The organism is Mycolicibacterium arcueilense (assembly GCF_058536225.1).
Genome location: NZ_JBZTYL010000005.1, coordinates 279,441 through 335,919, shown reverse-complemented (window position 1 = coordinate 335,919; position 56,479 = coordinate 279,441). Strand labels below are relative to the sequence as shown.

Annotated in this window: 55 protein-coding genes, 1 pseudogene and 1 riboswitch (2 of these 57 only partly in view); of the genes and pseudogenes, 31 read left to right on the top strand and 25 right to left on the bottom strand. The window is 66.5% G+C overall.

Annotation, left to right across the window (positions count from 1 at the left end):
- The 4 genes in view from AC4LGL_RS02650 to AC4LGL_RS02635 are tightly spaced (at most 17 nt apart) and all read left to right on the top strand, a layout consistent with a single transcriptional unit that may run on beyond the window.
- Positions 1 to 682, top strand: the 3' portion of a protein-coding gene (locus AC4LGL_RS02650; protein ID WP_491837485.1) for a GntR family transcriptional regulator. It extends 56 nt beyond the left edge of the window; 682 of the gene's 738 nt are visible here — the last part of the coding sequence; the start codon falls outside the window, past its left edge; the stop codon is at positions 680 to 682.
- A gap of 17 nt (positions 683 to 699) precedes the next feature.
- Positions 700 to 2,256 carry an AMP-binding protein gene (locus AC4LGL_RS02645; protein WP_491837563.1) on the top strand — a complete coding sequence of 519 codons (1,557 nt, stop codon included), beginning with the start codon at positions 700 to 702 and terminating at the stop codon, positions 2,254 to 2,256.
- Positions 2,256 to 3,023, top strand: coding sequence for an SDR family NAD(P)-dependent oxidoreductase (locus AC4LGL_RS02640; RefSeq protein ID WP_491837484.1), 768 nt, complete (start codon positions 2,256 to 2,258; stop codon positions 3,021 to 3,023). The genes AC4LGL_RS02645 and AC4LGL_RS02640 overlap by 1 nt, the downstream gene beginning before the upstream one ends.
- Complete coding sequence (locus tag AC4LGL_RS02635) at positions 3,020 to 4,492, top strand: AMP-binding protein (RefSeq protein ID WP_491837483.1); 1,473 nt, start codon at positions 3,020 to 3,022, stop codon at positions 4,490 to 4,492. The genes AC4LGL_RS02640 and AC4LGL_RS02635 overlap by 4 nt, the downstream gene beginning before the upstream one ends.
- A gap of 24 nt (positions 4,493 to 4,516) precedes the next feature.
- Here AC4LGL_RS02635 and AC4LGL_RS02630 read toward each other — a convergent pair whose 3' ends face one another.
- The 5 genes from AC4LGL_RS02630 to AC4LGL_RS02610 form a co-directional block, all read right to left on the bottom strand.
- Positions 4,517 to 5,257, bottom strand: a complete 741-nt coding sequence (locus AC4LGL_RS02630; RefSeq protein ID WP_491837482.1) for an SDR family NAD(P)-dependent oxidoreductase — start codon at positions 5,255 to 5,257, stop codon at positions 4,517 to 4,519.
- Positions 5,258 to 5,318: 61 nt separating this feature from the next.
- The gene (locus AC4LGL_RS02625; protein ID WP_491837481.1) at positions 5,319 to 5,681 is read right to left on the bottom strand and encodes a nuclear transport factor 2 family protein; all 363 of its coding nucleotides are present in this window, start codon (positions 5,679 to 5,681) and stop codon (positions 5,319 to 5,321) included.
- Positions 5,682 to 5,722: 41 nt separating this feature from the next.
- The gene (locus AC4LGL_RS02620; protein ID WP_491837480.1) at positions 5,723 to 6,232 is read right to left on the bottom strand and encodes a MarR family winged helix-turn-helix transcriptional regulator; all 510 of its coding nucleotides are present in this window, start codon (positions 6,230 to 6,232) and stop codon (positions 5,723 to 5,725) included.
- Between the two features lie 127 nt (positions 6,233 to 6,359).
- Positions 6,360 to 7,433, bottom strand: coding sequence for an NAD(P)H-dependent amine dehydrogenase family protein (locus AC4LGL_RS02615; RefSeq protein WP_491837479.1), 1,074 nt, complete (start codon positions 7,431 to 7,433; stop codon positions 6,360 to 6,362).
- A 19-nt stretch (positions 7,434 to 7,452) separates the two neighbouring features.
- Positions 7,453 to 8,241 (bottom strand): SDR family NAD(P)-dependent oxidoreductase, encoded by a 789-nt coding sequence (locus AC4LGL_RS02610; protein ID WP_491837478.1) that lies wholly within the window; start codon positions 8,239 to 8,241, stop codon positions 7,453 to 7,455.
- Positions 8,242 to 8,380: 139 nt separating this feature from the next.
- Here AC4LGL_RS02610 and AC4LGL_RS02605 point away from each other — a divergent pair, with 139 nt between their 5' ends.
- The 13 genes from AC4LGL_RS02605 to AC4LGL_RS02545 all read left to right on the top strand — a co-directional run bounded on the left by AC4LGL_RS02605 (position 8,381) and on the right by AC4LGL_RS02545 (position 19,069).
- A complete protein-coding gene (locus tag AC4LGL_RS02605; protein WP_064887317.1) occupies positions 8,381 to 9,112 on the top strand; it encodes a hypothetical protein in 732 nt (243 codons plus the stop codon).
- 56 nt (positions 9,113 to 9,168) lie between these two features.
- Positions 9,169 to 9,771, top strand: coding sequence for a TetR/AcrR family transcriptional regulator (locus AC4LGL_RS02600; RefSeq protein ID WP_491837477.1), 603 nt, complete (start codon positions 9,169 to 9,171; stop codon positions 9,769 to 9,771).
- A gap of 150 nt (positions 9,772 to 9,921) precedes the next feature.
- On the top strand, positions 9,922 to 11,451 hold the full coding sequence (locus AC4LGL_RS02595; RefSeq protein WP_491837562.1) for a nitric oxide reductase activation protein NorD: 1,530 nt from the start codon (positions 9,922 to 9,924) through the stop codon (positions 11,449 to 11,451).
- Positions 11,448 to 12,251 (top strand): CbbQ/NirQ/NorQ/GpvN family protein, encoded by an 804-nt coding sequence (locus AC4LGL_RS02590; RefSeq protein ID WP_491837476.1) that lies wholly within the window; start codon positions 11,448 to 11,450, stop codon positions 12,249 to 12,251. Before AC4LGL_RS02595 ends, AC4LGL_RS02590 begins: the two co-directional genes overlap by 4 nt.
- A gap of 15 nt (positions 12,252 to 12,266) precedes the next feature.
- Positions 12,267 to 12,398, top strand: coding sequence for a hypothetical protein (locus AC4LGL_RS02585; protein ID WP_255740330.1), 132 nt, complete (start codon positions 12,267 to 12,269; stop codon positions 12,396 to 12,398).
- Entirely contained in the window at positions 12,395 to 13,096 is a 702-nt protein-coding gene (locus AC4LGL_RS02580) for a hypothetical protein (RefSeq protein WP_064914346.1), read from the top strand. Before AC4LGL_RS02585 ends, AC4LGL_RS02580 begins: the two co-directional genes overlap by 4 nt.
- Before the next feature lie 32 nt (positions 13,097 to 13,128).
- On the top strand, positions 13,129 to 13,557 hold the full coding sequence (locus tag AC4LGL_RS02575; protein WP_491837475.1) for a hypothetical protein: 429 nt from the start codon (positions 13,129 to 13,131) through the stop codon (positions 13,555 to 13,557).
- A gap of 8 nt (positions 13,558 to 13,565) precedes the next feature.
- Entirely contained in the window at positions 13,566 to 14,786 is a 1,221-nt protein-coding gene (locus AC4LGL_RS02570) for a cytochrome P450 (RefSeq protein WP_491837474.1), read from the top strand.
- Positions 14,783 to 15,832: an NAD(P)H-dependent amine dehydrogenase family protein gene (locus AC4LGL_RS02565; protein WP_491837473.1), complete on the top strand. Its 1,050-nt coding sequence runs from the start codon at positions 14,783 to 14,785 to the stop codon at positions 15,830 to 15,832. Before AC4LGL_RS02570 ends, AC4LGL_RS02565 begins: the two co-directional genes overlap by 4 nt.
- Positions 15,825 to 16,883 (top strand): NAD(P)H-dependent amine dehydrogenase family protein, encoded by a 1,059-nt coding sequence (locus AC4LGL_RS02560; RefSeq protein ID WP_491837472.1) that lies wholly within the window; start codon positions 15,825 to 15,827, stop codon positions 16,881 to 16,883. The genes AC4LGL_RS02565 and AC4LGL_RS02560 overlap by 8 nt, the downstream gene beginning before the upstream one ends.
- Positions 16,880 to 17,293, top strand: coding sequence for a VOC family protein (locus tag AC4LGL_RS02555; RefSeq protein WP_491837471.1), 414 nt, complete (start codon positions 16,880 to 16,882; stop codon positions 17,291 to 17,293). The genes AC4LGL_RS02560 and AC4LGL_RS02555 overlap by 4 nt, the downstream gene beginning before the upstream one ends.
- Positions 17,286 to 18,503, top strand: coding sequence for a cytochrome P450 (locus AC4LGL_RS02550; RefSeq protein WP_491837470.1), 1,218 nt, complete (start codon positions 17,286 to 17,288; stop codon positions 18,501 to 18,503). The genes AC4LGL_RS02555 and AC4LGL_RS02550 overlap by 8 nt, the downstream gene beginning before the upstream one ends.
- Complete coding sequence (locus AC4LGL_RS02545) at positions 18,500 to 19,069, top strand: isomerase (RefSeq protein ID WP_491837469.1); 570 nt, start codon at positions 18,500 to 18,502, stop codon at positions 19,067 to 19,069. The genes AC4LGL_RS02550 and AC4LGL_RS02545 overlap by 4 nt, the downstream gene beginning before the upstream one ends.
- A 41-nt stretch (positions 19,070 to 19,110) precedes the next feature.
- On the opposite strand, the gene AC4LGL_RS02540 is transcribed toward AC4LGL_RS02545, so the two are convergent.
- From AC4LGL_RS02540 to AC4LGL_RS02520, 5 genes are all read right to left on the bottom strand, one after another.
- Positions 19,111 to 19,557: a type II toxin-antitoxin system Rv0910 family toxin gene (locus tag AC4LGL_RS02540; RefSeq protein ID WP_491837468.1), complete on the bottom strand. Its 447-nt coding sequence runs from the start codon at positions 19,555 to 19,557 to the stop codon at positions 19,111 to 19,113.
- A gap of 3 nt (positions 19,558 to 19,560) precedes the next feature.
- Positions 19,561 to 19,740: an antitoxin gene (locus AC4LGL_RS02535; protein WP_055117413.1), complete on the bottom strand. Its 180-nt coding sequence runs from the start codon at positions 19,738 to 19,740 to the stop codon at positions 19,561 to 19,563.
- A gap of 69 nt (positions 19,741 to 19,809) precedes the next feature.
- Positions 19,810 to 22,302, bottom strand: a complete 2,493-nt coding sequence (locus AC4LGL_RS02530; protein ID WP_491837467.1) for a cation-translocating P-type ATPase — start codon at positions 22,300 to 22,302, stop codon at positions 19,810 to 19,812.
- 66 nt (positions 22,303 to 22,368) lie between these two features.
- Positions 22,369 to 23,487 (bottom strand): MBL fold metallo-hydrolase, encoded by a 1,119-nt coding sequence (locus AC4LGL_RS02525; RefSeq protein WP_055117417.1) that lies wholly within the window; start codon positions 23,485 to 23,487, stop codon positions 22,369 to 22,371.
- A 1-nt stretch (position 23,488) separates the two neighbouring features.
- Positions 23,489 to 24,223, bottom strand: coding sequence for an enoyl-CoA hydratase (locus tag AC4LGL_RS02520; protein ID WP_055117418.1), 735 nt, complete (start codon positions 24,221 to 24,223; stop codon positions 23,489 to 23,491).
- Between the two features lie 26 nt (positions 24,224 to 24,249).
- On the opposite strand from AC4LGL_RS02520, the gene AC4LGL_RS02515 reads away from it, so the two are divergent.
- Positions 24,250 to 25,722: a carboxyl transferase domain-containing protein gene (locus AC4LGL_RS02515; RefSeq protein ID WP_135358841.1), complete on the top strand. Its 1,473-nt coding sequence runs from the start codon at positions 24,250 to 24,252 to the stop codon at positions 25,720 to 25,722.
- A gap of 54 nt (positions 25,723 to 25,776) precedes the next feature.
- Here the strand turns inward: AC4LGL_RS02515 and AC4LGL_RS02510 are convergent, their stop codons facing one another.
- Positions 25,777 to 27,771: a YhgE/Pip family protein gene (locus AC4LGL_RS02510; RefSeq protein ID WP_491837466.1), complete on the bottom strand. Its 1,995-nt coding sequence runs from the start codon at positions 27,769 to 27,771 to the stop codon at positions 25,777 to 25,779.
- A gap of 14 nt (positions 27,772 to 27,785) precedes the next feature.
- Positions 27,786 to 28,526 carry a P-loop NTPase family protein gene (locus AC4LGL_RS02505; RefSeq protein ID WP_491837465.1) on the bottom strand — a complete coding sequence of 247 codons (741 nt, stop codon included), beginning with the start codon at positions 28,524 to 28,526 and terminating at the stop codon, positions 27,786 to 27,788.
- A gap of 222 nt (positions 28,527 to 28,748) precedes the next feature.
- Positions 28,749 to 28,921: riboswitch (M-box (ykoK) riboswitch) on the top strand.
- 284 nt (positions 28,922 to 29,205) lie between these two features.
- Here AC4LGL_RS02505 and AC4LGL_RS02500 point away from each other — a divergent pair.
- The 3 genes from AC4LGL_RS02500 (at position 29,206) to AC4LGL_RS02490 (ending at position 33,057) form a co-directional block, all read left to right on the top strand.
- Entirely contained in the window at positions 29,206 to 29,379 is a 174-nt protein-coding gene (locus AC4LGL_RS02500; protein WP_491837464.1) for a hypothetical protein, read from the top strand.
- A gap of 131 nt (positions 29,380 to 29,510) precedes the next feature.
- Positions 29,511 to 32,195, top strand: coding sequence for a magnesium-translocating P-type ATPase (mgtA, locus tag AC4LGL_RS02495; RefSeq protein ID WP_491837463.1), 2,685 nt, complete (start codon positions 29,511 to 29,513; stop codon positions 32,193 to 32,195).
- Positions 32,196 to 32,220: 25 nt separating this feature from the next.
- Positions 32,221 to 33,057, top strand: a complete 837-nt coding sequence (locus AC4LGL_RS02490) for a VOC family protein (RefSeq protein ID WP_491837462.1) — start codon at positions 32,221 to 32,223, stop codon at positions 33,055 to 33,057.
- Here AC4LGL_RS02490 and AC4LGL_RS02485 read toward each other — a convergent pair.
- Entirely contained in the window at positions 33,038 to 33,436 is a 399-nt protein-coding gene (locus tag AC4LGL_RS02485; RefSeq protein WP_491837461.1) for a hypothetical protein, read from the bottom strand. The two genes, AC4LGL_RS02490 and AC4LGL_RS02485, sit on opposite strands and share 20 nt — an antisense overlap.
- A gap of 100 nt (positions 33,437 to 33,536) precedes the next feature.
- On the opposite strand from AC4LGL_RS02485, the gene AC4LGL_RS02480 reads away from it, so the two are divergent.
- Positions 33,537 to 34,613, top strand: coding sequence for an asparaginase (locus AC4LGL_RS02480; RefSeq protein WP_491837460.1), 1,077 nt, complete (start codon positions 33,537 to 33,539; stop codon positions 34,611 to 34,613).
- A gap of 1 nt (position 34,614) precedes the next feature.
- On the opposite strand, the gene AC4LGL_RS02475 is transcribed toward AC4LGL_RS02480, so the two are convergent.
- Together AC4LGL_RS02475 and AC4LGL_RS02470 are read right to left on the bottom strand one after the other, a co-directional pair.
- Positions 34,615 to 36,240: an AMP-binding protein gene (locus AC4LGL_RS02475; RefSeq protein WP_491837459.1), complete on the bottom strand. Its 1,626-nt coding sequence runs from the start codon at positions 36,238 to 36,240 to the stop codon at positions 34,615 to 34,617.
- Positions 36,237 to 37,934, bottom strand: a pseudogene (locus AC4LGL_RS02470) (AMP-binding protein). Before AC4LGL_RS02470 ends, AC4LGL_RS02475 begins: the two are co-directional and overlap by 4 nt.
- A gap of 59 nt (positions 37,935 to 37,993) precedes the next feature.
- On the opposite strand from AC4LGL_RS02470, the gene AC4LGL_RS02465 reads away from it, so the two are divergent.
- The 4 genes from AC4LGL_RS02465 (at position 37,994) to AC4LGL_RS02450 (ending at position 41,791) form a co-directional block, all read left to right on the top strand.
- Positions 37,994 to 38,833 (top strand): helix-turn-helix transcriptional regulator, encoded by an 840-nt coding sequence (locus AC4LGL_RS02465; RefSeq protein WP_491837458.1) that lies wholly within the window; start codon positions 37,994 to 37,996, stop codon positions 38,831 to 38,833.
- Positions 38,834 to 38,931: 98 nt separating this feature from the next.
- Positions 38,932 to 40,050, top strand: coding sequence for an epoxide hydrolase family protein (locus tag AC4LGL_RS02460; protein ID WP_491837457.1), 1,119 nt, complete (start codon positions 38,932 to 38,934; stop codon positions 40,048 to 40,050).
- A 17-nt stretch (positions 40,051 to 40,067) separates the two neighbouring features.
- Positions 40,068 to 41,375 carry a DUF1254 domain-containing protein gene (locus AC4LGL_RS02455; RefSeq protein WP_491837456.1) on the top strand — a complete coding sequence of 436 codons (1,308 nt, stop codon included), beginning with the start codon at positions 40,068 to 40,070 and terminating at the stop codon, positions 41,373 to 41,375.
- A gap of 8 nt (positions 41,376 to 41,383) precedes the next feature.
- Positions 41,384 to 41,791, top strand: coding sequence for a FixH family protein (locus AC4LGL_RS02450; protein ID WP_491837455.1), 408 nt, complete (start codon positions 41,384 to 41,386; stop codon positions 41,789 to 41,791).
- Between the two features lie 10 nt (positions 41,792 to 41,801).
- Here the strand turns inward: AC4LGL_RS02450 and AC4LGL_RS02445 are convergent, their stop codons facing one another.
- The 3 genes from AC4LGL_RS02445 to AC4LGL_RS02435 are packed head-to-tail and all read right to left on the bottom strand — an operon-like array spanning position 41,802 to position 47,458.
- The gene (locus tag AC4LGL_RS02445) at positions 41,802 to 43,646 is read right to left on the bottom strand and encodes an ABC transporter ATP-binding protein (RefSeq protein WP_491837454.1); all 1,845 of its coding nucleotides are present in this window, start codon (positions 43,644 to 43,646) and stop codon (positions 41,802 to 41,804) included.
- A complete protein-coding gene (locus AC4LGL_RS02440; RefSeq protein ID WP_491837453.1) occupies positions 43,643 to 45,541 on the bottom strand; it encodes an ABC transporter ATP-binding protein in 1,899 nt (632 codons plus the stop codon). Before AC4LGL_RS02440 ends, AC4LGL_RS02445 begins: the two co-directional genes overlap by 4 nt.
- 36 nt (positions 45,542 to 45,577) lie before the next feature.
- Positions 45,578 to 47,458 (bottom strand): ABC transporter ATP-binding protein, encoded by a 1,881-nt coding sequence (locus AC4LGL_RS02435; protein ID WP_491837452.1) that lies wholly within the window; start codon positions 47,456 to 47,458, stop codon positions 45,578 to 45,580.
- Positions 47,459 to 47,554: 96 nt separating this feature from the next.
- On the opposite strand from AC4LGL_RS02435, the gene prrA reads away from it, so the two are divergent.
- A complete protein-coding gene (gene prrA, locus AC4LGL_RS02430) occupies positions 47,555 to 48,274 on the top strand; it encodes a two-component system response regulator PrrA (protein ID WP_082449097.1) in 720 nt (239 codons plus the stop codon).
- Between the two features lie 4 nt (positions 48,275 to 48,278).
- Entirely contained in the window at positions 48,279 to 49,619 is a 1,341-nt protein-coding gene (locus AC4LGL_RS02425) for a sensor histidine kinase (RefSeq protein WP_064958987.1), read from the top strand.
- Positions 49,620 to 49,682: 63 nt separating this feature from the next.
- Here AC4LGL_RS02425 and arfC read toward each other — a convergent pair whose 3' ends face one another.
- The 4 genes from arfC to AC4LGL_RS02405 form a co-directional block, all read right to left on the bottom strand.
- Positions 49,683 to 50,309, bottom strand: a complete 627-nt coding sequence (gene arfC / locus AC4LGL_RS02420) for a channel accessory protein ArfC, sunset domain variant (protein WP_491837451.1) — start codon at positions 50,307 to 50,309, stop codon at positions 49,683 to 49,685.
- Entirely contained in the window at positions 50,306 to 50,461 is a 156-nt protein-coding gene (gene arfB / locus AC4LGL_RS02415; RefSeq protein ID WP_029110268.1) for a channel accessory protein ArfB, read from the bottom strand. Before arfB ends, arfC begins: the two co-directional genes overlap by 4 nt.
- Before the next feature lie 11 nt (positions 50,462 to 50,472).
- The gene (gene arfA / locus AC4LGL_RS02410; protein WP_491837450.1) at positions 50,473 to 51,528 is read right to left on the bottom strand and encodes a channel-forming protein ArfA/OmpATb; all 1,056 of its coding nucleotides are present in this window, start codon (positions 51,526 to 51,528) and stop codon (positions 50,473 to 50,475) included.
- 116 nt (positions 51,529 to 51,644) lie between these two features.
- A complete protein-coding gene (locus tag AC4LGL_RS02405; RefSeq protein ID WP_055117450.1) occupies positions 51,645 to 52,007 on the bottom strand; it encodes an FKBP-type peptidyl-prolyl cis-trans isomerase in 363 nt (120 codons plus the stop codon).
- Positions 52,008 to 52,038: 31 nt separating this feature from the next.
- Here AC4LGL_RS02405 and AC4LGL_RS02400 point away from each other — a divergent pair, with 31 nt between their 5' ends.
- Together AC4LGL_RS02400 and AC4LGL_RS02395 are read left to right on the top strand one after the other, a co-directional pair.
- Entirely contained in the window at positions 52,039 to 52,287 is a 249-nt protein-coding gene (locus AC4LGL_RS02400) for a DUF2630 family protein (RefSeq protein WP_064936130.1), read from the top strand.
- Between the two features lie 15 nt (positions 52,288 to 52,302).
- The gene (locus tag AC4LGL_RS02395) at positions 52,303 to 53,859 is read left to right on the top strand and encodes a phytoene desaturase family protein (RefSeq protein WP_491837449.1); all 1,557 of its coding nucleotides are present in this window, start codon (positions 52,303 to 52,305) and stop codon (positions 53,857 to 53,859) included.
- A gap of 16 nt (positions 53,860 to 53,875) precedes the next feature.
- On the opposite strand, the gene AC4LGL_RS02390 is transcribed toward AC4LGL_RS02395, so the two are convergent.
- Together AC4LGL_RS02390 and AC4LGL_RS02385 are read right to left on the bottom strand one after the other, a co-directional pair.
- Positions 53,876 to 54,304 (bottom strand): MarR family winged helix-turn-helix transcriptional regulator, encoded by a 429-nt coding sequence (locus AC4LGL_RS02390; protein WP_491837448.1) that lies wholly within the window; start codon positions 54,302 to 54,304, stop codon positions 53,876 to 53,878.
- Entirely contained in the window at positions 54,294 to 55,748 is a 1,455-nt protein-coding gene (locus tag AC4LGL_RS02385; protein ID WP_491837447.1) for an MFS transporter, read from the bottom strand. Before AC4LGL_RS02385 ends, AC4LGL_RS02390 begins: the two co-directional genes overlap by 11 nt.
- A gap of 139 nt (positions 55,749 to 55,887) precedes the next feature.
- Between AC4LGL_RS02385 and AC4LGL_RS02380 the strand changes: the two genes are divergently transcribed.
- Positions 55,888 to 56,352 carry a YbaK/EbsC family protein gene (locus AC4LGL_RS02380; protein ID WP_491837446.1) on the top strand — a complete coding sequence of 155 codons (465 nt, stop codon included), beginning with the start codon at positions 55,888 to 55,890 and terminating at the stop codon, positions 56,350 to 56,352.
- Between the two features lie 53 nt (positions 56,353 to 56,405).
- Here AC4LGL_RS02380 and AC4LGL_RS02375 read toward each other — a convergent pair whose 3' ends face one another.
- On the bottom strand, positions 56,406 to 56,479 hold the end of the coding sequence (locus AC4LGL_RS02375) for a citrate synthase (RefSeq protein WP_491837445.1). 1,231 nt of this gene lie beyond the right edge of the window; 74 of the gene's 1,305 nt are visible here — the last part of the coding sequence; the start codon falls outside the window, past its right edge; the stop codon is at positions 56,406 to 56,408.

Below are 56,479 nucleotides of genomic sequence, written 5' to 3'. Positions count from 1 at the left end.
GGAGATCGTCGACGGGGTGTACCCGGTGGGCTCCCAACTGCCCACCGAACATGAACTCTGCGAGCGCTTCGAAGTCAGCCGCTACACCGTGCGCGAAGCCCTGCGGCGGCTACGTGACGACAACCTGGTCACCTCACGACCCCGGGCCGGAACCACCGTGGCACCGCGCGCCGCGGCGAATACCTATGCGCAGGACGTGGTCTCGATCAACGACCTGCTCGCATTCGCCACCGGCGCCCAGTTCACCATCGAGTCCAATGCCATGGTCACGATCGACGGCGAGTTGGCCCAGCGCACCGGCCTCCCGCTCGGCGAACAGTGGCTGGCGGTGCGCGGCTACCGGCAGGCCGACGACGATGCCGCACCGGTGTGCCGGACCGAGTACTACATCAACCGAAGCTTCGCCGCCGTCGGCCGGCTGCTGCAACGGCACTCCGGGCCGATCTTCCCGCTGATCGAGGATCTGTTCGGGGTCAGCATCGTCGAGGTGCACCAGGAGATCTCAGCGATCGTCACCTCGCCGGAACTCGCCGCGGGCCTCAAGGTCGCCGCCGGCACCGCCGCCCTGCAGATGCAACGTACGTACACCACCTCCGACGGAGAGATCGCCCAGGTCACGGTCAACACCCACCCGTCGGACCGCTTCCGGCACGCCATGACCATGCGCCGGGTCAAGGGCTGAGGCGGGTGCGAACTTCCGTGCGATGGGACGAGGAACGCGCGGCCGACGCCTACGACCGCGGGCTGTGGGTGTCCACCACCCTGGCCGACGCCCTGGCCGATGCGGCGCGTGACAACCCCGACCGGGTGCTGCTGGTCGATGGGGAAACCAGGCTGACCGCCCACGAATTACACCGCCGGGCACAGGCTCTGGCGCTGCAGCTGGCGGCGTGGATGCCGACCGGCAGCGTGGTGTCGTTCATGCTGCCCAATTGGCACGAGGCCGCGACCATCTACCTGGGCGCCACGCTGGCCGGCATGGTGGTGAACCCGATCCTGCCGTCACTTCGGGACCGCGAACTGCGCTTCATCCTCGACGACGCGCAGAGCCGGGCGGTCTTCATCCCCGCCCAGTTCGGCAAACACGACTACGCGGCAATGCTGACCCGGGTGTGCAGCCAGATGGACACCCCGCCGGAAGTGGTGGTGTTGCGCGGTGATCCGGGGCCGCACCGCGCATTCGACGCGCTGGCAACCGCGCCGGATCGCGAACTTCCCGCGCTCGACCCCGATGACATCCGCATGATCATGTACACCTCGGGAACCACAGGTCGGCCCAAAGGCGTACTTCACAGCCACAACTCGATCAACGCGCTGATCATGCAGCTGCGCGAGCACTGGATGATCGACCCAGGGGACACCTTCCTGGTGCCCTCCCCCATCGCGCACATCGGCGGCTCCATCTACGCCTTCGAATGCCCGCTGCTGCTGGGCAGCACCGCCGTACTGATGCACCGCTGGAATGCCGATGACGGTGTGGCACTGATGACCGAACATCAGTGCACCCACATGGCCGGGGCCACACCGTTTCTGGAACAACTGCTGGGAGCCGCCGAACGGGCCGGCACCCGGCTGCCCGATCTCAAGGTGTTCATCTGCGGTGGCGCCTCGGTACCGCCGTCACTGATCCGGCGGGCCACGCACTACTTCGACCGGGCTGCCGTCAGCCGCGTGTACGGTTCGACCGAGGTCCCGGTCACCACCGTCGGCTCACTGGCCCCGGGAAGCGTCGAGCACGCCGCCGAGACCGACGGCCGCCCAGGGATCGCCGAGGTCCGGCTCGTCTCCGGCGAGATCAGGGCCCGCGGTCCCCAGATGCTGAGGGGCTACCTGCACCCCGAGGATGAGATCGAATCCTTCGACGAGAACGGATTTTTCCGCACGGGGGACCTCGGCCGTTGGGTGGACGGCAACCACCTGCAGATAACCGGACGGGCCAAAGACCTCATCATCCGCAACGGCGAGAACATCTCCCCCAAGGAAGTCGAAGACATCCTGGTTGGTGAACTCGGCATCACCGAGGCAGCCGTCGTCGGCCTGCCCGATGAACGCACCGGCGAACGCGCCTGCGCGGTGCTGGTGACCGCCGACGGGCAACGCCCCGACGTGGCCGACGTGGGTCGGGTGCTGACCGAACACGGGCTGGCGCGGTTCAAAACACCCGAGCGCGTCGAGATCTGGGATGAACTGCCGAAGAACGACGCGGGCAAAGTGTTGAAGCATCAGATCCGAGCGACGCTGAAGGGGCACGACTAATGCAGGTTGCGATCGTCACCGGGGCCAGCAGCGGCATCGGATTCGGCTGTGCCACCACGCTCGCGGCGGCGGGCATGACCGTGCTCGGCACCGGACGCGATGAGGAACGGCTGGCCGAACTCGAACGGGTCGCCCCGGATCGGATTGCGACACTGGCCGTCGACCTGACCGCCGATGACGCCCCACGACGAATCGTCGACGCCGCGCTGTCCCGCTGGGGCCGCATCGACTTTCTGATCAACAACGCCGGAGTCGGCAGCCCCAAGCCCCTGCACGAGACCGACGACGAAACCCTGGACCACTTCCTGGGCATCATGCTGCGCGCACCATTCCGGTTGGCCCGCGACGTCATCCCGCATCTGGAACCTGGTTCGGCCATCATCAACATCACCTCCACGTTCGCCGTCGTCGGCGGCCTGCGCGGCGGGGCGTATTCGGCGGCCAAGGGCGGACTGACGGCGCTGACCACACACATCGCCTGCCAGTACGGTGCCCGGGGCATCCGCTGTAACGCGGTGGCCCCCGGTGTCACCGTCACCCCCATGGTCGAACAACGCCTCAACGATCCCGGCTTCCGCAAGATGCAGACCGAGATGACACCGCACACCCGACTGGGCCGGGTCGAGGACATCGCGTCCACCGTCGCGTTCCTGTGCTCCGACGGCGGCAGCTTCATCAACGGGCAGACCATCGTCGTCGACGGTGGCTGGAGCTCGACGAAATACCTTTCGGAGTTCGCGCTTCATTCTGAATGGATTGCTCCATGAACGTTTTCGCGGTGCTCGATCAAGCCGCCGACCGGTTCTGTGACCGGGGCGCGGTGTTCCTGGGCGAACGTCAAGTCCATACCTGGGCGGAGTTGCGCGACCGGGTACTGCGACTGGCCACCTCATTGAAGGCCCTCGGTGATCGCGGCACCCGCATCGCCGTCGCCAGCGAGAACCGGCCCGAAATCGTCGAGCTGATGTTCGCCATCTGGGCGGCCGAATGCGTGTTCGTGCCGATCAACTACAAGCTGCATCCTCGTGAGATGGCCGACATCCTCGACGATTCCGGTGCGGCGCAGGTGTTCGCGTCGGTCAAGATCGGCGAAGGCCTGGCATCGGCGGCCGGGGTACCCGTCGAAACCATCGGTGACCAGACCTATTCGGCCCGGTTCGATGCGGCGCCCGCGGCCCCGCCGTCGACCGATCCCGCCGCCCTGGCCTGGCTGTTCTACACCAGCGGCACCACCGGAAAGTCCAAGGGCGCCATGCTGTCCCATCGCAACCTGATGGCGATGACACTGGCGCACCTGGCCGATTTCGATGATCCGGACGAGAACTGCAGCCTGATCCACGGCGCTCCGATGTCACACGGTTCCGGCCTGTACATCCCGCCGTACGTGCTGCGCGGCGCCCGCCAGGTGATACCGGAATCCTCGGCGTTCGAGCCCGACGAGTTCCTGGACCTGTGCGGCCACCACCCGGACAGCAGCGCCTTCCTGGCGCCGACCATGGTGCAACGCCTGGTCCAGACCGGCCGGTCCAGACCGGCGAACCTAAAAACCGTTGTGTACGGCGGCGGCCCGATGTACGTCGACAGCTTGAAGAAGGCGCTGACTGCCTACGGCCCGATCTTCGTGCAGCTCTACGGGCAGGGCGAGGCACCGATGACGATCACCGGGCTGCGCCGCGCCGATCACGTCGGCGCCGACGACGCGACGCTGGGCTCGGTCGGGTATCCCCGCTCCGGCGTCGAGGTCGCCGTGCTGAACGACGGCGGCACGCAAGCCGCCGTCGGGGAGATCGGCGAGATCGTCTGCCGCGGCGACGTCGTCATGTCGGGCTACTGGAACAACCCGACCGCCACCGCCGCCACCCTCAAAGACGGCTGGCTGCACACCGGCGACATGGGTTCCTTCGATGCGCGCGGCTACCTCACCCTGCGTGACCGGTCCAAGGATGTGGTGATCAGCGGGGGCAGCAACATCTATCCCCGCGAGGTGGAAGAGGCGCTGCTCGAACATCCCGGCGTGGTCGAGGCCGGCGTAGTCGGTGCGCCCGATGCCGACTGGGGCGAGGTGGTGGTGGCGTTCGTCGTCGGCGAGGTGTCCCCCGCCGATCTCGATGCTCATCTGTTGGAACGCATCGCCCGGTTCAAACGCCCCAAGCGCTACGAGTTCATCGACGCACTACCGAAGAACAGCTACGGCAAGGTGCTCAAACGCGAACTGCGGGATCGGTTGACACGGTGACGTTTCGGTCCCCCCACGTTGAACTCAGACCTGAATCTGCCCACCGTCGACAGCCAGCTCCGCCCCGGTAATGAAGCTGCTCTGGTCCGAGGCCAAGAACAGCACCGCCGCGGCGATTTCGTCGGGCTGGCCCACCCGCTTCACCGGCAACTGAGCCGCCCAACCGTCCAGCAGATCCTGCGTCTGGTCAGCGGGTGCCAGGCCCGTGAGTCCGGGAGTCTCGACCGGGCCGGGAACGATGGTGTTGACGCGGATCTTGCGGTCAGCCAGTTCGGCGGCCCAGGTGCGGCCCAGGGAGCGGATGGCGGCCTTCGACGCGGCGTACAGCCCGAATGCCGGGATGCCCTTGGCGGCGGCGGTGGATCCGGCCAGCACCACCGAGGCGCCTTCATTGAGCAGCGGGAGCGTCTTCTGCACGGTGAACACCGTGCCGGCCACGTTGCGGTCGAAGTTGTCGCTGTAGTGCTGCGGCGTCACCTCGGCGAGAGTGGCGAAATCGCCGCCGCCGGCGTTGGCGAAGACAACGTCGAGACCCTGGCCGCGCTTGGCGATCTCAGCGGCGAGGGCGTCGAGTTCTTCCGGCTTGCTGATGTCGCTCTGCACGCCGTGCGCGCCGATCGACGCCGCAGCCTCGTCGAGGCGGGTGCGGTCGCGTCCGGTGATGAAGACATACGCGCCTTCATCGGCGAGCCGCTTGGCCGTCGCCAGACCGATGCCCGAGGTTCCACCGGTGACCAGTGCCGTCTTGCCGTCGAGTTGTCCCATGATCAAGCTCCGTTCGTGTGGTTCGTGCGGTTCGCCCACTACAACCTAGGTGATATGTCACCTATTCCGGCGAGCTTAGGACCGTCCACATCCGAACTATGCGTTCATCGGATATCTCGGCGACGTCGAAGCCGGAGGCGACCGTCGTGTCGTCCGGCGTGCGGACCTCCCAGGCCAGAAAACCCAGGCCGCGAGTCTGGCGCACCGGGCCCGCTTTAACGAAGTGAAGACCCGGTAACTTTTCCTGCAGTTCAGCAGCCTTGGCGTTCAACTCATCATGACCGGTGGCGGTGCCTTCGTCGTCGATCCACTGCACGTCGGCCGAGTAGGTATCGGCGATCACCGCGGCGCGGCGCTGCGGGTCGCGCTCGTCGAACACGGCCAGCAGATTGGCCTCCATCAGGCGGGTGATGACCTCACTCAATGTCCTGCTCCTGAATCTTTAGGTGATTAATCACCTAAAGATTAGCTCGGCGCAGGCGGTAGTGAGCAGTTGTGATTGAGGTGGACGTGTATGTGTTCCAGCGCGGCGGTGAACGGGCCGAGCAAGTTCTCGGGCAGGGGGTCGAAGAACAGGCTGCGCACCAGGTCGACATGCCCGGGTGCCGCCTCGGCGATCGCCCGCCGGCCGCTCGCGGTGAGCACGACGTTGGTGGTGCGGCCGTCTTCGGCGCTGGGGCGGCGCTCGGTCAGGCCGCGTTGTTCCATGCGCCGCAGCTGATGTGACAGCCTGCTTCGTTCCCAGCCGATCTGCGCCGCCAGATCGCTGACCCGCATGCCCGCGGCGTTGTCGGCACTGAGCGCCACCAGCACGTCATAGTCGGCCAGCGACAATCCGGAGTCGGCCTGCAGCTGGCGGTTGATTTCGTAGTTCATCCGCAGCTGGACCCGCATGTACGCGACCCAGGCGCGCTGCTGTTTCGGCGTCAACCATCCCCGCTTCGGTGATGTGTCCCGCACTTTTCTCGGCGTCACATTTGTCAGTATGACGGTCCGCGCATCAGTTGAAACCCGGACGAATCAAGCGACTGAGATCGACGGCCTTCACTTAGTGAGATGTTCGGCCAGTACCGTCCGAGGGCCGTCGAGACTGATCACCCATTCACCACATCAAGCCACGGATCAGTGCGGTCGGTGGGATGTCCTCGGCGGCAATCAATCCCGCTGGAGCATCACACACCCAGTCGATCGCGTTGACCACCCGCGCCGCGGTGGACACACATCCGGCGTCGGTCACGTCGAGCGTCGGATGAGACAGCTCAGTGCTCACCTCGATGCGCGGCTCGCCCTCCACGATCACCTTGTGCACCCCGGACTGACCTTCCGGCGGATACTCCCAATCCGGCGCGGCCGCCGGGGTGAGCCGCGTGGTGTGCTCGATCGTGATGACGGGGACGCCGCCACGCACACCTTCGGCGGCGAACCGCACCCCGGCCAGTTGTCCTGGCTCGACGGTCATCATCGTGCATTCGATGCGCTCGGGGCTGTACCACGGCTCGAAACGCTGACCGACCTCGTCGAGTTCCACCCCCAGCCGGTCGGCGAGATTGCGCACCAGGCCACCAAACATCGACGTGACCACGCCCGGCTGGAACGCCATCGGCAGATCGTCGTCCGGGGTGGTGCCGAAACCCATGGCGGTGCCGGTGTATTCGTAATCGTCGTAGTTGCCGTAGTCGAAGATCTCCTTGACCGTCACCGACTCGGCGCGGGTGACCAGGCTGAGCGCGGCGTACACCGCGGTGTCCCCCGAATACCCAGGGTCGATGCCGTTGACATACAGCGACGAGTTCCCCGCCGAACATGCCTCCTCAAGCGGCACCCGTAACCAGTCGTCGGCCTGGCGCGGGGTCACCAACCACACCATCGAGGTCCCGACCACGTTGATCCCGGCCGCCAGGAACCGCGACATCTGCTCGATTGCCTCCATCGGCCGGGTCTCACCCAATGCCGTATAGACCACGCAATCGGGGCCAAGGGCGATGAGCGCGTCGATGTCGTCGGTCGCGATGACACCCGTCGGGTCGCCTATTCCACACAATTCGGCAGCGTCACGGCCGATCTTGTCCGGGCCGGAGGCATGAACACCGACCAGCTTGAGATCCGGCCTGCCGATGATCGCCGCCAGCGAATGCCTGCCGACATTGCCGGTGGAGAACTGGACCACTCTGCGCATCGTCAAAACCTGTTCCTGCTCAGTAGTCGGGGATCGGCAACGGCGAGTTGTTCGAGTCGATACCGCCGTCGACGTGGAAGATCGCGTTCGTTGCGTAGCAGTCGCGCGTGGACAGATACACGCACAACCTCCCGAGGTCCTCCACATCGCCGAGGCGATGCAACGGCGTCGCCTCCTTCATCTTCTCCAACGACCCGGGTAACAAGTCAAGGCTTCCTTGTAAACCTTCGGTCGCGAACGATCCCAGCGCGATGGCGTTCACCCGGATCTTGGGCGCCAACTCCTGCGCCATCGCGCGGGTGAGCGCCTCAAGAGCCCCCTTGGCCGTGCAGTAGGCGGTCAAGGCAGGGATCCCGAACCGGGCCGACCCCGAGGAGATGTTGACGATCGAGCCCCGCCCGGCCGCGATCATGTGCGGTGCCACAAGTTGACTCATGATGAAAGCCGAAGTGACACACCAATCGAAGGTGTGCCTGAAGTCCTCGTCGGTGATATCGAGGAACCGCGCGTAGGTGGATCCGCCGACGTTGTTGATCAGGATGTCGATGCGGTCGAACCGCTCCATGGCCGAGCCCACCACCCGCTCCCCGTCAGGTCGGCTCATCGCGTCGGCGACCACCGCCAAACCCTTACCGCCGGCGGCCTCGATGCCTTCGATGGTCCCGACGATGTCGGATTCCGTTCTCGCCGTGCCGACTACGGTGGCGCCGGCCTCCGCCAGAACTCGCGCGATGCCTTGTCCGACGCCCTTGCCGGCGCCGGTGACGATCGCGACCTGACCTTCCAGGCCGAACTGCTCTATTGCCATGGCGTTCCTCTCCGTTGAGGCAGCTGCCGAAATGGCATTCCAGCAGGGAAATGTCGAGTGGAACCCTGCTGGAATGCCATTTCGGCGCGGGTGGAGTAGCCGATTGACTGCCCAGGTTGATTGACTATAGTCAGTCTGCATGAACTTGCCAACGTTCAATCTGAAGCGTGGCGGCAGTGCGGACGACGTGGCGCGCCCGTCGGCCAGCGGGCTCGACGAACACCTGGAGGCCTCCCAGCGTGCGCAGCGCCAGGCCGACAAGTGGCTCATTTCCGGCAGCCTGCTGATCGGCTCCGCAGCCCTCGGAATCTTCGGCCTGCCCCTCTTCCTACGAGGCGTCTGGCTGCTTCGCAAAGCTCAGCGCGACGGATTGTCCGTCCGGCCGATGCTGGTCACCCTGATCGGCTATCTGGTGATCATCGACGCCGCGATCAACACCGTCGGCTGGGCGCTCGACGTCGCCGCCAACCACACCATCCTTGCCCGAATCCTGTTGAACGGCTGGGGCGCAATGTTCGATGCGGGCTACTTCTGGCACTACAACGAGCTATGGATCGGCGGGGCCGCCGGACCCGGCGAGAAGGCCATGGAAGTCGGCATGATCCTCACCGTCTTCACCATGCGGATCGCCGCGGGCATCGGTTTCCTCCAGATGAAGCGCTGGGGCCACCAGTGGATGATCATCACCTGCTGGATGGGGATCGTCATCTGGTGTCTCTACGTGTTCAACATGACGATGTTCGCCGATGTCCGCTTCGCCGGCGTCGTGCTGCCGGTGGTCGGGTGGTGGCTCTACGACATCTTCTACATCACTCCATTCCTCGCGATCCCGTACCTGCATTCGGTCAACCGCGAGATCTTCTCCGATTAGTTCAATGACTTCACTCATTGACTGCAATCAGTAATAGGGCTAGAAATGAGCGGAACATGACGCCACAGATCAAGCAGTCGGCGCGCGATCTGCGCCGATTACAGACGCGGGAACGGATACTCGGCGCGGCCGTCGCCGAGTTCCAGTCGTCGGGCATGGCCGGGGCGGATGTCGGCGCGATCGTCAGTGCAGCGGGCGTTGCCCACGGAACCTTTTTCTTCCACTTCCCCAGCAAGGAACACGTGCTGCTGGAACTGGAGCGCCGCGAAGAGACGCGCATGGCAGCCGAATTCGCCGGCTTTCTCGAGAATGCACATGATCTCGCAACGGCGCTGACCGAGCTCGTCCGCCTGGTGGGCAGCCTGGAGCAGCGCTTCGGGCCGCTCCTGTTCAAAGAGCTCCTTGCGCTGCACTTCTCGCCGACGCGTCCCACCAAGGACGAATGGAGCGACCACCCGATGATCGTTCTGCTCGTCCGCGAGATCGAGCGCGCCCGCGGTGACGGCGAGGTACATCCCGAGGTCGACGCCTTCTACAGCGCCGCATTCTTCCTCCTGGGGATCTACGGCGTCCTGACCACCACCGCCAACAGTCAGCACCGCGACGCGATGCTGGCCAACTTGGTCATCACCGCACGACGAGGACTGGAGGTCCGATGAATCATCCCTTCTGCGAGGAGAACTGACGTGGCCGGCTGGATCTGGGAGATACTCCGCTACGTGGCCGCCTGGGGCGGCACCGGCTTGATCATCTGGTTCTGGTACTGGATGTTCTCCAACATCGGGACCTTCTGAAGCGTGACGCAGCAGATGCCCGAGCTCAGCGAAGCCCACGCCATGGCGACCGAGCGCAGTTGCGCCGTCACCGCCGTGGCGTTGAGCGACCAGCGCCGTACCGGGGCCCGCCTGGTCAGCGGCCAGCATCGCGGCTTCGGTCTGAGTTCCCTGCTCGACGTCGTGCACGTGCCCCATCCGCCCCGTCGTGACTGGACCCGGCGGACGCTGACATGCGGTGTGGCACTGCAGTGCTCACCATCCAAAGAGCGCATTCTCGACTACCGCCTCAACGAGCTCTCGACCCGCGAACTGGCCGCGCTCACCCTCGTCGAAGCCGGCGTCGCGCTGGGCTGGGTCGCCGAGAACTGGCCCGGGCTGGCGGCCGACCTGCGCGCAGCGCTGCCACACCTGGAACCGGCCAGCGCGGACTTGGACGCCGAAGAGATGCTGAACCGGGCCATTGCCCTTGCGCGTACCTCGCAGCAGCTCTCCATCGACCCACTGCTCGGCAGCCTGCCGCGGGCATACACCCTGCCGCAGGGCCTGTCCGACAAGCTGCGCCGTGCCTTCGGGCGACTGCCGTGGACCACCAACCAGAAGCGTTCACCCGCACCACACTCCGTCCCCGCCGGCGGAGACGGAGGAGTACGCAACTCGAACCTGCCCCCACCCAGCCGGCCTCAGGACAACGACCTCGACATCACCCCCGACCACCGGCCGGGAATCCCCTACCCGGAATGGAACGCGTGGACGAAGAGCTTCATGCCGGACCACGTCGCGGTTCTCGAGCAGACCCGCTCCAGCCGCGACCGGCAGCCCGGTGCAGTCGCCGTCGACGTCCGGAAGTGGTTCGAGGAGAACACCCACCGGGCCATGAAGAACCGGCTGGAAGACGGCTCCGACCTCGACGTCGACCAGTACGTCAACCACTTCATCGACCTGACGACCGGTGAGGCGGTCGAACCGCGCCTCTTCCGTGAACTGTTGCCCGCCAGCCGTGACGTGACATCCGCGCTGCTCCTCGACGGCAGCTCGTCGCTGGGTGTGCACGGGGGCCGGATCTTCAAACTGGAGCTCGCCTGCGCCGACGCCCTGTCCCGCGCGATGACGTCGGCCCGGGAACGCCACGGCATATTCACGTTCACCGGGAACACCCGCCATCGCGTGGAAGTCAACTGCCTCAAGGATTTCGCGGACCGTCGTTTCGTCCCGCCCGGCAGCCTGGGCCTGTCGACCGGGGGCTACACCAGACTCGGTGCGCCGCTGCGGCATATGACCAGCCGCCTGCTCGCACAGCCTTCGGAGCGCAGGTTGCTCATCGTCATCGGTGACGGCCTGATCTCGGACGAGGGCTACGAGGGCCGCTACGCCTGGGCCGATGCCGCCCACGCCGTGGAGGAAGCCAACGACGCCGGCGTCTCCATGTACTACGTCGGCGTCGGCCCCGTGCGCGTCGATCCCCTGCCGGAAGTGTTCGGCCCCAAACGGTCCCAACGCATCCGCCGCATCGAAGAACTTCCCCGCGTCCTCGCGCACGTCCACCGGGAGCTGGTATCCGTATGACCGAAAACACGTACTACGCCAACGCCAACGAGGTTCAGCTGTTCGAGCAGGCCTGCCGCCAGCGCCTGCCGGTGATGCTTACCGGCCCGACAGGATGCGGCAAGACCCGCCTGGTCGAGCACATGGGACTGCTGCTCAGCCGTCCGGTCGTCACCATCAGCTGCCACGACGACCTGACCAGCTCGGACCTCGTCGGACGGTTCATGGTCACCGGGGGTGACGTGGTCTGGACCGACGGGCCCCTCACGCGGGCCGTCAAGGCCGGGGCGATCTGTTACCTCGACGAGGTTGTCGAGGCGCGTCACGATTCGTTGGCCGTCCTGCACTCGCTCACCGACCACAGGCGGACGCTCTATCTGGATCGTGCGGGTGAAGTCGTCCATGCGCCAGAGACTTTCATGCTGGTGTGCTCCTACAATCCCGCCTACCGCAGCTCACTCAAAGAGCTCAAACCGTCCTTCCGGCAGCGTTTCGTCACGCTGCCGATGCGGTACCTGCCGCCCGAACGCGAGGCAGAGGTGATCGTCGCCGAGACCGGCGTCGGACTGCCCACCGCACAGCGCTTGGTCCGGTGCGCCACCGCGATCCGTACTGCGGACGAGGCGTTCCACTTCGAACCGCCCTCCACTCGGGTTCTCGTCACGGCGGCACACCTGATCGCCGCCGGTGCAACGGAACTCGAAGCCGCAGAGGCCTGTGTCCTCGCCCCGCTGTCCAGCGACGGCGCCATCACCGAAGGGCTGCGGGAGGTCGCGTCCGCGTGCCTCTCCGGAGCCGACGCCGGCACCTCAAGCGCCTAGGAAGGAATCGCCACCATGGTGGATCAGAAGGAACGTAACCGCAAGAAAGCCCTCATCGTCCTGCAGATCGTCATCTACGGATACCTGCTGGCGATGTTCGGAATCCAGCTGTACATGTCGTTCACCCGAGGCTGGTGGGACCTGTGAAAGTCACGGCATCGGTCCCAGCAGAGGGCTCTCTCAACCTTGAGGAGCACCACGAACAGTCCCGGTTGGCGCAGCGGCGGGCCGACAAGTGGATGATCGTCGGTGCGGCCCTGATGGGCATGTGGGCACCCGGGCTCATCGGCTTCCCCATCTTCATGCGCGGCGTGTGGTTACAGCGCCAGGCGTTGCGCGCGGGATATTCGGTCCGGCCGATGATCGTCACGCTCATCGGGTATCTCGTGCTGATCGACGGCATGCTCAACAGCCTCGGGTGGGCCCTCGACCTGGTCGCCAACCACACGCTGATCAACCGGGTGCTGATGGTCGGCTGGGGCGCCATGTTCGACGCCGGATACTTCTGGCACTACAACGAACTGTGGATGGGCGGCGCCGCCGGGCCGGGTGAGAAGTCCATGGTGTTCGGCATGATCCTCACCGTCTTCGCGATGCGGTGTGCCGCAGCGATCGGCTTTCTGCAGATGAAGCGCTGGGGCCACCAGTGGATGATCATCACCTGCTGGATGGGCGTACTCATCTGGTGTCTGTACGTGTTCAACATGACGATGTATGCCGACGTTCGTTACGCCGGCGTCGTGTTCCCGGTCATCGGGTGGTGGCTCTACGACATCTTCTACATCACCCCGTTCCTCGCGATCCCGTACCTGCACACGGTGAACCGCGAAATCTTCTCCGACTGAACGTAATTCATGCAGCACTTAGGAGAGACACTGTGACGACCACACCTGAAACCACCGAAGACCAGAAGTCTGAGGACCTCCCTCCCGGGACCACGCCCTACTACGCACGCATGCACAAGTGGATCAAGCGCGCGGTCCTCGTGTGCCTGGTCGCCCTCGTCGTCGAGGGTGCCTTCACCCTGCCGTTCATGGCGGTGTACTACGGCTACCCCACGTTGAGCCTGACCCAGATCTGCAGTGAACTGCTCAAGGTTCGGTATTCCGACGACACCCTCGAATGCAAGGTGCCGTACCCGGCATTCGGCCCACCCGAGGGCGCCGAGGGCAAGGACACCGCGCAGGACGAGTGGGGCATCCAGCCGGTACCCAAATATCACCGGATCGGATTCCGTGAGCTGGTGCGCATCCACGAAGAACGAGAAGCACGTGAGTCAGCCCAGCAACAACAGCCGAGCCCGTAGGAGCCCCCGTGCCGGAGTCACTCGAACGCCACGCGCACAACTGGGATCTGCGCCACCAGGATTTCAACGACAACGACTTCCTGTACGACGTCTACGAGGTGATGCGACGGCAATCGCCGTTCGCGCGCACCGACAAGCCATTTCTCAGCGCGACGCCGGCGGGTGCGTGGGTGGCGGTGCGCTACGCGGAGTGCGTCAAGATCCTGCAGGACTGGGAGCACTTCTCCAGCAACCCGACGCCCGAGGGCGCCGAGCAGCTCGCCGGGGATCTGGTGATCACCCTCGACCCGCCGCGGCAGCAGAAGTTCCGCAAGGTCCTGAACCCGTACTTCTCCCCGGCGCGGATGAAGGCGCTGCGACCCGAGATCGGTACCGAGACCGACCGGCTCATCGACGAGCTCATCGAGGGTGGATCCGGTGACCTGGCCCAGATCGCCTGGCGCCAGCCCGGAATCGTGTTCTTCAAGTATCTGCTCGGCATGCCGATCGAAGACGTCCCGCTGTGCGTCGAACTGACCGACACGGCGCTCAACGGCGCCACCGAGCAGGACCGGATGAGCGCCTGGGGCGGGCTGTATCAGCACCTGCACGACGCCGTGACCGCACGAATGGACCAGCCGCCCCGTGACGACATGATCGACGTCCTGCTGTCCGCGGAGATCGACGGAGAGAAACTATCGTTCGGCGACGTCGTGTCCAACGCCATGCTCTTGGTCCAGGCCGGCCTCGAGACCACCGCCAGTGCAATGTCTTTCGCCTATCACTACCTCGCCACCAACCCGGCCGAGCGCGACCGCCTGATCGGCGATCCCGAACTCCTCACCCGTGCTGTCGAGGAATTCATCCGGTTCGCCGGGTCGATCCACGGCATTCCCCGCACCGTGGCCAAACAGGTGGAACTGAACGGCTGCACCTTCTCGCCGGGCGAGTCGGTGATCGTCAACTACGCCGCCGCCAACCGCGACGAACAGGAGTTCGCCGACGCGGGCCGGTGCATCCTCGACCGCCGCGAGAACCGGCACCTCGGCTTCGGCGCCGGCGTGCACCGCTGCCTCGGGTCCAACCTGGCTCGACTCGAATTCCAGGTGGGCCTGGAGCGGGTGCTGTCCAGAATGCCCGACTTCACTCTCGCGGGAGACGAAGTCGCACGATTTCATGGCAACTCCGTCACCCGCGGATTCCGCTCGGTCCCGGTCACTTTCACGCCCGGCAGCCGGTCGGACACATGACCTACCGGGTCGTGCAGTGGACGACGGGCAACGTCGGCCGCAAGTCGGTCCACGCCATCGTCGCGAACACCGATCTCGAGCTCGTCGGCTGCTACGCCTGGGCACCCGACAAGGTGGGCAAGGACGTCGGCGAACTCTGCGGCATCGAACCACTGGGCGTGGCCGCCACCGACGACGTCGACGCGCTCCTGGCCCTGCAGCCGGACTGCGTCGTCTACAACCCCATGTTCGCCGATGTCGACGTACTGGTCCGCATCCTCGGCGCCGGTATCAACGTCGTCACCACCTCCGAGTTCATCAACGGAGACAACCTGGGCGACGGCCGCGATCGCGTCATCGACGCCTGCAAACGGGGCGGCTCAACCATATTCGGCAGCGGCATCAACCCGGGCTTCATCCAGTTGTTCGCCGTCGTGACCGCAGGCATCTCCGATCGTGTCGACCGGATCTCCATCCTGGAGTCGTTCGACACCACGATCTACAACTCGCCGGCCACCGAGATCCCGATGGGCTTCGGCTATCCCATCGACCACCCGGACCTGCACGCGGTCACCGAGAAGGGATCAGGCATCTTCCGCGAAGCGGTCCAACTCGTCGCGGGTGCTCTCGGCGTCGAACTCGACAGTATCCGGTGCGACGCCGCCTATGCCCAGACCACCGAAGACCTGGATCTGCCCGGAGACTGGACCATCGCCGCCGGCTGCGTGGCCGGCATCGATGTCCGGTGGGTGGGCACGGCCGGCGGGCGCGACGTGATCGAGATTCGCGGCGTCTGGACGAAGGGCCAATCGCTGGAACCGGCCTGGTCGACCGCGTTCGGTTACACCGTCACCGTGGAAGGCCGGCCGACCATCAAGAGCACCTTGAGCTTTGAACCTCCTCCGGACTTCGTAGCCGAGACCATCGAGGACTTCATCATGCTCGGCCTGACGATCACCGCCATGCCCGCAATCACCGCGATCCTCGCGGTGGTGGCGGCGCCCCCGGGCATCGCCACCTACAACGACCTGCCCCTACTGATGCCCCGAGGTGTACTCCATGTCTGACAAGACCTACCGGATCATCCAGTGGATGACCGGCGACGTCGGCCGGGCCGGCGTGCGGCACTTCGCCGAGAGTCCGGTGTTCGACCTCGTCGGTGTCCTGGTGCACAGCGAAGACAAGGTGGGCAAGGACGCCGGTGTGATCGCCGGTATCCCACCCATCGGCGTGACCGCCACCGACGACGTCGACGCCATCGTCGCGCTCGACGCCGACTGCGTGTTCTACACGCCGGTCATCATGGACGTCGACACCGTGTGCCGGCTGCTACGGTCCGGCAAGAATGTGGTGACCACGAGCGGGTTCTTCCATCCGTCACCGGATTTCCGCGAGCCCGCCGAACAGATCCGAGCCGCCTGCGCCGACGGCGGGACCTCGTTCCACGGCGGTGGTATCCATCCCGGTTACGCCGGGGACATCCTGCCGCTCACCCTGGCCCGGGTGATGAGCCGGATCGACACGATCCATGTGTACGAGGTCGTCGACGTCCTCAAAGACGCGCCGATGGACCACGTCGACTGGATGGGGTTCGGCAAGGACAAGGACAAATTCCTCACCGAGCCAACAATTCTGGGTCTCGGCCTGCCGTTCTTCGCCCAGTCGATGCACATGATCGCCGACGGCCTCGGCGTGACCATCGACGAGGTGACCGCCGCCGACGTCGAAGTCGCGACCGCCGCCGAGGACATCCCCCACGACGAGGGCGCGATCCCCAAGGGCACCGTCGCCGCGCAACGCCACGAATGGACCGCGTGGGTGGGCGGGCAGCCGCTGATCGTCTTCCACGCGATCTACGTGACCGCCGGCCCCGACAAACTCGAACCGGCATGGGATTGGGGCGAGACCCGGTACGAGATCGTGATCGAGGGCGACCCGCCCACCGAGCTGACTCTCAAAGGTGTCCGGCAGGCCGACGGCACCATGGCCCATCCCGGCTACGACTGGACGGCCATGGGAGCCATCAACGCGATCCCCGATGTCTGCGATGCCCCGCCGGGCTGGCACAACCACCTCGACCTCGGGCTCATCCGGCCTCGCGGACTCGTCCGCCGATGACCGCCCAGCCCGCCCTGCACCATGTCGTGTTCGCGGTCGCCGCGGAGCGGACAGCCGACATGGTGCAGATGTTCACCGACCTCGGATTCACCTTCAACGCCGCCGAACTCAGCGACCTCGGCGTCCATGTACACCTGGACTGGGACCGCGGCGTCGAGCTGATCAGCCCACTGCCCGGCTCGACCGCGTCAGTCGCGGCCTCTGTCAACGACTTCCTCGACCGTCACGGCGACGGCGTCTACACCGTGGTTCTCCGCGTGCCGGACGCCGCGGCGGCCGAGGCCGTGACACAGCGGTACGGGTCGGAAACGCGGTTCCGTCAGGGGTTCTCCGGTGAAGGCTCCTACCTCGACGAGATCGACGTGTCCGCCCTGGGACTGCCCCTGACATTCCTGTCCACCAATGTGTAAGCCGAGTGTTTTCGAAGCGGGTCTGCCGACCCTCGACTACTCCGTCACCGACACCCCGCAGCAGATCTATCAGCAGTTCCGGGCGGCTCAGGAAGTCGCGCCGATCGCGCTCGGCCCGATCGGGCCCGAAGTGCTGTCCTACGAGATGGCGCGCGCCGTACTGCGCGATCCGCGGTTCGGGATCCCCCAGGGCATTCACCTGTCCGCCCATGGCATCACGTCGGGTCCGTTGTGGGACAGGGTGACCCGCAGCATCCTGAACATGGAGGGTGAAGAACACCGCCGGTTGCGCAGCCTGGTCGCCCGGGCTTTCACGCCGCGCGCCACCGCGCGCATGCACGACGCGATCCACAGTGTCGTCAACGAACTGCTCGACGGAATTCAAGACGCCGGCCGGTGCGAGTTCGTGGCAGACGTCGCACGGCCGTATCCGATTCCGATCATCTGCGCCCTGTTCGGCGCACCGCGCGAGGACTGGCAGCAGTTCTCCCGCTGGGCCGAGGACATCTTCAAGATCGTCAGCTTCGACTGCGACCTCGCCCAGGAGGAGCCGGTCGTGTTGAAGGCGTGGGACGAGTTCGACGATTACATCGACGACATGATCGCCGACCGGCGCCGGCACCTGACCGACGATCTGCTGTCCGACCTGATCCGCATCGAAGACGGCGGAGACCGACTGGACGCCGCCGAACTGAGGATGCTGGCGTTCTCCATCCTGATCGCCGGAACCGACACCACCCGCAGCCAACTGGCGGCCTCGATGCAGGTGCTCTGCGACCACCCCGACCAGTGGGCGCTGTTGCGGGAGCAGCCCGAGCTGGCCATGCGCGCCGTCGAGGAAACCATGCGGCATTCGCCATCGATGTGCAGCACCGTGCGCAGCGTCGCCGACGACGCCGAGATCGGCGACTACAGTTTTCCCGCAGGGGCTTTCATCCTCGTGAACACCTATGCGGCCAACCGTGATCAATCCGTCTACGACGACCCGACCCGCTTCGATATCACCCGCGACGACCCGCCGCCGATCCTGACCTTTGGTGGCGGCGTGCATTACTGCCTGGGCGCCAACCTGGCGCGGCTCGAGCTGTCCGAGGCACTCACGATCCTGTCTCGACGGCTTCCGAACCCGCGGGTGGCCGGATCGGTTCCCTGGAAGCCACTACTCGGTCTGAGCGGCCCGACCAGTCTTCCGCTGGAGTTCGACCGATGACGTACAAGATCGACCCGGACGTGCTGCACAGCGTGGCCAAGCAGGTCGTCGGCCTGCCATTGGCAGATGGCACGCTCCTCGCACACGCAATCGAACGACTCGCCGACGCGTATCCCGACCTGATCCACAGGGGTCCGGGCCGGTGGGTGGGTAGCAAGGCCGGAGGAATCCTCGGAAAGGTCAGGTTCCTGTACTTCAGCCCCCGCGAGTATCTGGTGCTTTTCGGTTCCCCCACTGGGACACAGGGCTTTTCAGGCCGATACAAGCACGTCGACATCCACAAGTTCCTGCTCGCCGGGCAGATCGACTCCTACGACCTCGATTCCGACGACACCGAGCCGATGCCGACGCTGCTCCCCGGCGAGCGCACCTGCCTGGAACGTGGGCATGCCCGCGGCCTGACCATCCACCCCGGATCCTGGCACCTCGAATATGGCCGCGGCGCGGTGGTGACCACGCTGCCCTTCGCGATGGTCGACACGCTGCTGGTGTCTCTCGAGTTCGAATCCGTCCGGCGTTCGACGGTCGAGTTCAGCAAGCTGGTCAGCCGGCGATTTCGCCGCTGATGCGCGAACAGCCCCCGCACGCGGGGGCTGTTCGCGAGAAACTACGACGCGTACAGCGCCTTGAACTTGTTGAGCGACTGCTGGATATCGCCCTTCAGCGCGGCGGCGACCACCATGCCGATCGGCCCGAACAGGGCGGGCCCACCGAGGTGCACGTCAAAGGAAACTTTCGCACCGTCGTCGCCGTCAACGGCAGCCGGCGTGATCTTTCCGATCAGCTTGACCTTTACCCCGCCACGGCCATCGCCGTTGAGGGTCAGGGACTGCGGCGGCTTGTAGTTCACCAGCGTCCACTTCACGCGGTTCAACATGCCCTTGACTTCGACGATCGAGTCGATGACCGTGCCCTTTTCCAGGGTTTCGGGCAGCTTCGAGCGCCACGCCCGGTGGATGCTGAGCCACTCGTCGTAACGAGACAGATCTGAGGCGTACTCCCACGCCTTCTCCGGCGGCAACGGAACATCGACGGAGACAGACAATTTGGCCATAGCTTACTGCTGCGGTTCTTCCTTGTTGAGGGCGTTCTTCGCCGCTTCTTGCGCCTTGTCGACATGCTGGCTGTACTTGCCCTGCGTCTTCTCGTCGACGATGTCGCCGGCCTTGTCGATGACCTGCTCCACCTTGTCAGCGTTCTGCGACAACAGGCTCTTGGCCTTGTCCAGGAATCCCATCAGCCCACCCTATCTTCTCGTGATCAGCGGAAACGCTGCCGCAAACTCACCGGCGTCCGCCGCGCCAGTCTATCTCCACAACCGGCGCTTCTCCCCCAGCACCCTCCCCTGAACCCACCAGAGCACCTCGACCAGCGATGCTCCGACCAGGCCGATGCCCAGCGCAACCGCGGTGACCTTGAGGTTCGACGGATCCAGCATGAACAGGCGTTGAGCCAACGGCAAACAAAAGATCAGCACGTACGCCAACCCGGAAAACGCGACCAGGGCCACGCGCCACCACTCATACGGGCGGGCCACCACCGACAGCACCCACAGTGAGGACACCAGCAACGTGATCAGCGCCGCCGTCGAGGCCTGCGTCTGCTCCGTCAGGTCGGCATCCCGGCCCTGATAGGCCACCAGGTAGGAGATGAAGGTGACGGTGCCGACCACCAGGCCCGAGGGCAGTGCGGCCGTCATCACCCGGCGCACGAAGCCCGTGTGGGCGCGCTCGGTGTTCGGGGCCAGCGACAGGACGAAGGCCGGGATACCGATGGTGAACCAGGCCGCGATGGTCACGTGGATCGGCTGGAACGGGAACAACAGCGGATCGGTGCCGAACAACTTGGACGACAATCCGGCCAGCGCAACCAGAATAGCCAGCAACACCGAGTACACGGTCTTGGTGAGGAACAGATTCGAGACACGCTCGATGTTGCCGATCACCCGCCGGCCCTCACCGACCACATAGGGCAGCGTCGCGAACTTGTTGTCCAGCAACACGATCTGCGCCACCGCACGCGACGCCGAACTGCCCGAGCCCATCGCGACGCCGATGTCGGCATCCTTGAGGGCCAGCACGTCGTTGACGCCGTCACCGGTCATGGCCACCGTGTGTCCGCGTGATTGCAGGGCGTGCACCATGGCCCGCTTCTGATCCGGGCGCACCCGGCCGAACGTCGTGTATTCCTCCAGGGTCTCGGCCAACTGCTCGGGTTCGTGCGGCAACTGGCGGGCATCCATCGTCTCGCCGTGCAGTCCGAGCTTGCCGGCCACCGCGCCCACCGACACCGCGTTGTCCCCGGAGATCACCTTGACCGAAACATGCTGGGAAGCGAAGTATTCGAGGGTGTCACCGGCATCGGGACGGATCCGCTGCTCCAGCACCACCAATGCGACCGGGGTGACCGTACCCGGGGCCTGCGGCGCGTCGACCACCAGGTCGGACGACCCGACCAGCAGCACCCGTAGCCCCTGGGCCCCGATCTGCTCAGCTTCCTCGGCCACCGGTGAGCTGGAGTCCAACAACACATCCGGGGCACCGATCACCCAGTTGCCGTGCTCACCGTAGGACGCACCGCTCCATTTGGTGGCGGACTTGAACGGGGCCGTCGCGGTGGCCGTCCATCCCGGCGGCGTCGCGAAAGCCTCGGCGATGGCCAGCATGCTCGCATTGGGCCGGGCGTCATCGGCAGCCAACTGCGCCAAAGCGTCTGTGACAGTATTTTCGTCGTCTCGGTGACAGTGCTTGAGATCGCTGACCCGCATACCGTTTTCGGTCAACGTGCCGGTCTTGTCCGCGCACACCACATCGACGCGCGCCAGACCCTCGATCGCGGGAAGCTCGTTGACCAGGCACTGGCGCCGGCCCAGCCGCACCACCCCGACCGCGAACGCGATCGACGTCATCAGCACCAGGCCTTCGGGCACCATCGGAACCAAGGCTCCCACCATGCGCAGCACCGGTTCATGCCACACCGCATCGGTGGTGAAGACCTGACTCATGATGATTGCCAGCGACTCTCGCCAGCCGCCCTCGTTGGCGACGATGTCGAGGTAGGTCCGCTTGAGCGAGTCCAGGACCCGAGGGTCGGTGGTGAACAGCTGGGTGTAGATGGTGAGCAGGCCGGCGGGCACCAGCAGGTAGGTGATGAACTGCAGGATCTTGTTGATGCCGTTGCGCAGTTCGGATTTCACCAGCGTGAACTTGGAGGCCTCCTCGGCGAGCTTGGCGGCGTACGCCTCGTGCCCGACCTTGGTGGCCCGGTAGGCGCCGGAACCGGCAACCACGAAACTGCCCGACATCACCGCGTCGCCCACGGCTTTGACGATCGGATCGGCCTCGCCGGTCAACAACGACTCGTCGACCTCAAGGTTGGAATCCTCGATGATCTCGCCGTCCACCACGATCTGATCGCCGGGGCCGAGCTCGATGATGTCGTCGAGCACGACCTCGGCGGGCAGCACCGCGCGGCTACCGGATTCTCTCCGCACCGTCGGCTTGGCCTGTCCGACGATGGCCAGCTTGTCCAGGGTCTGCTTGGCCCGGATCTCCTGGATGATGCCGATGGCGCTGTTGGCGATGATCAACAGGCCGAACGCCCCGTTGATCAAGGAACCGGTGGACAGCACGATCAGAAACAGCACACCGAGGATCGCGTTGATCCGCGTGAACACGTTCCCGCGGATGATGTCGGAGATGCTGCGCGCCGCACGCGTCGGGACGTCGTTGCTCTTACCCTCGGCTACCCGCTGGGCCACCTCGGCATCGGTGAGGCCAGTGACATTGATCGTCGTCATCCGCGAAAAGTCCTCGTCCCGTCGGTGTCGTGCAGCTCAAGACGTCAGTTTGCCATCGGAAACCGGTCAGAACTCCCACCACGGGTCGAGTGCCGCGGACGCGGCGTCCACCCGCTGCCCCGGGCGTGGCACCGCGATCTGCACCCCGGCCGGATCGGCCGCAGTCAGCAATCGGCGCACCGGCTCGGCCCACGGGTGCGGCGCCAGCCGGAACGTCGCCCAGTGCACCGGCACCAACAACCCGGAATCGGCGACGTCCAGATGGGCTCGCACCGCCTCCTCGGGATTCATGTGGATGTCGGGCCAACTCGGGTGATACGCCCCGACCGGCAGCAGGGTCAGATCGAAAGGCCCGTATTCCGAACCGATCTCGGCGAAGCTCTTGGTGTAGCCGGTATCTCCGCCGAAGAACGCGCGGTGTTGCGGCCCGATGAACGCCCACGACGCCCACAGCGTCGTGTTGCGCTGGAACAGCCGCCCGGAGAAGTGCCGGGCCGGTGTGCACACCAGGGTCAGCTCGCCGATCCGGTGACTCTCGTTCCAGTCCAGCTCGATGATCCGCTCTTCGGGTATCCGCCACTTGCGCAGATGCGCCCCGATGCCCAGCGGCACCACGAACGGCGCCCGCTGGGTTCGGACCAACCCCAGGACCGTCTCGATGTCGAGATGGTCGTAGTGATCGTGGCTGATCACCACCGCGTCCACGGCCGGCAGAGCTTCCAGCGGCAGCGGCGGCTCATGCAGCCGCTGCGGGCCCACCACGCGTGACGGCGAACAGCGACGGCTCCACACCGGATCGGTCAGAACCCGGTACCCGTCGATCTCCACCAGCGCGGTGGAGTGCCCGTACCAGGACACCGCACATGGGGATACGGACTCCCCGGCTTCATTTTCAGCGGGATCGGCGAGCGGGATCGGCCCCGGCGGCCGGCTGGCCGAGCGTGAGCTGAGCATCTCGCTGATCAGCATGCGCCACTCTTCCCGGCTCATGGTGACGCCGGGAGAGGCCGGCTCGATGTTGACGAACACGCCGTCGGCGTACTGCAGGGACCGCTGCGCGACCGGGCGGATGTCGCGGGGCAGTGCCCCCACCGACGCGTAGGTTCCGTTCAGCGCACGCACCAACCACCCGCCGGCCAGCAGCGAAGCCGACCTGGCACCCAACCGCAGCGCAGCGCCCAGCATGTCAGGCCCCGGTGAAGTTCGGTGGCCGCTTCTCGATCCGGGCCACCTGGGCTTCGATGACGTCCTGGCTGCCCCACGCCTTGTCGAACAGCTCCTTGTGGGCGGGCCACGACTCCTCGTAGGCGCCGTCGTCGTTGAGCACCCGCTTGGCGTGCTGCAGCGCCAGCGGGGCGAACCCGGCGAGCTCGGCCGCCCACTTCTGGGCGTCGGCCAGCGTGCCGATGCGGTTGGCCATGCCGGTCTGCAGCGCGGTCTCCGCGGTGAGCCGCTCGGCGCCGAGCAGCATGCCGCGTGCCCGGCCGTAACCCACCAGCGAGGTCAGCCGCCGGATACTCCAGTTGTCCAAGGCCAGGCCGTACTTCGCGACCGGGAACTGGAAGTAGGCCTCGGGCGCGACGACCCGCAGATCGCAGATCATCGACAAGATGACGCCCGCACCGATCGCCGGGCCGTTGATCGCGCCGATGACCGGCACCGGCGCCTTGTCGATCGCCAGGTTCAGCGCCAGCGCCTTGTCGGGAAGCTTCTCGGCCATGCCCGCGGCATCGGTCAGGTCCGCGCCCGAGCTGAACACCGGGCCCGCGCCGGTCAGCACGATGGCCCGGATGTCCTGCTCAGCGGCATGCTCGACCGCTTCCCGCAAGCTGTCGACAAGCTCGCAGTTCAGCGCGTTGCGCCGCTCCTCGCGTTGCAGTTCCAGGGTCAGGACACTGCCGTCTCTGGTCACACCAATCATGTGGTCAGCCTATATAGGCTGACGCCGTGAGTCGGATCGGCGCCCGCGCGCTTCGTGATGCAGTGCTCGACGAGGGCTCGTTCCAGAGCTGGGACACGGCGCCCCTTGAGGTGGCCCGTTCCGAGGACTACCAGCGCGAACTGGCCGAGGCATCGGCGAAGACCGGGCTCGACGAATCCGTGCTGACCGGCGAGGGCACCATCTTCGGCCGCCGGGTGGCCGTGGTGGCCTGCGAGTTCGATTTCCTGGCCGGATCGATCGGGGTGGCGGCCGCCGAGCGGATCACCGCCGCGGTGACGAGAGCCACAGCCGAGCGGCTGCCGATCCTGGCCTCCCCGAGCTCCGGCGGGACCCGGATGCAGGAAGGCACCGTGGCCTTTCTGCAGATGGTCAAGATCGCCGCCGCCGTCGAACTGCACAAGCAGGCCCACCTGCCCTACCTCGTCTACCTGCGGCATCCCACCACCGGCGGGGTGTTCGCCTCCTGGGGTTCACTGGGGCACGTCACCGCCGCCGAGCCCGGCGCGTTGATCGGCTTCCTCGGGCCCAGGGTGTACGAGCACCTGTACGGAGAACCGTTCCCCTCCGGTGTGCAGACCGCCGAGAATCTGCACGCCCACGGCGTGATCGACGGGGTGGTGCCGCTCGCGCTGCTGCGCGACACCCTGGACCGCACGCTGCGGGTGGTCGTGGACACTCCTGTCCCGCCCCCTGCGCCCACGGCCCCTGAGCCACTGCCCGACGTGCCCGCCTGGGAATCGGTGCTGGCCTCGCGGCGGCCCGACCGCCCCGGAGTGGGGTACCTGTTGCGGCACGGAGCGACGGACCGGGTACTGCTCTCCGGAACCGAACGCGGCGAAGCCGCGACGATGCTGCTGGCCCTGGCCCGCTTCGGTGGGCAGCCCGCGGTGGTGCTCGGCCAGCGCCGCAGTGAGGGTGGGCTGGTCGGGCCAGGCGCGCTGCGTGAGGCCCGGCGCGGCATGGCGTTGGCAGCCGGTCTGCAACTGCCGCTGGTCCTGGTGATCGACACCCCGGGCCCAGCTCTGTCGATCGAGGCCGAGCAGGGCGGGCTGGCCGGTGAGATCGCCCGCTGCCTGGCCGAATTGGTCACACTGGACACTCCGACGGTGTCGGTGCTGATGGGCCAGGGCAGCGGCGGGCCCGCCCTGGCCATGGTGCCCGCCGACCGGGTGCTGGCCGCGGCCAACGGCTGGCTGGCGCCCCTGCCGCCCGAGGGGGCGAGCGCGATCGTCTTCCGCGATACCGCTCATGCCGCCGAACTGGCTGCCGCACAAGGGGTTCGGTCGACAGACCTGCTGCGGGCGGGCATCGTCGATGTGATCGTGCCCGAACATCCCGACGCCGCGGACGAGCCAAGGGCCTTCACCCAGCGACTGTCGACCGCGATCGGCAGCGAGCTTGCCCAGTTGCGTGCGGTGCCCGGCGAGCAGCGGCTGCAGACCCGGCTGGACCGTTACCGGCGCATCGGGCTCGGGTGATTTGGGTGCGTTTGGTAACGCTCAGCGTTACCAAACGCACCGAAATCACCGGGCTCACACTTCGATCGGCGGGTGCAATCGGTCCATGGTGTACTGCCGGTCTCTTCGCGCGGCCCACGAACTCGCAGCCAGCGACACCACCAGCACACCGAGCAGCACCGCGATCGCGACCCACAGCCGGGAATCGATCCCGCCCACGATCAACTGGCGAAGTCCGTTGACGGCGTAGGTCATCGGGTCGACCGGGTGCAGTATCTGGAACGGTTTCGCGGTGGTCTCCACCGGGTAGATCCCGCCGGCCGAGACCAGTTGCAGCATCAGGAAGGCCAGCGTCACCACCCGACCCACCGACACCCCGAACAAGGCGTTGAACGCCTGGATCAGCGCCAGGAACGTGCCCGCCACCAACAGCAGGAACGCCACGGTGGACAGCGGGTACTTCGCCTGCAGGCCCACCCCGAAATGCACCACCACATACATCACGACGACCTGGCAGAACACGATCAGCAGGGCAGGCCAGTAGGAGGCCAGCACCACACGCAGCGCCCCCAGCCCGTTGACCACCGGACGGGACTGCAACGGCTTCAACAACATCCAGATGATGAGCGCGCCGATGAACAGGGCCAGCGGCAGGAAGAACGGCGCGAAACCGGTGCCGAACGTGGCAGCCGGGTTGTGCGTCTGGATGTCCAGCGCCACCGGCGCGGCCAGCGTCCGCGCGACGTCGGTCCGCTGCTGCGGGGTCCACGACGGGACCTGGGTCGAGCCTTCCTTGAGCGCGGTCGCCAGTTGCTGATTGCCGGCCTGCAGCTTCTCCGTACCGGCGGCCAGTTCGCCCGCCCCGCTGGACAGTTGGCGCCCGCCGTTGGTCAGCTGCACCAGACCGCTGTTGAGCCGCTGCGCGCCGCTGTCGAGTTGGTGCGCACCGTCGCGCAATTTGACGACATCGGAGCGCAACCCTCCGGTGACCGCCTTGGTGAGGAACACCCGCAGTTTACTGTTCGGGTCGCCCAGCTCGTTCTCCAACTGGGCTGCGTTGTCCCGCAACCGGATCAGGCCTTCGTCAGTGGTGGGGTCAAGTCCGCGCGCCTGCAGCAGCCGTTGCGCACCGGCCAGGAACTCCCCGGTGTCCCGCACTGCGGGATCGGGGCTGTTACGCAAGAAACCGACCGCCTGATCGACAATCGCCGCAGCCTGCGCCTGATCGATGTTGAGCGCCGCGATCCGATCGGTGGTCGAACGCACCGCCCCCGACAGCCGCTGCGCAGCCATGCCGACCTCGTTGGGATCCAGGCCGAGCCCGCTGACCCGGTCCAGCACCGTGAGCAGCGGATCAGTCGCGGTGTCGACCGCCGTCGACAGCTGCCTGGTGCCCGCGGCCAGCTGCGCGGACCCGTCGCGCGCGGTGACCAGGCCCGCCGTCAAGGCGTTGGCGCCGGTGGACAACCGGTGCGCACCATCGTTGGCCGCCGCGCTACCGGTGGCCAGTTGCTGCGCGCCGTCGGCCGCCTTCACCAGTCCCGTTCCGGCATCCGTCAGCCCGGTCAGCACGGTGCCGAGGGTGCGTTCGCCGATCTTCGCGTTGATCTGGTTGATCACCTCACGGGCGGCATTCTGGCCGATGATCGAGCCCAGGTAGTTGTTCGCGTCGTTGAACGTGAAGCGCACGTTGGCCTGGTGCGGCGACCCACCCGACGGAGAAGTGATGCTGGTGCTGAAATCCTGCGGCAGCGTGATCGAGAAGTAGTACTTGCCGTCGGCCACCCCCTCGGCTGCCTCCTGCGCCGAAACCCGATGCAGCTGAAGCTGACCCGAATCCACCAGCGCATCGGAGACCTCGTCCCCGGCCTTGATCTGCTGTCCCTCCGCGACGGCGCCCTGATCTTCGTTCACCAGCGCCACCGGAACCTTGTTCACCTCACCGAACGGGTTCCAGAACGCCCACAGGTACATCGCGCCGTACAACAGCGGCAGCAGGATGACGGTCACGAGCGCGATCCGCGGCATCGTGCCGCGCGAGAATCGTTTGAGGTCAGTGCCCAACGACATTCCGGCTAGCACAGTTACTCGCCACCTTTCTGCGAACCGGCCAGCTCGGCCAGCGTCGTGTTGGGTACTGACACCTGCGCTCGCACGGCCGAGACCAGATGGCCGGGCACTCCGTTGACCGTCGCGGTGATCACGGTCTGCTTCTCCCCCAGCGCGAACAGCCGCCCCAGCAGGATGTCGCGGTTGCGGTCGTCGGTGAGGTGGTCGAGGTTGCCGACCACCAGCAGCGGCGGGGTCGCGGTGTTGGCCAGCGCGATGCGCAGCAGGATCTGGTCGAGCTCGGTGAGGCCGTCGAAGTACGACGTCAGCGACGGCAGCGGCAGCTCACCGAACACCGGCGCGCACATGGCGGTCAGCGCGTCTTCGTCGGCCCGGCCCACCAGCGTGTACCAGGGCGCGTCCCACCGACGCTGCTCCGTCACGAGGTCGCGCACCGTCACCGACTCCGACACGGTGTCGAGCTCGTCGATCCCGGCCAGCGCCGCGCAGCGGAAGATGTCGGGTGCCCGGGTACGCCCGAACACGGTCAGCTTCCCGCGTGCTGTTCTCATCCGCCCGGCCAGCGTCATCAGCAGTGCGGTGCGCCCGGTGCCCGACGGGGCCACCAGCACCGTGACCCCGCCTTCATCGATGTCGAGGTCGATGGGTCCGTACACCGGGCCCCACGGTCCGTGCATCATGATTCCGCGCGCAGTGATGGCCGGTGGCTTTTGCTCGTCCTCGCCGGCGTCAGGCTCGAGACTTTGCTCAGGCATAGGCACATCACAACACATCCGGCGGGTGCGCACAGGCAACCGCAAAGGCCGTTGCCCTGCCGATTCTTGGGTGAATGCTGTGGAACCGCTCGGAGACTTCCCGTGACGGCCGTCACCAAAACGACGCGTTGTGTCACTGCCCAACTGACACAACCTATTTGGGAGCGCAAATCCGACGGCGAACCGTGTTGACAATCGGCTCGTGTAAGGTCTCTAATGAAAACCGCGCTTCGTTAGGTGAGGCTCCTACACGAACACAGGCCACTGATCCGACGACTTCGAGAGACGCCCAGGATTAGGACAGGTCTTCCCGGCTTAAGGGATGACCCGAAGTGGCTTCCCACCCCTGGTGGGACACGTCGTGTAGTGCCAAAGCTCTGATGAGGAAGTGCTCGCGTCAGTTGGCGCGTTCGGCCGTGTGCCCAAACTTCCTCTTCAGCGTGTTTGCATCTGACGATTGCGTCAAGACCAGCGGCGCGCCGCGCGCCCGACAGCGAGGAGGTGACGACGACATGACGTCGAGTGACAGTCCGTATCCCAGTCCGATTCGAAAACGTCTGTCCATAAACACCTTTCCGTTGTCGATGACCGGCTAGGGCCGCCACCCGAGAGACCCGCGGTGGCCGGCTGCCGCATGCGTATCGACGCGGAGAGCTCCGATTGAACTGGAGATGATCCGATGCAGCGCAACACCTTTCTCCGTCATGCCCACAGCGCGGTCAAGGGCCCCCTCGCGTGGATCCACACGCGTGCGTCGCTGACCCCGCAGGAGCGGCACAACCTGAGGATGAACAGCACCCCGGTGGCGGTCCTGACCGCGTCCCTGGGCGGTGGCTCGCACACCGCTCGGTGAGCGGGTAGCCCAAATCAATTCGATCCGAACACCTTTCATTCCGCGCGCCACCTCAAGTCCACCGAATCGATCCTCCTCCATGCGATTCGGTGTGACTTGTGGTGCGCGCGCACCACCGACCGGAGCAGCCGATGAACACCGCCTTCGAGCAGACCGCCCTGACACCCGCCAACCTCGACGACCGCCGACTGTCCCTGCGCGCAGCCGCTGAAGCGCACAACGATGTGGAGGTCACGCTGGCGAACGTCAGAGGCCACCTCGACGGCTTGACGTCCGAGGATGCCGCCGAACGCCTTGCCGGCGAGGGCCCCAACGAGGTCGCCCACGACAAGGCACCTCCCGCGATACTCCAGTTTCTGGAGGCCTTCAAGAATCCGTTCATCGCGGTGCTCATGGTGCTGGCCGCGATCAGCTCGGTGACCGACATCTACCTTCCGATGCGCGACGGGCAGGCGCCGGACTACACCGGCGTGCTGATCATCGTGACCATGGTCGCGCTCAGCGCGCTGCTGCGGTTCTGGCAGGAGTACCGCTCGGGCAAGGCAGCGGAGACACTCAAGGCGATGGTGCGGACCACCGCGACAGTCCGGCGCCGGGCCAGCCCAGATGCCACACCCGAACTCACCGAAATCCCGATGGCGCAGATCGTCACCGGTGACATCGTCCAACTGTCAGCCGGCGACATGATTCCGGCCGACCTCCGCCTGATCGATTCTCGCGATCTGTTCGTCAGCCAGGCAGCGCTGACGGGCGAGGCCCTGCCGGTCGAGAAGTACGACACCTGCGGCGCCGACGACGAGGCCGACCCACTCGACCTGTCCAGTATCTGCTTCATGGGCACCAATGTGGTCAGCGGCACGGCCACCGCGGTCGTCGTATCAACCAGCGTACACACCTATTTCGGTTCGCTGGCCAAGGCGGTCGTGGGCTCTCGCGCCGAGACAGCCTTCGACCGCGGCGTCAACAGCGTCAGCTGGCTGCTGATCCGGTTCATGTCGGTGATGGTGCCGATCGTGTTGTTCATCAACGGTTTCACCAAGGGCGACTGGCCCGAGGCGTTCCTGTTCGCGCTGGCCGTCGCGGTCGGGCTGACCCCGGAGATGCTGCCGATGATCGTGTCGTCCAATCTGGCCAAGGGCGCGGTCGCGTTGTCACGCCGCAAGGTCGTGGTCAAGCGGCTCAACGCCATCCAGAACTTCGGCGCCATGGACGTGCTGTGCACCGACAAAACCGGCACGCTCACCCAGGACCGGATCATCCTCGAGCATCACGCGGACATCCGGGGCGATCGCGACGACAACGTGCTGGCCCTGGCCTGGCTCAACAGCTTTCACCAGAGCGGCGTCAAGAATCTGATGGACCGCGCCGTGCTGCACTTCGCCGACGGGACACCCGAAGCGCTACTCGCCGCCTCGGCATACCGCAAGGTCGACGAGCTTCCGTTCGACTTCGAACGACGCCGACTGTCCGTCGTCGTCCAGGACGTCGAACGCAATCACCTGCTGGTCTGCAAAGGTGCCGTCGAGGAGATGCTGACGGTGTCCACCCAGGTGTGGGACGGCACGGCCAGTCGCCCGCTCGAAGAGGCCGACCGCGAGGCGCTGGCCGAAACAGCGCGCGACTACAACCGCGATGGGTTCCGGGTGCTGCTGGTGGCCACCCGGGAGATCCCGCGCATCGAGCGCACCCACCGATACCGCATCGAAGACGAGAAGGACCTCGTCGTCCACGGTTTTCTCACCTTCCTCGATCCGCCGAAGGACGCGGCCGCCCCGGCCATCACGGCCCTGGCCGAACACGGCGTGACCGTGAAGGTCCTCACCGGCGACAACGAAGTCGTCAGCGCCAAGATCTGTCGAGAGGTGGGACTCGATCCCGGCCGGCCGATTCTCGGACCCCAGATCGACGCCCTCGACGACGACGCGCTCCGACGGATCGTCGATGCGACAACCGTTTTCGCGAAGCTGACGCCGCTGCAGAAGTCCCGGGTGCTGCGAGCCCTGCAGGCCAACGGGCACACGGTCGGTTTCCTTGGCGACGGCATCAACGACGCACCGGCCCTGCGCGATGCGGATGTGGGCATCTCGGTGGACACCGGCACCGATATCGCCAAGGAATCGGCGGACATCATCCTGCTCGAGAAGAGCCTGATGGTGCTCGAAGAGGGCGTGGTCAAGGGCCGCGAGACCTTCGGCAACATCATCAAATACCTGAACATGACCGCCAGTTCGAACTTCGGCAACGTGTTCTCGGTACTGGTGGCGAGCGCCTTCATCCCGTTCCTGCCCATGCTGGCGATCCACCTGTTGATCCAGAACCTGCTGTACGACATCTCCCAGCTGGCACTGCCGTGGGACCGCATGGACAAGGAGTTCCTGCTCAAGCCGCGCAAGTGGGACGCCAGGAACATCGGCCGGTTCATGATCTGGATGGGGCCGACGTCCTCGATCTTCGACATCACCACGTTCGCGGTGATGTGGTACGTCTTCGCCGCCAACTCACCCGAGATGCAATCGCTGTTCCAGTCGGGTTGGTTCATCGAAAGCCTGCTGTCGCAGACGCTGGTCGTCCACATGCTGCGAACCCAGAAGATCCCGTTCATCCAGAGCACGGCAGCGTTGCCGGTGCTGCTGGCGACTGGGACGGTCTGCGTCCTCGGGATCCTCATCCCGTTCTCGCCGCTGGGAGCGGCCGTCGGATTGCAGCCGCTGCCGTGGGCGTACTTCGGATGGCTCGCCGCGACGCTGGTGTCGTACTGCGTCGTCGCGCAGACCGTCAAGACCATCTACATCCGCAGGTTCGGTCAATGGTTCTGAACATATGAGATGCGACCATGGACAGATGACCGAGCCAAGGACCTATCCACCCGGTGTCCCCTGCTGGGTGGACACCGACCAGCAGGATGTGGCTGCCGCCCAGGACTTTTACGGCCGGCTGTTCGGCTGGACGTTCGAGAACGTGCTGCCGGAGGACGCCGAGGAGACCTACCTGATCGCCACCCTGAACGGTCACGACGTGGCGGCGATCGCGTCTGCACACACCGGTGACGAGATCACCTGGAACACCTACGTCGCGGTAACCGATGCGGATACGTCGGCCGAGGCGGTGACGGCCGCAGGCGGGACCGTGACAAGTGGTCCCATCGACGCGGGGCCCGGTGGGCGGCAAGCCGGTTGCGCCGATCCGCACGGTGCACACTTCAAGCTGTGGCAGCCACGGCGGCGCCTCGGCGCCCAGCTGGTCAACGTTCCCGGCGCCTGGAATTTCAGCGACCTGCAGGCAACCGATCCGCAGGCCGCCGCGACCTTCTACGGACCGCTGTTCGGCTGGGAATTCGACAACGCGGGCTTCGCGACGATGATTCGTCGTCCGGGTTACGCCGACCACCTCGCCGCCACAGTCGACCCCGGTATCAGGGAACGGCATGCCGCGACCGGCACCCCGCCCGGATTCTCCGACGCGATCGGCTGGATCGGACAGCTGGCGGACGAACAGCAGCCTGAACACTGGCAGGTGGCATTCGCGGTGGCCGACCGCGACGAATCCGCGACACTGGCCGAAAAGCTCGGCGCCGCCGTGGTTTCCAGCGAGGACAATGAGTGGACGAACACCGCCCTGATTCAGGACCCTCAAGGCGCCCGGCTGGTCCTGAGCCAGTTCATCCCGCCGACGGGCTGATCACCGAGCGGTGCCTGGTGGTGTAGGCCAGCACCGCTGCGGCGATGATCACCTCGAGCAGAGCCAGCAGCGTCGCCGTCGTCATCATCGTCGACGTCTGGACGGGGGCCACCACACCGTGGTGATGCATGGGCATCGGGGTGTGCAGGGCGATCATCGCCAGGCTCATCAACGCGATCGTGCACCAGACACCGGACGTGCCACGCCGCCACAGATGACCGGCGCAGTACAGGCAACCGACGATCATCGCCGCGAGCACTGCAGCGGCCACCGGATTGGAGGTGGCGCCGAGCATCGCCACATGCAGCCCTGCCGAACTCACGGCCAGCAGCGCACACGTGCGCCGCCCGAGAACACTGCAGGCTTGTGCAGCCGACATGACCACCATCGTCGCAGCAATCGCAGTCCACCGCTGCCGAAACCCGGGTGAGCTGCCAAAACACCGGTGCGTATCTGCCTGCCGCCGTAGCGTCTGCCTCATGACGAACTTCGCAGCCCGCCCCGCCCGGTCGCGACTGGCGATCGGCACGCTTTTTCTCGCCATCGCGCTGACGGCATGTTCGACGAACACCAACTCGACCGAAGCGACGACAAACCCGGACAGCGCCAAGGGCGAATCGGCACCGGGGCGCGTCGTGGTGATCACCACCGGCGGGACCATCGCGACGAGCACCGATGCCAACGGCGTGCGCCGCCCGACGGTCAGTGGCTCCGACCTGGCGGCGGGCCTGAACGTCGAGGTCATGGATGTGATGAAGAAGGACAGTTCACAGCTCACCCCGGCTGACTGGGACGTGATCGGGGCGGCGGCCAAGAAGGCGGTGGCCGACGGGGCGTCCGGCGTGGTCATCACCCACGGCACCGACACGATGGAAGACACCGCGATGTGGCTGGACGTCACCTACAACGGGCCGGCGCCGATAGTGCTGACCGGGGCGCAGCGCAGCTCCGACGCCCCGGACGCCGACGGCCCGACAAACCTGCGGGACGCGCTGACTGTCGCCTCCAGTCCCGCCGCCCGCGATCAGGGCGTGATGATCATGTTCGCCGGGGACGTCTTCCAGGCCCTGGGGACCCACAAGGTGAACACCCAGGATCTCCACGCGTTCGGCGGCACCCCACCGATCGGGTCCGTCGCCGACAACGCCTTCACCCTGGACCACCCCGCGCAGCGGCCGTTCCTCGGTGAGGTGCCTGCGGTCAGTGCACCGCGCGTCAACGTCGTCGCGGCCTATCCCGGCGACGGACCCGGCCCCATCGATGCCGCGGTGGCCGCGGGAGCGCGCGGAATCATCGTGGAGGCACTGGGATCCGGCAACGCGGGCGACGGCGTGGTCGACGCCGTACGCCGCCACGCGCCGGCCGGGGTGTCCTTCGGAATCTCCAGCCGTGTCCCGACCGGGGACGTCATCGCCGAATACGGTCCCGGCGACGACATGGTGAAGGCCGGCGCGGTCATGGTCCCCCATCTTCGGCCGAGCCAGGCGCGGGTGCTGATCATGGCGGCACTGGCGACCGGGAAGCCGGTGGCCGAGGTGATCAAGCGCTGGGGCTGAGTTATCCCGGTTGTCCGGGGTCGAGCCCCAGCAGCTTGACGCTCTCGTCGCGCATGTCGACCTTGCGGATCTTGCCGGTGACCGTCATCGGGAACTCTTCCACCACATGCACATAACGCGGGATCTTGTAGTGCGCCAGCTTGCCCGACGCGAATGCCCGCACCGCCTCGGCATCCAACGGCGCGCGGCCCGGCTTCATCCGGATCCACGCGCAGATCTCTTCCCCGTACTTCGCGTCCGGGACCCCGATCACCTGCGCATCGTCGATGTCGGGGTGAGTGTAGAGGAACTCCTCGATCTCCCGCGGGTACACGTTCTCCCCGCCGCGGATCACCATGTCCTTGATCCGGCCGACCACCGTGCAGTAGCCGTCCGCACGCATCACCGCCAGATCCCCGGTGTGCATCCACCCGTCGGAATCAATGGCTTCGGCGGTCTTGGCCTCCTCATTCCAGTAACCCAGCATCACCGAATACCCACGGGTGCAGAACTCCCCGGACTGCCCGCGCTCGACGGTCTCACCGGAATCGGGGTCCACGATCTTGACCTCGAGGTGCGGATGGGCCCGCCCGATGGTCGCGGTGCGACGCTCCAGATCGTCGTCGACCAGGGTCTGACACGACACCGGCGAGGTCTCGGTCATGCCGTAACAGATGGCCACCTCGGCCATGTGCATGTCGGCCACCACCCGCTTCATCACCTCGACCGGGCACACCGAACCGGCCATGATGCCGGTGCGCAGCGAGGACAGGTCGAAGCCGGCGAAGTCGGGATGGCCGAGCATCGCGATGAACATCGTCGGCACCCCGTACAGCGCGGTGCACCGCTCGGATTCGACTGTGGCCAGCGTGATCCCGGGATCGAATCCCGGTGCCGGGATCACGATCGCCGCACCATGGGTCAGCGCCCCGAGATTGCCCATCACCATGCCGAAGCAGTGATAGAACGGCACCGGGATGCACACCCGGTCACCGGCGCCGAAGTTGATCAACCCGCCGACGAAGAACCCGTTGTTGAGGATGTTGCGATGGCTCAGCGTCGCGCCCTTGGGGAAACCCGTTGTCCCCGAGGTGTATTGGATGTTGATTGGATCCGTGTTGGACAGCTCGGCCATCCGGGCACGCAGCTGCTCCTCGCCGACCTGCTCGGTATGCAGCTGGTCCCAATCCAGAGTGCCCAGAAAGATGATGTCCTTGAGCGACGGACAGTCGGCCTGTACCTCGGCCACCATCGTCACATAGTCCGAGGACTTGAACGCGGTGGCCGACACCAGGGTCCGAATGCCGGATTGCTTGAGTACGTATGCCAGTTCGTGGGTGCGGTAGGCCGGGTTGATGTTGACCAGGATCGCCCCGATCTTTGCCGTCGCGAGCTGTAGCATCACCCACTCGGCGCAGTTGGGCGCCCAGATCCCGACGCGATCGCTTTTGGCCACCCCCAGCGCCATCAGCCCCCGGGCCACCGCGTCGACCTCGGCGTCGAGTTCCGCATAGGTCCAGCGCCGTCCGGTGGACACCTCGACCAGCGCGTCGGCATCCGGCCCGGCCGCCACCATGCGCTCGAAGTTCGCCCCGATGGTCTCTTCGAGCACGGGCACATCGGTAGGGCCGGCGTCGTAAGACTTCATCCCAGTAAATCCTCGTATCGGTATTCGGTGGAAATCGATTGGCCCGCTTCGTGAGCCGCATCTTCCCGCTTGCGCAACTCGACGCGGCGGATCTTGCCCGAAACAGTCTTGGGCAGGTCGAGGAACTCGACCCGGCGCACCTTGAGATACGGCGCAAGGTGATCCCGGGCATAAGCCATCACATCTTTTGCGGTCTGCGCGTTGGCTTCCCAACCCTCGGCCAGCGCGACGTAGGCCTTGGGCACCGCCAACCGGGTGTCGTCCGGTTGCGGCACCACCGCGGCCTCGACCACGGCCGGATGCTCGATCAGCACGCTTTCCAGCTCGAATGGCGACACCTTGTAGTCGCTGGACTTGAACACGTCGTCGGTGCGGCCGATGTAGGTGATGTAGCCGTCAGCGTCTCGGCCGGCGACGTCGCCGGTGTGGTAGTAGCCGCCGGCCATCACGGCCTCATTGCGTTGCGAGTCACCGAGATAACCCGTCATCAGGTTGCGCGGATGCTGTGCCAGGTCCAGACAGATCTCCCCCTCCTCGGCAGGCGTCCCGGTGATCGGGTCCACCAGCACCACCGGAACGCCGGGCATCGGGCGGCCCATCGAGCCGGGTTTCACCGGCTGCCCCGGGGTGTTGCCGACCTGCAGAGTGGTCTCGGTCTGGCCGAACCCGTCGCGGATCGTCAACCCCCAGGCCTTCTCGACCTGGGTGATCACGTCCGGATTCAACGGCTCACCGGCACCGAGGATCTCGCGCAGCCCCTCGGGACGCTCGCCCAGATCAGCCTGGATCAACATGCGCCACACCGTCGGCGGGGCACAGAACGTGTTGACCCCGGCCCGGCGCAGCTGGCCCAGCAGCGCCGCCGCATCGAAGCGCGCGTAGTTGTAGACGAAGATCGTCGCCTCGGCGATCCACGGAGCGAAGAAACAACTCCAGGCGTGCTTGGCCCAGCCCGGCGAGCTGATCGCCAGGTGCACATCGCCGGGCCTGACCCCGATCCAGGCCATCGTGGTCAGATGCCCGACCGGGTAGGAGACCTGGGAATGCTCGACCAGCTTCGGCTTGCTCGTGGTGCCGGAGGTGAAGTAGATGAGCATCGGGTCGTCGACCGTGGTGCAGGCGTCGAAGCGGCGCGGTGGCACGTCTTACGCGTCGGCGTAGCGGTGCCAGCCGGGCACCGGGGCGCCCACCGCGATCCGCACATAGTCACCGGGCACCTCGGCGAACTTGGCGGTGTCGGCGGGATTGGCGACGACGAACCGGGCGCCGCCGCGGGAGATGCGGTCGGCCAGATCCGCTGGGCCCAGCGCCCCGGTGGTCGGCATGATGACCGCGCCCAGCTTGGCGATCGCCAGCATGGCCTCCCACAACTCGACCTGATTGCCGAGCATCAACAGGACCCGGTCACCCTTGCCCACCCCGAGCCCGTGCAGCCAGCCGGCGACCCTGTCGGACCGCTGCGCCATCTCGGCAAACGTGACCTGCTGCTCGGAGCCGTCTTCCTCGACGACCCACAGCGCCGTGCGGTCGTTGTCCCTGGCGATGACGTCGAACCAGTCGATCGCCCAGTTGAAAGTGCCGGTGATCTGCGGCCAGGCGAATTCCTCGACGGCCCGGCCGTAGTCCCCGAGGGTGGCAACCAGCTGGTCACGGGCATCGCGGTAGCGACTGGTGTTGCTCGCAGCGACATTCATGACAGTTATGCTCTACGTCACACTCACCCCACCGCTACCCCCGAAAGTGGGTACCTGCAATGCGCTCCTCGCTGCTGCGTCCTCGTGACGCCGACGCGGTGCGCGCCGAGCTGCGCCGAATGGCCGCCGACACCGGTCTCCCGCTGGCCTTCGGCGGGCAGGTACACGAGGACACCCTGCTGCTCAGCGAGTTCTTCGGCACCCGCACCGGGGCGATGCGCGGGCTTGCGGTGCTGCCCCGCGCCGGACTGGGCGGGGCGAGTGTGGTGTCGCGTCGTCCCATCTCGGTGCCCGACTACCGACGCGCCTCGAGCATCACCCACGACTACGACGAGCCGGTGTTGTCCGAGGGCATCCGCTCGATCCTGGCGGTGCCCGTGGTCGTCGACAGCCGGACGCGGGCCGTGCTCTACGGCGCGCACCGCACCAGCGCCCCGATCGGCGGCCGCACCGCCGCCGCGATGGTGGCCTCGGCGCAGCGATTGAGCGAGGAACTACGGGTGCGCGACGAGGTGGACCGGCGGATGCGGATGCGCGAGGCGGCCCTGACCACCTTCGCCGACCGGCCGGCCGACACCGAGCAGATCCGCGAGGTGCACGCCGACCTGCGCCGGCTCGCCGCCGACACCCCTGACCTGGCCGGGCCGTTGCGCGAGCTCGCCGACCGGCTGGCAGTGGCACTGCGCGGCGACCCGCCTACCAGTGCTCCCCTGACGGTCCGCGAGATCGACGTGCTGGCCCAGGTCGCGCTGGGCTGCACCAATGCCGAAGCTGCCCAGCGGCTTTCCCTCAAGCCGGAAACGGTGAAGAGTTATCTGCGCAGCGCGGCGGCCAAACTCGGGGCGCGTAACCGCCACGAGGCGGTGTCCAAGGCGCGTCGCCTACGGCAGATCCCCTGACGAAACAGTTGCGCTGAAGATTGCGGTCACCAGGTAGCCGCGATCTTCAGCGCAAAACTCAGCACAGTGCGCCGCCTCGCGCTGAGAGGATGGCCTACATGACCCCGAGCGACCCGTTGATCAAGCCGTTCCGCATCGCCATTCCCGACGCCGACCTCGACGACCTCAAACAGAGACTGAACCGGACCCGCTGGCCCGAGGCCGAGCCTGTCGAAGACTGGACCCAGGGGATTCCGCTGGAGTACACGAAGGAACTGGCGGCCTACTGGGCCAACGAGTACGACTGGCGCGCCCGCGAGGCCGCACTGAACCGGTTCGACCACTTCACCACCGAGATCGACGGACTGGACATCCATTTCATCCACCAGCGATCTGGACGCGAGGACGCGTTCCCGCTGCTGATCACCCACGGCTGGCCGGGATCCATCGTGGAATTCCACAAGGTGATCGAGCCGCTGACCGAGGCCGGATTCGACGTGGTGTGCCCATCGCTGCCCGGCTACGGCTTCTCCGGCAAGCCGACTACGGCGGGCTGGGGCATCGAGAAGACCGCGCAGGCCTGGGACACCCTGATGACGCGGTTGGGTTACGCCCGCTACGGCGCCCAGGGCGGTGACTGGGGTGCGGCGGTGACGACGCAGATCGGCCGCAACGTCGGCTCGTGCGTGGGCATTCACGTCAACATGCCGATCGCCCAGCCGCCCGCCGAGGGCATCGGCGAGATGACCGAGGACCTGCAGAAGGCGCTGGCCCGCATCGACTATTACCGCAAATGGGATTCGGGCTACATGAAGCAGCAGTCCACCCGGCCGCAGACGCTCGGATACGGCCTGGTCGATTCCCCGGTTGGCCAGCTGGCCTGGATCGTGGAGAAGTTCTGGTCCTGGATGGACTGCAACGGGAACCCCGAGAGCGTGGTGTCCAAAGACGAGATGCTCGACAACGTGATGCTCTACTGGGTGACCGCGTCGGCAGCGTCGTCGGCACGGCTGTACTGGGAGAGCCACAACACGTGGGGCGGAGGCGAATACGTCAGCCTGCCGACCGGGATCGCGTCGTTCCCCATGGAGATCCTGCGCGCTCCGCGTAGCTGGTGCGAGACGGGATACAACGTCACGCACTTCACCACGATGCCTCGCGGCGGACACTTCGCGGCGTTCGAGCAGCCGGAGCTGTTCGTCGAGGATGTGAAGACCTTCTTCGACACGGTGCGCTGAGGTACTAGCGTCAGGGCATGGACCCGTTGGTACATGCCCGTGCCGTGCAAGCCGTCATCTGGGGTATGCCCGCCGTCAACTTCGAACTGTTGCGTCAGGCGGCGGTCGGAGTCGGCGCGGGCGACAACCAGGTGGTGTTCTGGTCGAAACTGCTGGACTGGAAGAACCAGACGCTCACGCCCAACCCCGACACCCTGTACTTCTTCCCGTTCTACAACACGCAGGGCGGCCCGGTGGTACTGGAAATCCCACCCGCAGAGGGGGGTTCGATCACCGGATCGGTGGACAACGGCTGGCAGGAGGCGCTCGAAGACGTCGGACCCGCCGGGGTCGACAAGGGACAGGGCGGCAAGTACCTGATCCTGCCGCCCGGATTCGACGGCGAGATCCCCGACGGCTACATCGTGCTGCAGTCGGCGACCTACACGGGGTTCGGGGCGCTGCGCGCGAACATCGCGTCCAGCGCCGACGCCGACGTCGCCGCGGCTGCCGAATACGGCAAGCGCATCAAGTGCTACCCGCTGGCGCAGCCCGAACCGACCGCCTTCTTCGACGCATCGGGTGGGCTGTACGACAGCACGATTCCCTACGGGGTCCGCTTCTTCGAGCTGCTCGATCAGTTCGTGCAACGGGAGCCGTGGCTGCAGCGGGACCGGGTGATGATCTCGGTCCTCGCCTCGATCGGTATCGAGCAAGGCAAGCTCTTCGAACCGAACGCCGAGTTGAAGTCGGTGCTTGAAGCCGCGGCCGCCGAAGCGCACGACTGGCTCGACGCCAACTATCCGAAGTTCTTCACCCCGGCGTACTTCGAGGGGACCCACTGGGCTGTGCCCGCCTCACCCGAGGTGGTGCAGGGCATGCAGACCGGTTTCGCCGACCCGACCAGCTATCCCGTCGACGATCGCGGTCTGCTGTACTCGTTCATCTACTTCAGCGCCAAACACCTTGGCCAGGGCCAGTTCTACGTGATGACCATTGCCGACGCCGATGGCGAGGCCTTCGACGGCGCAGCCACCTACCGGCTGCGGGTGCCCGCCGATCCGCCGGTCTCGCTCTACTGGTCGGCGACGGTGTACGACCGCGCTACCCACGCGCTGATCCGCGACCTGCCGTACGGGAGCCGCTCCTCGCACCGACCCGACCTCGGCGTCAACCCGGACGGTTCCGTCGACGTGTATTTCGGCCCGGTCGCCCCAGAAGGCCGGGAAACAAACTGGATCCCTACAACCCCGGACGGCCAGTTCGAGGTGTTGTTCCGGTTCTACGGTCCGAAACCCGCGTTGTTCGACAAGACCTGGGCGCTTCCCGACATCGAGAAGCTGTAGCCGCTCCCGTGAACCGCCTGCGCTGGCTGGGGATCGCTGTGATCGTCGTCGCGGTGGGCGCCGGCATGCTGTGGCTGTTGTGGCCGCAACCACGGCCACCCATCGTCGCCGAAGCCACCGCAGGCCCGTACCTGGTGCGCTTGAAAGACGATCCGCCGAAAGTCGGGGTCGGCCCGCTGACCATCGAAATCCTCGGCAGCGCAGGCGAAACCCCGACCCCGGATTCAGTGCGGTTCGAACCACGCATGCCGCAGATCGGCCTGAGCGCGCCGGCCGTCGAGGCCACGCCCATAGGTAGAGACGATTACCGCGGCGTCATCGACCTGTCCACGCCCGGACGGTGGGACATCACGGTCCGCATCGGCGCAGGCGCACAGAGCTACGACGCCGTCCTGCGGGTCACCGCCACGCGATAGGCCAGGCGGCTCAGGCCAGGGAATCCACCCAGGCGCGGTGCAGCGCCGCATACGCCCCGTCGGCCCGGCCGATCAGATCCGCCGGTGCACCGTCCTCGATGATGCGACCATGCTCGAGTACCAGGACCCGATCGGCGATCTGCACCGTGGAGAGCCGGTGCGCGATCACCAGCGCGGTGCGGTCGGCCAGTACGGTTTCCAACGCGCGCTGCACCATTCGCTCGCTCGGGATGTCGAGTGAGGACGTCGCCTCGTCCAGGATCAGCACCGCCGGGTCGGCCAGAAACGCCCGGGCGAAGGCCACCAGCTGACGCTGCCCGGCCGAGAGCCGGCCACCACGCTTGGCGACATCGGTGTCATACCCTTCGGGCAGGGCGTCGATGAAGCGGTCCGCACCGACCGCCGCGGCCGCCTCCCGAACCTGCGCGTCGGTGGCCTCGGGCCGCCCGAACCGGATGTTGTCGGCGACCGTCCCGGAGAACATGAAGTTCTCCTGGGTGACCATCACGACATGGCGACGCAGGTCCGACTGGGCCAGCTCACGCAGGTCTACACCGTCGAGCGTCACCGACCCGGCCGTCGGGTCGTAGAACCGGGCGATCAACTTGGCGATGGTGGTCTTACCCGCGCCGGTGGTCCCCACCAGCGCCACGGTCTGCCCGGCAGGCACCGCGAGCTCAAGCCCGGGCAACACCGGCCGGCCGGACGCGTACTCGAACTGCACATCGTGAAAACCGATGTCGCCCTTGGGCTCCGGCAGGTCCACAGGCCGCGCCGGATCCGCGATGGCCGGCTGCTGCGCCAGCACCCCGGCCAGCTTCTCCAACGCCGAGGACGCCGACTGGAAGGTATTGAAGAACTGCGAGATCTCCTGCATCGGCTCGAAGAACATCCGCAGGTACAGGAGGAACGCGGTCAGCGTGCCGATGGTCATCTCACCGTGCAGCACCCGGTAGCCGCCGTAGAGCAGCACCACACCGGTGGTCAGGTTGCCGACGAGCTTGACCCCGGGCATGAAGACGGCCAGCAGCTTGAAGGTCTTCTCGTTGATGGCCCGGTACTCGTCGGCGACGTCGTCGAAGATCTCCTGGTTGCGCGGCTCGCGCCGATAGGCCTGCACGGCCTTGATACCCGTCATGGTCTCGACGAACTGCACGATCACCAGCGCCGCGCTCTCACGCACCAGCCGATAGGTCTTGCCCGACTCGTTGCGGAACCACCACACCAGGGCGACCAGGATCGGGAACGCCGCCAGGCACATCAGGCCAAGGCGCCAATCGAGGGCCACCAGCAGGACCGCGGTGCCGAACAGTGTCAGCACCGCGGTGATCAGGCTGTCGAAGCCCGTTTCCAGCATGTCCTGGATGGCCTCGACGTCGTTGGTGGACCGGCTGACCACCCGGCCCGACGTGTAGCGATCGTGGAACGCCACATCGAGCCTGCCGAAATGACGAAACACCCGGCGGCGCAACTCCAGCAGCACCCGCTGGCCGATCCGGCCGGAGCGCCGCAGGAAGAACATCCGGCTGACCGCCTGCACGATCACCACCACGCACAGAGTGCCGACGATGAGAATCAGCTCGCGGGCCGGGCCGCCCTCAAGGATCGGCGGGATGCCGCGGTCGATGCCGCGCTGCACCAGGATCGGAACCGAAAGCCGGGCAGCGTTTTCCACGATGACCACCAGGGCCAGCACTGCGACCGTCCAACGGTAGGGCCGCAGCAGTGACAGGAGGAGCTCACGGGCCTCACGGCGCCGGGGCACGCTTTCGTCGATCGGGAGGTTGGACGTGCCGGAGCTGCCGGCTTGATCATCGTCATCGGTGACCTGTCCGCGCCACTCGGTGGTCGTCATCGGCGCTGCACCTCCGCACCGAAACGTGGAGGCTCGCCCACTTCGTCGATGGCCGTGCGTTCATCGTGCCCGCGCTGCAACCGGCCCAACTCCTCCTCGTCCTCCCAGTCGCAGCTGCGCTCACATGCGTCGTCGAGCTGGTCATCTGCAGCCAGCAGGTAACGGTATTGCGGTACCTGCGCGAGCAATTGGGCGTGGGTGCCGATGTGGGTGATGGTGCCCTCCTGCAGCAGCGCCACCTTGTCGGCCAGCAGCACGGTCGATGCGCGGTGCGCGACGATGATGCCCGTCACCCCGCGCAGGACCCGGCCCAGCGCCTCGGTGACCACGGCCTCGGTGTGCACGTCCAGGGCCGACAATGTGTCGTCGAGCACCAGGATCTTGGGTGCGGCCAGGATGGCGCGGGCCAGCGAAAGACGTTGGCGCTGACCACCCGACAGGCTCATACCCTGCTCGCCGATCCGGGTGTCCAGGCCGAACGGCAGGTCGTAGACGAACTGCGCCGCCGCGATCTCGATGGCCTGCTCCATCTGCTCGTCGGTGGCATCTGCGCGGCCGAGCCCTAAGTTCTCGGCCACCGACATCGAGAACAGCGTCGGATCCTCGAAGGCCGTGGCCACCGTCTGCCGCAGCGCCTGCAGGCTCAGCTCGCGGATATCGCGGCCGTCGATCAGGATCTGACCTTCGGTCACGTCATAGAGCCGCGAGAACAACGCGGCCAGTACCGATTTGCCCGAGCCGGTCGCGCCGACGAGCGCCAATGTCTGCCCCGGCTCGACCACGGCATCGACATGGCGTAAGGCCCACTCGTCTTCGCTGTCAGGGAATCTGAACCCGACGTCACGCAGCTCCAGCCGGCCACCCCGCGGCGGCTGCGACACCGGGCCGTCGGCGATGTCCACCGGGGCATCGAAGATCTCGGCGATCCGGTTGGCCGCGGTGAACGACTCCTGCGTCATCGACAACAGAAAGCCGAGCGAGGCGATGGGCCACACCAACGACAGCATCATCGTGATGAACGCGACCAGGGTGCCCATGGTGACGTGGCCGTGGCCCGCCGCGTACGCACCGAAACCCAGCACCACGATCAGGGTGAGGTTGGGGATGACCTCCAGCAGCGTCCAGAACTTCGCCGACACCGTCACCCTCGCGAACTGGGTGTCGTACAACTGCGTGGCCTGCTCGTCGAACCGGTCGAACACGTAATCCTCACGGCCGAACGCCTTGACCACCCGCAGCCCGAGCGCGGCCTCCTCGACATGGGTCGCCACGTGGCCGGTCTGGTCCTGCGCCAGCCGCGACAACCGGGTGTACTCCCGCTCGAAATGCAGCACGGTCAGCGTGATCGGCACGATGGACACCAACACCACCACACCGAGCGGCCAGTACATGGCCAGCAGGATCGACGTGACGACCACGATCTGCAGGGCGTTGAGGATCAGGAACACCAGCCCGAAGGACAGGAACCGGCGGATCGTGGACAGGTCGTTCATCACCCGCGACAGCAGCTGCCCCGACTGCCAGCGGCCGTGGAAACTCATCGGCAGGATCTGCAGCCGGGCGTAGAGATCCTTGCGGATGTCGGCCTCGACGCCCATGGTCGCGCGGGCGACCATCCAGCGTCGGATGAACCACAGCACCGCCTCGGAGATGCCGACCGCGACAGCGGCCGAACCGAGCACCCACAACCCGTGCTGATCCTGGTGACGGACCGGACCGTCGATCACGGCCTTGGTCATCAGCGGAATCGCCACGGTGGCAGCCAGGCTGACCATCGCGGTCACGACCATCACGATCCAGCGGGCCCGGTACGGCAGCAGGTAAGGCAACAGCCGCCACAGATCTGAACTGGTCCGGATCCGCTTCGGAGATGGGGCGATCGCGGGTTGGCTCACTGAATCAATCTTCCCATCACGGGCAAACGAATAACCTCACGCCGCGGGAACCTCCTCGGAGAACTGCGTGTCGTACAGCTCGGCATACCGGCCGGCGCGGGCCAGCAGATCGCGGTGGGTGCCGCGTTCGACGATGCGCCCGTCCTCGATGACCAGGATGAGATCGGCAGCCCGGACCGTGGACAACCGGTGGGCGATGACGATGGACGTCCGCCCATCCAGCGCCTCGGCCAGTGCCTGCTGCACGGCGGCCTCCGAGGCCGAGTCCAGCGACGCCGTCGCCTCATCGAGCACCACCACCCGGGATCGTCCCAACAGCAGCCGCGCGATGGTCAACCGCTGCCGCTGCCCTCCGGACAGACGGTATCCGCGCTCACCGACAACCGTGTCCAGGCCGTCGGGCATCGCCGCGACCACGTCGTCGAGCCGGGCCCGGCGCAGCGCCTCCCAGATTTCGTCCTCGCCGGCGGACGGCGCGGCCAGCAGCAGGTTCGACCGGATCGACTCGTGGAACAGGTGCCCGTCCTGGGTCACCATGCCCACGGTGTCCCTGAGCGACGCGAACCTCACGTCGCGCACGTCGGTGCCGTTCAGCGTGATGGATCCGGAGTCGACGTCGTAGAGCCGGGCCAGCAGTGACGCGATGGTCGACTTGCCCGCGCCAGACGAACCGACCAGCGCCACCATCTGCCCGGGCTGCGCCGCGAACGAGATGCCGTGCAGCACCTCGTCCCCACCACGGTCGTCCAGGGCAGCCACCTCCTCCAGGGAGGCCAGCGACACCTTGTCGGCCGACGGATAAGAGAACCGGACGTCGTGGAATTCGATATCAACAGGTCCGGCCGGCACTCCAACAGCATCGGGTTTCTCGGCGATCAACGGCACCAGGTCGAGCACCTCGAAGACCCGCTCGAACGACACCAGCGCACTGGCGATCTCGACCCGCGCATTGGCCAGCGCGGTCAGCGGCGCATACAGCCGGGTCAGCAGCAGCGCCAGCGACACGACCGCACCGGCCTGCAGCTGCCCGCCGATCGCCAGCACCCCGCCCAGCCCGTAGACCAGGGCGAGCGCCAGCGCCGACATCAGGGTCAGCGAGTTCATGAACGTTGACTGCAGCATCGCCGTGCGCACCCCGATGTCGCGCACCCGGTCGGCGCGCACCGCGAACTCGTCGGACTCACGTTCGGGGCTGCCGAACAGCTTGACCAGGGTGGCGCCCGGGGCGGAGAACCGCTCGGTCATCTGGGTGTTCATCGTGGCGTTGTGGGTGGCCGCCTCACGGGACAGCCCGGCCATCCGGGTGCCGATCCGACGGGCGGGCAGCACGAACAACGGCAGCAGGGCCAACGACAACAGCGTGATCTGCCACGAGATGCTGAGCATCACCACCAGCGTCAGCGTCAGGGTGACCAGGTTCGCGACGATGCCCGAGAGCGTGTCGGAGAACGCGCGCTGCGCCCCGATCACGTCGTTGCCCAACCGGCTCACCAGGGCTCCGGTGCGGGTGCGGGTGAAGAACGCCACCGGCATCCGCTGCACATGGTCGAACACCGCGGTACGCAGATCCAGGATCAGACCCTCGCCGATGTTCGACGACAACCACCTGGTCAACAGGGCTACCGCGGCCTCGGCGACGGCGATCGCCGCGATCGTGCCGGCCAGCAGCACGACCGTGGACGCCGGTCCGCCCTGCGTGATCACGTCCACCACGCGGCCGGCCAACACCGGCGTCGTCACCGTCAGCAGCGCACTGACCACGCTGATCGCGACGAACCAGCCCAGCCTGCGGTGGTGGCGCGCAGCGAACCGCCAGATCCGGGACAACAACCTCCGGTCGGCCAGTGCGCGCAGGTCACCGTCGCGGGCATGCGTCTGCCGATACAGCGCCTGTCTGGCCACTGTTTCCATACTCATAGGCATCACCGTAAAACCTGAACAATTGTTGAGGTCAAAAACATCCCGGGGACTTCCCTGGGAGCCTGCGCGATCGGCCGTACTTCATCGGGCAAGATGGCGGGCATGGATAGCGCTACCGGTGGCACAGCTTCGCCCCGGGTCCTCGTCGTAGACGACGACCCCGACGTGCTCGCCTCGCTGGAACGCGGGCTGCGGCTGTCCGGGTTCACCGTATCGACGGCCGTGGACGGGGCCGAGGCGCTGCGCAGCGCCACCGAGACCCGACCCGACGCGATCGTGCTCGACATCAACATGCCCGTGCTCGACGGCGTGAGCGTGGTGACCGCACTGCGCGCGATGGACAACGACGTGCCCGTCTGTGTCCTGTCGGCCCGCAGCAGCGTCGACGACCGCGTCGCCGGCCTCGAAGCCGGCGCCGACGACTACCTGGTCAAACCGTTCGTGCTGCAAGAACTGGTCGCCCGGGTCAAGGCCCTGCTGCGCCGGCGCGGCGCCTCGGCCACCTTCTCGTCCGAGACCATCCAGGTCGGCCCGCTCGAGGTCGACATCCCGGGCCGGCGCGCCCGGGTCAACGGTGTGGACGTGGACCTGACCAAACGCGAGTTCGACCTGCTGGCCGTCCTGGCCGAGCACAAGACCGCGGTGCTGTCGCGGGCCCAGTTGCTGGAACTGGTCTGGGGCTACGACTTCGCGGCCGACACCAACGTCGTCGACGTGTTCATCGGCTACCTACGCCGCAAACTCGAAGCCGGGGGCGCGCCCCGGCTGCTGCACACCGTCCGCGGCGTCGGATTCGTGCTCAGGACGCAATAGCGACATGAGACCGCTGACCCGGATCTTCCGCCGCACCCCCTCGCTGCGGACCCGGGTCGCGTTCGCCACCGCCATCGGCGCGGCCATCGTCGTCGTCATCGTCGGAACCATCGTCTGGGTCGGCATCACCAACGACCGCAAGGAACGGCTGGACCGGCGTCTCGACGAGGCCGCCGGCTTCGCCATCCCGTTCCTGCCCCGCGGCCTCGGCGAGATCCCCCGCTCCCCCAGCGATCAGGACGCGGTCATCACCGTGCGCCAGGCCGGAAACGTCTCGTCGAACTCGAACGTGGTCCTGCCCGAGCTGCCCGACGGCTACGCCGACACCTACATCGACGGCGTGCGCTGGCGGGTCCGCACCGTGCAGATCCCCGCCCCCGGCCCCATGTGGGTGGCCGTCGGCGCGACCTACGACGCCACCATCGCCGACACCAACAACCTGCACCGCCGGGTGCTCATCATCTGTGTGTTCGCCGTCGGCGCCGCCACCGTGCTGGGCTGGGTGCTGGCCGCATTCGCGGTCCGACCGCTCAAACGGCTGGCCGAACAGACCCGCGAGATCGAGGCGAGCGACGAGGCCCCCGACGTCGAGGTCCGCGGCGCCAGCGAGGCCGTCGAGATCGCCGACGCCGTCAACGGCATGCTGCAACGCATCTGGAAGGAGCAAGACCGCACCAAGGCCGCGCTGACCTCGGCCCGCGACTTCGCCTCGGTGTCCGCCCACGAGCTGCGCACCCCGCTCACCGCGATGCGCACCAACCTGGAGGTCCTGTCGACCCTCGACCTGGCCGACGACCAGCGCAAGGAAGTGGTCAGCGACGTCATCCGCACCCAGTCACGGATCGAGGCCACCCTCGGCGCCCTGGAGCGGCTCGCGCAGGGCGAGCTGACCACCACCGACGATCACGTCACCGTCGATATCACCGAACTGCTCGACCGCGCCGCCCACGACGCCATGCGGGTCTATCCCGACCTCGAGGTGTCGCTGGCACCGTCGCCCACCGTCATCATCATCGGGCTGCCGACCGGGCTGCGGCTGGCCGTGGACAACGCGATCGCCAACGCCGTCAAGCACGGTGGCGCCACCCGGGTGCAGCTGTCGGCGGTGAGCTCACGGGAGGGCGTGGAGATCGCGGTCGACGACGACGGCGTCGGGGTGCCCGAGGAGGAACGCGAAATGGTGTTCGACCGCTTCTCCCGAGGGTCGACGGCATCGCGGTTGGGTTCCGGTCTCGGACTGGCGCTGGTGGCTCAACAGGCCGAATTACACGGCGGCACCGCCACTCTGGAATCGAGCCCACTGGGCGGGGCACGACTGTTGTTACGCCTGCCCGGCCCGCACTAGAAGGGGTTCCCAGACGCAGAATCGCCCGCCTCCGGTCGTGGAGGCGGGCGATCTGCGTTCGTGTTACTTCTTTTCGCGCTGGGACTTACCGCTGTCCCACCGGTTGAAGCCGGCCTTCTCGGCGGATTCCACGTCGGCGAACCAGATCTCGGCGATGGTCACCGAGTAGGACGGGCTCTCCGGCGAGTGATAGAGCATCGAATCCTCGTTGCCCTTGATCAGGTAGCCCGTGGGCGTTCCCGCACCCGAAACCCGGACCGAACCCGCGCCGTACGGGGTCGCCTCGACGACCTTGACGTCATCACCGGCCGCCGCGTCCTCATCGGCCTCGTGAGCGCCGCCACCGGAGGCGAACTTGGCCGCACCTGCCGCACCGGCTGCCGCCGCACCCGCCGCCGCGGCACCGGCGCTGGTGACCCTGGGCAGCTTCGTGGTGGGCTCGTCTCCCGAACCGACCTTGGGCAGCTTGGTCGTCGCGTCATCGGCGACAGCCGTTGCACCAGCGGCAGTTCCGCCGGTTGCCGCAGCCTTGGCAGCGGTGCCGCCACCGGTGGCCCCGGCTTCGGGACGCCGGCCGAGGGCGCCGTACACCGGTACCTCCCGCTTCACCCGACGCAGGGTCAGTGCCAGCGTCAATACCAGCCCGAGCACGAAGGCCAGGGCCATCAACCACCAGTTCACATCGCTCATCGTCGTGCTCCAATCTCACGCGAGCCGGGCAGTTCGGCGAACGCCTCTTCCTCACTGGTGGGCTTGACGGTCACCACTGAGATCAGCCAGGCCACCAGCGACCCCACCACGAACGCGAGCAGATACCACAACCACTGGATTACGAAGTCCATGTCGAATCTCCCTAATTGACCGTGATCTCGACACGGCGGTTCTGCGCCTTGCCTTCGGGGGTGTCATTACTGGCGATCGGATTCGCCGAACCCGCGCCGGACGACGTCACGTGATCGGCCGCCAGACCCTGCGAAACCAGATAATCGGCAACAGCTTTGGCGCGGTTGCCGCTCAGCGGGATGTTGATGGCGTCATTACCCGAGCTGTCGGTGTAGCCGGTGACAGCCACCTTCGCGCCTTCGCACGACTTGAGCTTGTCGGCCACCTGCGACAACAACTGCTGCGACGACGAGGCCACGACGAACCCGTCGGTGCTGAAGTTGATCGGGGTACGCAGCAGTGCACTCACATCGCCCTGCAGGACCGCGCAGGGTCCGGGCGTACCACCCTGAGTTCCCGGTGCACCCGGAGCTGCAGGCGCCGGAGGTGCTGGGGCGGCCGGCGCCGCGGCGACCTGAATGTTGTTGACGAGCTTGATGTTCGGCCATGCCGCCTTGGCGGCCGCCTCCACCGCGTCGCGCACCTGCGCCGACGGCGCGGTACCGGTCAGCGTCAACGTGTCACCGTCGACACTGAAATTGAAATCCGGAATGCCCTCGGCGGCGGCGTCGAACACCTTGCCCAGCGCCGCGACATCGGGGGTACTCACACCCGGACGCAGATTCAAGTTGTCGATCAGATTGACGTCCGCACCGAACTTTCCGCGGAGCCAATCCATCAGCGAGGCCTTGGCATTCGCATCGGGCAGATCACCGGTGAGGGTGAAGTCGTTGCCGTTACGGGCGATCGACAACGGTGCGAACGAAAGGTTGGGCAAATTGACGTTGGGCGCGTTCACGTCCGGGGCATTGACGTCCGGAGCCGTCATTGTCGCCGTGGGATTGACATCGGGAAGACTGAGATCGGAGTTCTTGTGTGAGCGATCGAGCCCGCCCCATCCGATCAGCCCCAGCAACAATGGAACTGCCGCCAGCGCCAGCAACCAACCCAATCCGGGTGGTCGCCGATATAACTTGGAGGCTGTTTGCCAGCCTGTGATTGTCCGAGATTCGTCCGAACCCGACATTTGGGCACTCCTGAAGTCGACGAACAGTTATCGATAACAACGAAACAGGTTGACGTTAGCAGCAAATGGAATTTGATGGTTAGGTTCGGCTAATACTGACCGAACCCACCGCGACGTCAGCGAGTGGCGAGCAGATCGATGACGAAGATCAGAGTCTTCCCCGAAAGCCGATGCCCTGATCCCGCCGGACCGTAGGCCTGGGCCGGCGGAATGACGAGCTGGCGACGACCGCCCACCCGCATCCCGGGAATTCCGTCCTGCCAGCCCTGAATTAGGCCCCGCAACGGAAACTCAATGGATTCGCCACGATTCCATGAGCTGTCGAACTCCTCACCGGAGTCGTATTCGACGCCCACATAGTGCACCTCGACAGTGCCACCGGGCACTGCCTCGGCGCCGTCGCCGACCACCAGATCCTTGATCACCAATTCGGTAGGGGCAGGTCCGTCCGGAAACTCGATCTCAGGTTTTGTACTCACCCGATCAACGGTAGTCGGGCAGACTGGTCGTGTGGCCAAAGATCAGGACATCCTCGCCGAAGTTCACCGGCTCGTTGCCGAAGAGCAGGAGCTCCGGTCGAAACTGCAGCGCCGGGAAATAGACGAATCCGAAGAGCAACAACGACTGAGATCGCTGGAAGTCGCCCTCGACCAGTGTTGGGACCTGCTGCGGCAGCGCCGCGCGCTCCGCGAGACCGGACAGGACCCCGGACTGGCCCACCCCCGTGGGGCCGACGAGGTCGAAGGTTACAAGGGCTGACCGGACGGGTATGACGTGACAGAAGGCACGTTGGACGCCGTCATCGTGGGCGGCGGGCACAACGGCTTGGTGGCTGCTGCCTACCTGGCTCGCGCCGGGCGCCGGGTACAGGTACTCGAACGCAGCGACCACGTGGGCGGGGCGGCGGTTTCGGCGCATGCCTTCGACGGCGTGGATGCGCGGCTGTCGCGGTACTCGTATCTGGTCAGCCTGCTGCCGCAGCGGATCATCACCGATCTGGGCGCCCGGATCCGGCTGTCACGGCGCCGATATTCCTCCTACACACCGGATCCGGTCACGGGCGGTGCCACCGGCCTGCTGATCGGCCCGCAGTCGACGTTCGACGCGATCGGTGCAGGCGACGACGCGGCCGGGTTCGGCGAGTTCTACCGCCGCTGCCGGCTGGTGACCGAGCGAATCTGGCCGACGCTGCTGCAGCCGCTGCGCACCCGGTCGCAGATGCGCGGGGATGTGCTCAGCGCACCGGACACCGAAAGCGCCGCCGCCTGGGAGTCGCTGATCGAACGGCCCATCGGCGAGGCGATCAGCGCCGCGGTATCGCATGATCTGGTGCGTGGAGTAATGGCCACCGACGCCCTGATCGGCACCTTCGCCGGCATCGACGATCCGTCGCTGATGCAGAACGTGTGCTTCCTCTACCACCTGATCGGCGGCGGCACCGGCGACTGGGATGTACCGGTCGGCGGGATGGGCGCGGTCACCGGGGCCCTGGCCGCCGCCGCGGCCGGACACGGTGCCGAAATCATCACCGGTGCAGACGTTTACGCGGTCACCCTGGATGGCGAGGTGTGCTACCGGCAGGGTGGATCAGCGCGACGCGTGCACGCCGAGCGGGTGCTGGCCAATGTCACTCCGACAGTGCTGGCCGAGCTGCTCGGCGAGCCGGTACCGGAAACCGCCCCGGGCGCGCAGGTGAAGGTCAACCTGATGCTGCGCCGGCTCCCCCGGCTCCGTGACGAACACGTCACGCCCGAGCAGGCATTCGGCGGTACGTTCCACATCAACGAGACCTTCAGCCAACTGGCCGGGGCCTATGCAACCGCCGCCACCGGACGCGTTCCCGACCCCCTGCCGTGCGAGATCTACTGCCATTCCCTGACCGATCCCAGCATCCTGTCCGAGGACCTGCGGGCCTCCGGTGCACACACGCTGACGGTCTTCGGCCTGCACACCCCGCACTCACTGACACTGAAAGATCCCGACCGGGCGCGGGATCGACTGACCTCGGCGGTGCTCAACTCGCTCAATTCGGTTCTGGCCGAACCGATCCAGGACGTCCTGATGGAGGACGCAGCCGGCCGGCTGTGCATCGAGGCCAAGACGACCGCCGACCTGGAACAGGCCCTGGGAATGACCGCGGGCAACATCTTCCACGGAGCGCTGCGCTGGCCTTTCGCCGAGGACGAGGCCCCGTTGGAGACGCCGGCGCAACGCTGGGGTGTGGACACGGGTCACGAGCGGATTCTGTTGTGCGGTTCGGGATCGGTGCGCGGCGGTGCAGTCTCGGGGATCGGCGGGCACAACGCCGCGATGGCAGTCCTCGAAGGCTGACGCACGCCAGTCGCGGCTACGACCCGCTGATCTTGCGCAGAATTGCCCGCACGGCTTCGAGGTCGTCGGCATCGAGCGCGGCCAGCGCGTCCGGCGCCGGGTCCTCGACGCGGTCGATGCGCGCCAGCAGCGCCCGCCCGGCCTCGGTCAACGAGACCAGCTTGGATCGCCGGTTGGCGGGGTCGATCTCACGCACGACGAGGCCGCGCTCCTCAAGATCGTTGACCGCGACCGTGGCAGCCGGGGCGTCGACGGTGGCGGCGTAGGCCAGCTGCTTGACGGTCAACGGTTGGCGCGCCAGCCGCTTCAGGACCCGCACGCGGCTGAACGGCAGGCCGGTCTGTTCGATCACCGCCCGCCTCCAGCGGTCGCGGTGATCGAACACCAACGCGGTCAGACCCCGCCACACCTCGTCGGCCAACTCTGCCTGCCGATCACCGGACATGACTCACCTCCGGGGCGTGGTGCTGACCGATCAGGGGCGCCAGCTTCTGCGCCGACCGCAGCGCCCACGGCGTGGTGGAGACGACGCCGAGGGCGAAGATCACCGACCCCAGTGCGGCACAGACGAACCACAGCGGGCGGGCAGCCGAGGCGAAATCCACCCCGGTGTCCGCCAGCGCCGCACCGGCCACCGAACCGCACAGCGCCACACCGACACTCACACCGACCTGACGGCTCGTGGAGGCCACCGCCGAGGCCGCACCGGCACGGTCCAACGGCATCCCGCTGACCGCTGTGGTGGTGATCGGCGCGTTGACCATCGAGAAGCCGATGCCGAACACCGCGAACATGACCAGCAGCTGCCATACCGGGGTGTCACCGGTCAGCCGGGTCAACAGGAGGGTCGCCAGGGTGATCGTGGCTCCGGCCACCAGCAGCGAGGGCCGGCTGCCGTACCGGCCGACCAGACGACCCGACAGCGGCGAGAAGATCAGCGCGCCGATGGCGACCGGCAGATAGATCAGGCCGGTGTGCATCGCGGAGTAGCCCCGGTCCGTCTGCAGGTACAGCGACATCATGAACAGGAACGCACCGTAGGCCGCGAACGCACAGACCGCGATCAGTGTGGCCGAGGCGAACGGCACGCTGCGGAAGAACCGCAGATCGATGAACGGGTCCCGGCGGCGCGACTCGTAGCGCAGGAACGCCACCAGCGCCAGTAACGCGATCGCGGCGACGGCCAGCGTGCGTGGGTCGGTCCAGCCGAACCCGGGCCCCTCGATGAGCACGAAGACGACGCCGAACAGGAACGCCACCCCGAGAGCCTGGCCGACCGGGTCGAGGTCCCGCATGGTCGCCGACTTCGACTCCGGCACGAAGATCGCGGTGAGCAGGACGGCCAGCGCGCAGATCGGCAGGTTGATCCAGAAGACCGCGCGCCAGTCGACGTACTGGATCAGCGCACCGCCCACGATCGGGCCGAGTGCCATCGAGATGCCGACCACCCCGCCCCAGACGCCGATGGCCCGGGCGCGCTCGACCCGGCCGGTGAACACCTGGGTGATGATCGACATCGCCACCGGGTTGAGCATCGAGCCGCCGATGGCCTGGAGGAAGCGAGCCGCGATGAGGGTTTCGATGTTGGGCGCGAGGCTGCACAACAGCGAGGCCACCGCGAAGATCGTCAGGCCCAGTTGGAATGTCCGCCTGCGGCCGAATCGGTCTCCGGTGGCGCCCGACAGCAACAGCAGTGAGGCCAGCACCAGCGTGTAGACGTCGACGATCCACTGCAGCTGCGACGGCGATGCGCCCAGATCGTCGCGGATGCTCGGGAGCGCGACGTTGACGATGGTGGCGTCCATCGACACGATCAGCAGGCTCAGGCAGCACGAGACGAGGATGATCGCCTTGCGCCGCGCGGTGAGCGATGCGACGGTTGTATTCACACAACCATTGTGAAACTACAACTATCTGTCAGGCAAATCGAAATCGTTCCACCGCGTCACAGCCGCCGATCCCACACTCGGAGATCCACCAGGCGAACGTCACGCTGACGATGATGAACGGCGTTGTACGGTACGAGAAATGAACGAACGGAACTCCCGCGTCGCCGACGCTGTGGCCGCCGCCGGAATCGAACCGGCCATCAGAATCCTCGACGCCGACGCCAAGACCGCCGCTGCTGCAGCCGAACAGCTGGGATGCGAAGTCGGGGCGATCGCCAACAGCCTGGTCTTCGAATGCGACGGCGAGCCGCTGCTGGTGATGGCCAGTGGTTCCGCCCGCGTCGACACCGACGTCGTCGCAAATCATCTCGGCGCCAACGACATCCACAAGGCCGACCCGAAGCTCGTCCGCAACGCAACCGGACAGGTCATCGGCGGGGTCGCGCCCGTCGGGCACCCCGAACCGCTGCGCACCGTCGTCGACCAGACACTGGAGTCCTACCCGGTCATCTGGACCGCGGCAGGCACCGCCGATTCGGTGATGCCGCTGACCTACGCACAACTACTGGCTCTCACCGGCGGCGTCGCGCTCGCGGTGCGCTGATCCGACATGGCAAAAGCCCGGGAGCAACGCCCCCGGGCTTTCGTCAGTTGATGTCAGCGCTTGTTGATGTCCAGGTAATTGCGCTCGGTGTAGCCGGTGTAGATCTGGCGCGGACGGCCGATCTTGT

Excerpts from the sequence above, each read along its gene's own strand:
- AC4LGL_RS02640 (WP_491837484.1), top strand. The coding sequence starts at position 2,256 with ATGCAGGTTGCGATCGTCACCGGGGCCAGCAGCGGCATCGGATTCGGC.
- AC4LGL_RS02635 (WP_491837483.1), top strand. The coding sequence starts at position 3,020 with ATGAACGTTTTCGCGGTGCTCGATCAAGCCGCCGACCGGTTCTGTGAC.
- AC4LGL_RS02630 (WP_491837482.1), bottom strand. The coding sequence starts at position 5,257 with ATGGGACAACTCGACGGCAAGACGGCACTGGTCACCGGTGGAACCTCG.
- AC4LGL_RS02615 (WP_491837479.1), bottom strand. The coding sequence starts at position 7,433 with ATGCGCAGAGTGGTCCAGTTCTCCACCGGCAATGTCGGCAGGCATTCG.
- AC4LGL_RS02610 (WP_491837478.1), bottom strand. The coding sequence starts at position 8,241 with ATGGCAATAGAGCAGTTCGGCCTGGAAGGTCAGGTCGCGATCGTCACC.
- AC4LGL_RS02605 (WP_064887317.1), top strand. The coding sequence starts at position 8,381 with ATGAACTTGCCAACGTTCAATCTGAAGCGTGGCGGCAGTGCGGACGAC.
- AC4LGL_RS02600 (WP_491837477.1), top strand. The coding sequence starts at position 9,169 with ATGACGCCACAGATCAAGCAGTCGGCGCGCGATCTGCGCCGATTACAG.
- AC4LGL_RS02595 (WP_491837562.1), top strand. The coding sequence starts at position 9,922 with ATGCCCGAGCTCAGCGAAGCCCACGCCATGGCGACCGAGCGCAGTTGC.
- AC4LGL_RS02590 (WP_491837476.1), top strand. The coding sequence starts at position 11,448 with ATGACCGAAAACACGTACTACGCCAACGCCAACGAGGTTCAGCTGTTC.
- AC4LGL_RS02585 (WP_255740330.1), top strand. The coding sequence starts at position 12,267 with ATGGTGGATCAGAAGGAACGTAACCGCAAGAAAGCCCTCATCGTCCTG.
- AC4LGL_RS02565 (WP_491837473.1), top strand. The coding sequence starts at position 14,783 with ATGACCTACCGGGTCGTGCAGTGGACGACGGGCAACGTCGGCCGCAAG.
- AC4LGL_RS02560 (WP_491837472.1), top strand. The coding sequence starts at position 15,825 with ATGTCTGACAAGACCTACCGGATCATCCAGTGGATGACCGGCGACGTC.
- AC4LGL_RS02555 (WP_491837471.1), top strand. The coding sequence starts at position 16,880 with ATGACCGCCCAGCCCGCCCTGCACCATGTCGTGTTCGCGGTCGCCGCG.
- AC4LGL_RS02550 (WP_491837470.1), top strand. The coding sequence starts at position 17,286 with ATGTGTAAGCCGAGTGTTTTCGAAGCGGGTCTGCCGACCCTCGACTAC.
- AC4LGL_RS02545 (WP_491837469.1), top strand. The coding sequence starts at position 18,500 with ATGACGTACAAGATCGACCCGGACGTGCTGCACAGCGTGGCCAAGCAG.
- AC4LGL_RS02540 (WP_491837468.1), bottom strand. The coding sequence starts at position 19,557 with ATGGCCAAATTGTCTGTCTCCGTCGATGTTCCGTTGCCGCCGGAGAAG.
- AC4LGL_RS02535 (WP_055117413.1), bottom strand. The coding sequence starts at position 19,740 with ATGGGATTCCTGGACAAGGCCAAGAGCCTGTTGTCGCAGAACGCTGAC.
- AC4LGL_RS02530 (WP_491837467.1), bottom strand. The coding sequence starts at position 22,302 with ATGACGACGATCAATGTCACTGGCCTCACCGATGCCGAGGTGGCCCAG.
- AC4LGL_RS02525 (WP_055117417.1), bottom strand. The coding sequence starts at position 23,487 with ATGCTGGGCGCTGCGCTGCGGTTGGGTGCCAGGTCGGCTTCGCTGCTG.
- AC4LGL_RS02520 (WP_055117418.1), bottom strand. The coding sequence starts at position 24,223 with ATGATTGGTGTGACCAGAGACGGCAGTGTCCTGACCCTGGAACTGCAA.
- AC4LGL_RS02510 (WP_491837466.1), bottom strand. The coding sequence starts at position 27,771 with ATGTCGTTGGGCACTGACCTCAAACGATTCTCGCGCGGCACGATGCCG.
- AC4LGL_RS02505 (WP_491837465.1), bottom strand. The coding sequence starts at position 28,526 with ATGCCTGAGCAAAGTCTCGAGCCTGACGCCGGCGAGGACGAGCAAAAG.
- AC4LGL_RS02500 (WP_491837464.1), top strand. The coding sequence starts at position 29,206 with ATGCAGCGCAACACCTTTCTCCGTCATGCCCACAGCGCGGTCAAGGGC.
- mgtA (WP_491837463.1), top strand. The coding sequence starts at position 29,511 with ATGAACACCGCCTTCGAGCAGACCGCCCTGACACCCGCCAACCTCGAC.
- AC4LGL_RS02490 (WP_491837462.1), top strand. The coding sequence starts at position 32,221 with ATGACCGAGCCAAGGACCTATCCACCCGGTGTCCCCTGCTGGGTGGAC.
- AC4LGL_RS02485 (WP_491837461.1), bottom strand. The coding sequence starts at position 33,436 with ATGTCGGCTGCACAAGCCTGCAGTGTTCTCGGGCGGCGCACGTGTGCG.
- AC4LGL_RS02480 (WP_491837460.1), top strand. The coding sequence starts at position 33,537 with ATGACGAACTTCGCAGCCCGCCCCGCCCGGTCGCGACTGGCGATCGGC.
- AC4LGL_RS02475 (WP_491837459.1), bottom strand. The coding sequence starts at position 36,240 with ATGAAGTCTTACGACGCCGGCCCTACCGATGTGCCCGTGCTCGAAGAG.
- AC4LGL_RS02465 (WP_491837458.1), top strand. The coding sequence starts at position 37,994 with ATGCGCTCCTCGCTGCTGCGTCCTCGTGACGCCGACGCGGTGCGCGCC.
- AC4LGL_RS02460 (WP_491837457.1), top strand. The coding sequence starts at position 38,932 with ATGACCCCGAGCGACCCGTTGATCAAGCCGTTCCGCATCGCCATTCCC.
- AC4LGL_RS02455 (WP_491837456.1), top strand. The coding sequence starts at position 40,068 with ATGGACCCGTTGGTACATGCCCGTGCCGTGCAAGCCGTCATCTGGGGT.
- AC4LGL_RS02445 (WP_491837454.1), bottom strand. The coding sequence starts at position 43,646 with ATGACGACCACCGAGTGGCGCGGACAGGTCACCGATGACGATGATCAA.
- AC4LGL_RS02435 (WP_491837452.1), bottom strand. The coding sequence starts at position 47,458 with ATGAGTATGGAAACAGTGGCCAGACAGGCGCTGTATCGGCAGACGCAT.
- prrA (WP_082449097.1), top strand. The coding sequence starts at position 47,555 with ATGGCGGGCATGGATAGCGCTACCGGTGGCACAGCTTCGCCCCGGGTC.
- AC4LGL_RS02425 (WP_064958987.1), top strand. The coding sequence starts at position 48,279 with ATGAGACCGCTGACCCGGATCTTCCGCCGCACCCCCTCGCTGCGGACC.
- arfC (WP_491837451.1), bottom strand. The coding sequence starts at position 50,309 with ATGAGCGATGTGAACTGGTGGTTGATGGCCCTGGCCTTCGTGCTCGGG.
- arfB (WP_029110268.1), bottom strand. The coding sequence starts at position 50,461 with ATGGACTTCGTAATCCAGTGGTTGTGGTATCTGCTCGCGTTCGTGGTG.
- arfA (WP_491837450.1), bottom strand. The coding sequence starts at position 51,528 with ATGTCGGGTTCGGACGAATCTCGGACAATCACAGGCTGGCAAACAGCC.
- AC4LGL_RS02390 (WP_491837448.1), bottom strand. The coding sequence starts at position 54,304 with ATGTCCGGTGATCGGCAGGCAGAGTTGGCCGACGAGGTGTGGCGGGGT.
- AC4LGL_RS02380 (WP_491837446.1), top strand. The coding sequence starts at position 55,888 with ATGAACGAACGGAACTCCCGCGTCGCCGACGCTGTGGCCGCCGCCGGA.